Raw genomic sequence first — 55,976 nt, forward strand, 5'->3', positions numbered from 1 at the left:
GACATGATCGTGCATGAAAAGATGCAGGTCGCTCTGGAACACCAGAACGAGGCATGGGCTGACGGCATGGCCGACGGCATCGAGCCGGAGATCATCGCCGATGCCGCAATCGCTCTGGCCATGCGCGAAACCATCCGTATGCACGGCGAAGCCGGTGCTGAAGCAATGCTGGAATCGCTGCGCCAGCGCATGCTTGAAGGCGAATTTTCCCCGCAGCGCGTGATACAGTAAAGTCGGGGTCTGTCATGTCTTGCCTGAGCAAGGGGCTTTTGCGCTCTTCCGCCATGCTGTCCATCTTGGCTGCCTTGACCGCCGGGTCCATTGGCTTGCCCAGCCGCGCCTTTGCGCTTTCCGAGCTGAAACCCGCACAAAATACCGAAGGCGAGCCGCAAGCCCAAAGTGGCGAACAGCCGCAACGGCCCCAGGCTCCTGAGCCCGACGAGATCGAAGGTGATTCGGACGGCATTCCCCTGCCCGACCCTCTGGTCGACCGTTCCGCCGGTCAATCGACCCAGCAACCCGCCAAGCCGGGCAATACGCCGGAAATGTCGGTCGTTATCGAGCATGATATTTCAAAGGCGCCGGAAGCTGTACGCAAGCTTCGCCAGCAGATCATCGACGCCGCCTCGTCGGGCGATATCGAAAAACTGCGGCCTTTCATCGCCGCCAGCGACAAGCAGTTCCGTATCGACGGCAATGACAGCGACGACCCGATCGCAGCGCTGAAAAGCTATTCCGGCGATCCGGACGGTCTGGAAGTGCTGGCGATCATCATCGATCTGCTTTCCACGGGTTATGCCCATGTCGACGCCGGCACCCCGGATGAAGCCTATGTTTTCCCCTATTTCTCCGGAAAGCCGCTCAATACGCTGACCGCGCCGGAAAAGGTCGAGCTGCTGCGCATCATCACGGCGGGCGATCTGGCTGATATGCAGGAATACGGTAATTACAGCTTTTACCGCATCGGCATTTCGCCCGATGGCAAGTGGAAGTTCTTCACCGCCGGCGATTGATCGCGCGGCGGTGCTTGCCGTTCTTTTGCAAAAATCCTAACTGTGCGGCATGAGCAATTCAGCAGAAGCGCATCGCGGTTCTGCAAATGGAACTGCGCGAAAACAAAAAGAGAGCATTTCTGCAGATTGCCTCGGGCAGCCCTCAGCGACCCTGGCCGGAAATGCTTTCGATGAACCGAACGGTGATGCCATGCCTTCCGCCTTTCTTGCCGACCGCCGCCTGATTAGAGTTTCCGGCACGGGTGCCGAAGAGTTTCTGAACAATCTGATCACGGCCGATGTTGAAAACCTGCCGCAAGGCGAGGCGCGCGCCTCGGCACTTCTGACGCCGCAGGGCAAGATCCTGTTCGATTTCCTGATCGCGCGCGATGGGCCGGATTATCTGATCGAATCGGGCGCTGCCGAACAGGATGCGCTGCTGCGCCGCCTGACCATGTACAAGCTGCGCGCGCCCGTTGATCTCAAGGCCGAACCGATAGAAGGCGTCAGCGTTTTCTGGAGCGAAAGCGTGCCGGAGGCGGGCGCGAAGGACGGCCGTTTCGCCAAGGCCGGCATCAATCTGTTCCGCGTGCCGGGTGCTTCAGCCTCTGGCGACATAACGGCATATGATGCCCTGCGCATTGAGCACGGAATTGCCGAATCCGGCCGGGATTACGCGTTGCAGGATGCTTTTCCGCATGATGTGCTGATGGATGTGAATGACGGCGTCTCGTTCAAGAAGGGTTGCTTCGTCGGTCAGGAAGTCGTCTCGCGCATGAAACATCGCGGCACGGCAAGACGGCGGGTCGTCACCGTTTCGGCTGAAAGCGCGCTTCCCGCAACCGGAACCGAAATCACCGCCAATGGAAAACCGGTCGGGGCGCTTGGAACCGTTTGCGGCAACACGGGACTTGCCATCGTGCGGACAGACCGCGTTGCCGATGCGCTCGCCTCCACCACGCCGCTCATTGCCGAGAATGTTCCCGTGACTGTGGCCTTGCCGGCCTGGAGCGGCATCTCCTTCCCCGTCGTCGATCCTGCGGTACAGGCGGAGGAATAGGCGTGGCGCCCGCTAAAAGTCCGCGCGCCTGGCAGCGCATGCTTTCTGGACGGCGGCTCGACCTGCTCGACCCCTCACCGCTCGACGTAGAAATCGCCGATATCGCCCATGGTCTTGCCCGCGTCGCCCGCTGGAACGGCCAGACGCGCGGCGATCACGCCTTCTCCGTCGCCCAGCATAGCCTCATCGTCGAAAACATTTTCTGCCGCATATGTGCGAATGCGACGCCCGACGATATGCAGATGGCGCTTTTGCACGACGCCCCGGAATATGTCATCGGCGACATGATCTCGCCGTTCAAATCCGTGGTTGGCGGCGGTTATAAAACCGTGGAGAAAAGGCTGGAAGCGGCCGTGCATCTGCGCTTTGGCCTGCCGCCGCATGCCTCGCGCGAACTGAAAGACCGCATCAAGAAAGCCGATACGGTTGCCGCCTTTTTCGAGGCGACGGAGCTTGCCGGTTTTTCCATTGCCGAGGCACAGAAATTCTTCGGCCTGCCGCGCGGCATCACCCGCGATATGTTCGACATTATCCCGCTTCCCTCGACCGAGGCGCAGAAGCGGTTCGTTGAACGCTTCGAGGCGATCGAGGCAATGCGCGTGGCGGCTGGAGGGGTGAAATGACTTCCATCGTCGTATCGCCGCTGTCGCGGATTGCGGAAATGGCCGTGAAGCACAAAGCCCGTGAAATGGTGACGCTGATAGCAAAGGAGCAGACCTTTCACCGCCCGGCGGTGATCTCAGCCGAAAGGCACCTGACTCTTGCGATGAACGACATCAGCTTCAAGGGCACCGGCGATCTCATCGCGCCTGACGATGCGCATGTGCTGCGGCTGATCGATTTCGCCCGCGAATGGGACCAGTCCGCACCGCTTCTCATCCATTGCTGGATGGGCGTGTCGCGCTCTCCTGCCGCAGCCGTCATTGCAGCACTCAGCCTTTATCCGGATCAGGACGAGATGGCGCTTGCGCTCAGCCTGCGCACCGCCTCACCTTACGCCACCCCCAATGCCCGCATCATCGCAATCGGGGACCGGTTGCTTGGGCGGGATGGCAGGCTGGTGGCGGCAATCAAGACGATCGGCAGGGGCGCGGATACGGACGGCAACGTACCCTTCGTGCTGCCTCTCTCCAACTGACGGCTCCGTTTTTGGCGGAACCCCTGCGGCATCCAGTCGTTACCAAAGTAGAACAGCAATAAGAATCACGGGATAATTCATGGAACAACAGGCAACGGATATCATCGTCGCATCGCAGGCAGCGGTACGGCAGGCGAGCACGCTGGCGGTGCAATATTCCTTTTCGATCATCGGTGCGCTTCTGCTTCTGATCATCGGCTGGCTGGCCGCGACTTTCCTGCAGCGCTGGGCTTTTCAGGGTCTGTCCCGCATCCGCGGCTTCGATGCGACGCTTGCCGGTTTCTTTGCGGGTGCCATCCGTTACGTGGTGCTTATTCTGGTGCTGGTCATGGTGCTTGGCCAGTTTGGTGTACAGACGGCCTCCATTCTTGCGGCACTCGGCGCTGCCGGCCTCGCCATCGGCCTGGCGCTTCAGGGCACATTGCAGAACATCGCCGCCGGTATCATGCTTCTGGTGCTGCGTCCCTTCCGGGTTGGCGAATATATCGAGACTGGCGCCGTGAGCGGCACGGTGATCGAAATCGGCCTGTTTGCGACCGAGCTTAAAACCAGCGATGGGCTTTACCGCCTTGCGCCAAATTCCACCCTGTGGAACGTACCAATCACCAATTATAGCCGCTTTCCCTCACGCCGCCACGAATTGAGCCTGACGGTTAAGAGCGACGAGGATCTGGCTGCGGCACAGGACATGCTGATGCGTGTGGTGCGCTCGGAAAGCCGGGTACTGCTGGACCCCGCCCCCGTTACCTTCGTCGATTCGGTCAGCGCCGACAGCGCCACCGTGAAATTGCGCTACTGGGCGCGTAGCGACAATTACTTCGCAACCACGCGTGACGTGACGAAGGCAATGAAGCTCGCTTTCGATGAGCGCAAGTCGGAATTAACCGGGCAAACCGCGTGAATTAAGAGCGTCCCAGCCGCTCCCTTCTCCATGCAACTTTTTCCCATATGAAAGCAGGCCCTGAGCCGGCTTTCACCATTTTTCGCGCAAGGGTGGCGGCAGGCGCTCTTGCGTCTGGCGAAGGACGTGTTTATACGACTTATGCGTAATGTTATTACATAACTTACCCTTCGATTTATAACCACATAAGGGCCAGAAGAATGCAAAAAACCATCACCCGCGTCACCGGCGCGCTTGCAATCGGTTCCATGCTGCTGATGACAGCCCCGGCACTGGCGGCCGGAAAAGACAAGACGTCCACCGCGCATAGTCACAGCCACGATCACAGCCATGGCCAGACCGAAGCCGAGAAACAGATCTACAAGGGTTACTTCGAGGATGCGCAGGTGAAGCCACGCATGCTTTCAGACTGGGAAGGTGACTGGCAGTCAGTCTATCCCTATCTGCTGAACGGTTCTCTCGATGGGATCATGGCGGAGAAGGCAGCCCACGGCGACAAGACAGCAGCCGAATATCGTGCCTATTACGAAATTGGCTACAAAACGGATGTCAATCGCATCACCATCAAGGGCGACAACGTGGCGTTTTATAAGGAAGGCAAACCAACGCAAGGCACTTATGTCAGCGACGGCCAAGAAATCCTGACCTACAAGAAGGGTAATCGCGGCGTGCGGTACATCTTCAAAAAGACCGGCGGCGATGCGGATGCACCACAATTCATTCAGTTCAGCGATCACACCATCGCGCCTAAAAAAGCCGGCCATTACCACCTCTACTGGGGCAATGACCGCAAGGCACTTTTGGACGAGGTGACCAATTGGCCAACCTATTACCCGTTCCAGATGGATGGCCCTGAGATCGTCGAGGAAATGGCGGCGCATTAGGACCGCACTCTTCCTGGTTTTCCGCAGCCTGTGGTCAAACCTTGACTTGTCACGATTTCGCCTTCCCCCCAAGTGGGGAGAAGGCAACCAATGCGAGTTGATACGGCCCTTTCCCCGCTTACTGCCCCATGGTCGAGCGATGCGCCCAGCCGGTCATGCGCTTTTCGAGCCAGGCCATGATCGCATACATGACGATACCTTCCACGGCGAGCATCAACAGACCGGCAAAGACCAGTGGGACGTTGAATTGGCTTTGCGCCGAACTCATCATATTACCGAGGCCATAATTGGAGGCGACGGTTTCCGATACGACCGAGCCGACGAAGGCGAGCGTGATGGCGATTTTCAGCGAGCCGAAGAAGTAAGGCATGGAGCGCGGAATGCCGACCTTCAGCATGATATCCATCTTCCTGGCGCCAAGTGCGCGCAGCACGTCCTCCGTTTCCGGCTCGATGGTGGCCAGACCGGTCGCGACGTTGACGACGATGGGGAAGAAGGAAATCAGGAACGCAGTCAGAACCGCAGGAACAGTGCCGATGCCGAACCAGATGACGAGGATCGGCACCAGCGCCACTTTGGGGATGGCATTAAAACCGATCATCAGCGGATAAAGCCCGGCATAGATGGTTTTCGACCAGCCGATAAAGAGGCCGATGGCGAGACCCGCCGCGACGGCAATCGCAAAACCGAGCGTGGTGGTATAGAGCGTCTGCAGTGAGTTCTTCCAGATCGGCGACCAATATTGCACGATGGCCTGCCCCACACGCACGGGCGACGGCAGAATGGTTGGCGGCATTTTCAGCGCGTAAACCAGCAATTCCCACATTGCAAACAGCGCCAGCGTATAGAGCCAGGGGGCGGCCTTCACCCAGTTGACCCGGGCGATCAGCGGTTTCGACGGCGCGGTTGCCATGCTGCTTTCCACAAACGCACTCATGCCGCCACCCTCGCCTGCGCTATCTCGCCATGCAGTTCCTGCACCATGTCGTTGAAACCCTTGTCATACATGATATCCAGCTGGCGCGGCCGCGCAAAAGGCACGCGGTGCTCCGCCAGAACGCGGCCCGGCCTTGCACTCATCACGAAAATCTTGTCGGCGAGAAAGGTCGCTTCGCGCAGATCGTGCGTCACCAGAATGATGGTAACCCGCTGCGCCGTATGCAGATCGCGGATGACGCACCACAGTTCCTCACGGGTAAAGGCATCGAGCGCGCCGAAGGGCTCATCCAGCATGAGAAGGTCCGGCTCGTGGATCAATGCGCGGCAGAGATTGGCGCGCTGCTGCATGCCGCCGGAAAGCTGCCAGGGGAATTTCGAGCCGAAGCCTTTGAGGCCGACGATTTCCAGCAGGCGTTCGGCTTTGGCGACATATTCGGCCTTATGCGCGCGCAGACGCCGGCGGTGTTTCTCGACGATCTCCAGCGGCAGCAGGATATTTTCGAGCGTCGTGCGCCAGGGCAGCATCGTCGGGTTCTGAAACGCCATGCCGACAATGGACACGGGTTCCGTGACCTGCCGACCGGCCACGATAACATTGCCCTTTTGCGGAATGTGCAGCCCCGTTACCAGCTTCATCAGGGTCGACTTGCCGCAACCCGACGGGCCGACGACAGCAGCGAATTCCCCCTTGTCGACCGCCAGGTTGAGGCCGGATACAGCCAGCGTTCCGGCCGCCCCGCCGTAACGCATGTCGACATTGTCTATTTCCACGAGATGTGACATCGCAGTCCCCTTTTCAGCCCCCCATGCTATTTAAAAATTGCAAACCGCCCGGACCGGCAAGCGATCCGGGCGGTCGCCGTGACATCAATCAGGGAAGCATGCGCTCTTCCTTGGGCGGCAGGTAAGCCGCGTCGAAGACCTGCTCTGCCTTGACGTTACCTTTCAGACCCATGGAAACTTTCAGGGTCTCGAGGGAGGCAGCAAGCCGGGCCGGATCGACGCCGCCCATGCCATTTTCCACCACATAGGGCGTCTTGATGTTCATGCTGTTGGCCATGTTGAGGCGTTCCAGCTCAATCGCGCTGTCGAGCGTCTCGTTACGCTTGAGCACGGCCGCCACACCCTCTTCAGGGGTCTTGACGGAATCGGCGAAGCCCTTGGCCAGCGCCTTGAGGAAACCCTTGACGGCATCAGGGTTTTTCTCAGCAAAATCAGTGTTTACCAGCACGGCATTGCCATAAAGATTCAAGCCATGCTCGGCCATCAGGATGGTCGAGATATCGTCATCGGCAATGCCCTGTTTTTTCAGGTTGAGGATCACCGAAAAGGCAAAACCGAAGACGCCGTCGACATCGCCCTTGGCGAGCATTGGCTCACGCACCGGAAAGCCGATCGATTCGATCTTTATCTTGCTGTCATCCAGCCCCGCGACCTGCTTGAAGGCTGGCCATTGCGCAAAAGCGCCATCCGGCGGTGGCGCGCCGAGCTTCTTGCCTTCCAGCGACTTCGGGTCGCCAGTCACACCAAGCGACTTGCGGCCGACGACGGCAAATGTCGGGCGTTCATAGACCATGTAAACGGCCTTGACCTTCTGGCTCGGATCCTCATCGAGGAACTTGATCACCGAATTGATGTCGCCGAAACCCATCTGGTAAGCGCCGGTTGCCACGCGCGGAATAGCCTCCACCGAGCCGTTGCCGCTGTCGATCGTCACGTCGAGGCCTTCGGCCTTGAAGTATCCCTTGTCCAGCGCCAGGAGGAAACCTGCGGCAGGTCCCTCGAATTTCCAGTCGAGCGTGAATTTCACCGGCGTTTCGGCATGGGCGCTCGTTACCGGCAGCGACAGCCCGGCAGCGGCACCGACTGCAGCAATGGCCAGAGCTCTCGACAACAACCTACGCGTTAATATCATCTGTTCCCCCTGATGGTTATGGTTGGATTGGTTGCATAAGACCCAATTCCAGCCATCAAGGCAAGATAAAATTGCATACAAAATAGCCGTTATTTTGTATGCTTATTTTAAAGGCATTCCTGGTCAGCCGGCGGGCAAAAAGCCCGATTTTTGCCCATCCCGCATGCAACGAAGCGACAGCAATATCGTTCACGCAGCGAACACAGCGTTCTCACTTGCCGGGGTTGCGGATCAGGCGCAGCGTGGGACAAATAGGGCCACAAACAGCAGGCAAAACGGCGGGGACGGCAAGATGAATTCTGCACTGGGCATACACCACATCACGATGATCACCCGGAAGGTGCAGGCGAATGTCGATTTTTACGCCGGCTTTCTGGGCTTAAGGCTCGTCAAACGCACTGCCGGTTTTGAAGATGCCATGCAGCTTCACCTGCTTTACGGCGATGGAAACGCCTCGCCCGGCTCGCTTTTGACCTTCCTCGTCTGGGAAGACGGTGGGCAGGGCCGCGTGGGTTATGGCCAGACGCTGGAAGTTTCACTGGCGATCGACCCTGCCAGCATTGGTTTCTGGCTGACGCGCGCGCTGAAATTCGGCATCCGCGCGGAGGGCCCATCCGACGAATTCGGAACCCCTGTCATCCGGTTGAAAGACCCTGACGGCCTGATCGTCAAGCTGGTCGGCACGAACGCCTTCGCCGATGCCACGCCGCATGTGACAAACGACATCCCGGCAGAAGACGCCATTCGCCGGATTTATGGCGCGACGATGCTGAGCGAGGTGCCGGAAGAAACCGTGGCGTTCCTCACAAGATATTTCGGATACCGGCAGGAAAGCCAGACGGGCGCGATCCGCCGGCTCGTATCGCAAAGCGGCGACATCATCGACGTGCGCGACGCGACCGGCTTTTGGTCCAGCGCCCCGGGCACCGGCACTGTTGACCACATCGCTTTCCGCGCGAAGGATCTGGAGGAGTTGAACGCGGTTCTGGCCGAGCTGAAATCGCTGAACTCCAGCACGACGAATGCCCACGACCGAAAATATTTCCACTCGCTTTATGTCCGCGAACCGGGCGGCGTGCTGATTGAAATGGCGACCGACGCTCCCGGCATGACCGTGGACGAACCGCTGGAGGCACTCGGCGAAAATTTGTTCATCCCGCCACTCTTCATGAAGGACGAAGCGGATGTGCGCGTTGCGCTGCCGCAATTTTCGATGCCGGGCGAAGAACGTATCGTCTATCGCGACCTGCCCTTCGTGCATCGCTTCTATACGCCCGAAAAGCCGGATGGCAGCACCATCATCCTGCTGCACGGTTCCGGCGGCAGTGAAACCAGCCTGATGCCGCTGGCGCACCGGGCTGCTCCGGGCGCCACGCTTCTCGGCGTCCGTGGCCGCAGCACGGAGGAAGACATCGCCCGTTGGTTCCGGCGTCTGCCCGATTTCAGCTTCGACCAGAAGGATATCGTCTCGGAAGCGGAAGCCTTTGCCGCCTTCATTGACGGCGCCATTCGGTCCTATGGTCTGGATCGTTCGAAACTGCGCTTCATCGGCCATTCCAACGGCGCGAATTTCTATGCGGCCTTTGCGGCACTCTACCCGGAGCTTGCCGGGGATGCGCTGCTTTACCGCCCGTTGCCGATTCTCGATAGATGGCCGGAAAGTGATCTTACCGGACGCAACTTCCTGCTCGTAGCCGGAGAACGCGACAAATATCGCGACAGAGCGGCAGATGTGCAAGGCAGGCTTGTGGCCGGCGGCGCGCGGGCAGAAGTGCAAATGATCGATGACGGTCACGATCTTGGGTTTGCCGATATCGAAGCGGCACGGCACTGGCTTGCGACGTGACATCTGACGATACTGCGTTGCCTCGTGGTTTGTTCTCCCCCGCCGGGCAGAAAGCCACGGCAGCGGTATAAGGGGCAAAGGCCGTGAGATTGGGCAACGTTTTCCCCTCATCCGACCCTTCGGGCCACCGTCTCCCCGGCGGGCAGAAGAAACAAACGGCAACCTCCCGCATCCCTCAACCAAGCCTTGCATAAATTCGCCAAAACGGCTTTAAAAACAGCTTAGTAATTGGAGAGTCTGTTTGGAAATCCCGTTTCTCATCCTCGCCGTCATCGCAGCCTTCATCTATACGCTGGTCGCAAGCATCCGCAATTCAAGCCGCATCAAGTCGCTGGAGCGTGAGGTTAACGGCCTGAAGCGGCTGATGGCCACCGGGGCGGCCTCTCCTCTTGCCGCACAGACGGAGGCGGATGCAGCCGCGGAAAACCCGGATTTCAGGGCGGAAGAAGAAGATCGGGCTTTGCCGGAAGACGAGTTCGTCGAAACGGAATATCCGTCCGAAACCGAAGTGGCCGCGGCCATGGCGCCGGCGGAGAACCTTGCCAGCGCGGAAGAGACAAGTGCGCTTTCCACTGAGGCCGCATCCGCGTCAGCCCCGAAGGAAAGCTTCGAAAGTCTGCTGGGCGCACGCTGGGCAGTGTGGGCAGGTGGGCTGGCGCTGGCGCTCGGCGGCATTTTCCTGATCAAATATTCGATCGAGTCTGGGCTCCTGAGCCCGGCCGTGCGGCTTTCGCTCGCCGCCATTTTCGGCCTCGGTCTCGGTCTTGCCGGCGAGGCGATCCGCCGCAGGGCCGTACCTGGTATCGCCACCACCTATTCCAACGCCATGATACCTGGCGTGCTGACGGCAGCAGGTGCACTGACGCTGTTCGGCGTTATCTATGCCGCCTACGGCATTTACGACTACATAAGCCCCACCACCGCTTTCATCCTGCTCGGGCTTGTCGCCTTCGCCACTATTGGCCTTTCACTTCTGCACGGGCAGGCGCTCGCCGGTCTTGGCCTTTTGGGCTCTATGCTGACGCCTGCGCTGATCGCCACCGAAACGCCTGATGTATGGGCGCTGTTCATCTTCCTGACGATCTCCTGGCTCGCGACAGCAGCTGCTGCGCGCAGGCAGCGCTGGACCGTGGCTCCCTCGCTTGCCAATGCCGGTCTCGGCCTCTGGGCGCTCGGCTATATCGCCATCGCCGACACGATCAGTGCCGCACCTCCGGTCCTTGCGCTGCTCGTCATGCTGGCGGGTACGATCTTCCTCTGGCCCGGACGCTATTTCGACGCAGCACCTGCCGAAACGGGAGAAACCGTAACTTCCGGGCGGCGCGCCGTTCGCGCCATGCGGCTTTTGCTGCGCCCGTCGCTTGCCATCAATCTCACCGTCTCAATGGCCGTGATCCTGCCGGCATTCAGCTTTCTCGTCATCGGCGCCGGCATCGACCTTCATCCGGCCGTGATTGTCTCAGCGCTCATCGCAGGGCTGGCTGCCCTTGGTGCTTCCCGCCGCAACGCGGTCTGGCCCGCCATTATCGCAGCACTTGGCGCGCAGGCTGCGGTCTCGGTGATGTCTCGCTCCGGGCTCGATTTCATTGGCATCATCAACGATACCTCGATTGCGCTGCCGCCGGTGCGAACCGGCTACATGGCTGAAATCGCCATGGCGCTTGGTCTTGGCGCCATTCTTTTGCTCTGCGGTTTTTCCTTCCTGAAACGCAAGGGCGCGGACGATCCGGATTTCGCCCAGCTCTGGGCGGGGATTGCAGCTCTCTTCCCGGTCTGGCTCGGAACCGCGAGCTTCGTCGAATATGGAAATCTCGGTCGTGACTGGCTGCATGCAGCCTATGGCCTCGGCCTCGGTTTCCTGCTGATCGCCGCTGCCGAATGGCTGCACCGACAAAACAACGAGGCCTATCGCAAGCCGCTCAACATCCTCGTGCTCGGCTCCTTTGCCGCATTCGCGCTAAGCCTGCACACGCTGACTGAGGGGCTTACGACAACCATACTGCTTTCCGTCATCGGTTTCGGTTATGTGCTGGCAACCCGACAGCGCAACTGGGATGTGCTGCCCTGGGTCATGGCGATTGCAAGCGTCGCCGTTCTCGGCCGCATCGCTTGGGAGCCGACCATCGTCGGGCCGCAAAATCTTGGGCTCACGCCGGTCTTCAACGCGCTTCTGCCGGGTTACGGCATTCCGGCGCTGCTAGCTATCGTCTCCGCCTGGATGCTGCGCGACTGGCCGGGCTTCCGGGCAAAGAACTTCCTGCAGGCCATCGCCAGCCTGATGGGCCTGCTGGCGGTCGCAATCCTCATCCGCCATGCGATGAATGGCGGCACACTGGACGAAAGCGTGCCGACGCTTGGCGAACAGTCGATCTATACGCTGCTGACCATCGGTTTTTCAGGCGTACTGATGACGCTCGATTTGAAGAGCCCCAGCCCCGTGTTCCGTTACGGCTCGATGATTGCAGGCGTTATCGCCGTCATCAACGTGCTGGTGATGCATTTCTTCACGCTGAACCCCTATTTCACCGGCGAAAATACCGGCCGCATCCCGTTCCTCAACCTGCTGCTGATCGGTTACCTGCTGCCGGCGCTTGCCTATGGCGGCCTTGCCTACTACGCACGCGGCAAGCGGCCTGCAGCCTATGTCAGCCTGCTGGCCGTGGCGGGTGCCGCACTCGGCTTTGCCTGGGCCACGCTTTCGGTCCGCCGTTTCTGGCAGGGTGAAAACATTGCCAACTGGAAAGGCTTCCTGCAGGGCGAGACCTACAGCTACTCGGTGGTCTGGCTGTTGATCGGCGTATTGCTGCTCATCGTCGGTTCGCGCTTCAATGCCCGCAGTCTGCGTCTGGCATCCGCCGCCTTCGTGCTGATCTCCGTCGCCAAGGCATTCCTGATCGACATGAGCAATCTTGAGGGCGTGCTGCGGGCGCTGTCCTTCATCGGGCTTGGCGCCGTGCTGATCGGCATCGGTCTGTTCTATCAGAAAATCCTCACCCGGCAGCCGAAGACATGATCCCGGCTGAGGCTTTTGCGCCCTATGCGGCGCTTGCGCAGGACCTTATCCCGCATGCCGCCGATGCGGGCGACGGCTCGCACGATCTTGCCCATATCCACCGCGTCTTCCGCAACGCCATGCGCATCCATGCGGGCGAAGGCGGCGATGGCACGGTGCTTGCGGCCAGCGTGCTTTTGCATGATTGCGTGGCGGTGGAGAAGAACTCGCCGCTTCGCGCGCAGGCCTCACGCCTTGCGGCGGAAAAAGCCTCCGGCATTCTGGCCGGGCTTGGCTGGCGTCAGGCCGATATTGACGCCGCCGCGCATGCCATCACCACACATAGTTTTTCCGCCAATATCGAGCCGCAGACGCTGGAGGCAAAGATCCTTCAGGATGCCGACCGGCTGGACGCCATCGGCATGGTGGGTGCTGCGCGTTGCTTTTATATTGCCGGGCGCATGGGTTCGGCGCTCTACGACCCGGCCGATCCACTGGCAAAGGACCGTCCGCTTGATGATCGCGCCTTCGCCATCGACCATTTCGAAACCAAGCTGTTCAAGCTTGCGGATGGTTTCCGCACCGAAACCGGGCGAGAACTGGCAAAGGACCGCCATGAGCGGCTGAAACAGGTGCTGGACCTGTTTCTCGACGAAATCTGAGGAGACCTGAATGCGTGTGACCGAACTCAACATCTACCCTCTGAAAAGCGCGCGCGGCATTGTCCTCTCGAAAAGCGATGTTTCGGCGGAAGGCCTGCCCGGCGACCGGCGCGCCATGCTGACCGACCCTTCGGGCCACTTCATCACCCAGCGCGAATTGCCTGATATTGCCACGGTTCTGGCACAGCACGCGGATGGCGGCATGGTGCTTTCGCGGGAAGCAGGTGGCGAGATTTTCGCCAGGCCTTCCGGGCAGCGCATGGATGTGGCGGTGTGGAAATCGATCGTCAGCGCCAATATCGCCGATAGCGAAACCAACGACACATTGTCTGAGTGGCTTGGGCGCGAGGTGAAGCTGGTGTTCTTCGACGACATCGCAAAACGCATCGCGAGCCTTGAATGGACCGGCAACGAAACGCCCGTCACCTTTGCGGACGGTTACCAGATACTCGTCACCACCACCGCTTCACTTGCAGCCCTTAACGACAATATGCGTGCAAATGGCGAGGACGCCGTTGGCATGGAGCGGTTCCGGCCCAATATCGTGCTGGAAACGGACGAGCCGTGGGCGGAGGATCGCTGGGCGGCGATCGAGATTGGCGGCATCCGTTTCGACCTCGTCAAGCCCTGCGCCCGCTGCATCATGACGACACAGGACCAGATAACCGGCTCTCGCGATGTACCCTCCCCCATGAAGGCCATGGGCCGCATCCGCATGTCCGGCGACCGGCGCGTGCCCGGCCCGCTCTTCGGCTGGAATGTCACGCCGCGCGGCGAAGGCAGGCTAGCTGTTGGCGATGTGGCAAAGGTAGTCGAGGAACGGCCGGACGGCTGGGCGATCAAGAGGCGTTAAGCTGCCGGGCGATGCATCTCACGATCTCGTATCAAGGCTTGTTCGCACCGACGATCAGGAAAATCGGACGGCGGTCTTCTTGTTTCATCTCCGGCCGCTCCGCCAGCAGGGCGGGATCGGGCCTCGGTTCCGCGAGCCGCGTGATCGCAAAGCCTGAAGTCAGCAGGGCGTTGAGAATGCCTGACACCGTGCGGTGATATTTGACGACATCATCCGCCATCCAGTTGGAATGGCGCACGCCCTCGTTCTGATAGTTATCGAGCGGCCAGTGCAGTATTTCGCCATCTTCGCCGTAGAACCAGTCCTGTTTGTCCAGCGCCGTGAACACGGGATGCTCGATGGAAAAGACAAAGTCGCCGCCGGATTTCAACACGGAGAAAACTCTCGCGAATGCCGCATCGAGGTCGCGGACGTAGTGCAGAGCGAGTGAGCTCAGTACCAGATCGAAGCTTTCCGGCGCAAAATCGATGTCCTCGATCGCGGCGCGGCGATATTCGATGCCGGGGCCGCCGTTTATCTCGGCGGCGCGGCGCAGCATATTTTCCGACAAATCGACCCCGACGACATGCGCCGCGCCCTGCTCTACGGCGTGGCGGCAATGCCAGCCAAAACCGCAACCGAGATCAAGAACTGTCTTGTCTTTCAGCGCTGGCAACATGGCGCGCAGCTCATGCCATTCGCCCGCCTGACGCAGTCCCTCCAGAGAGCGTGGCATGGCGCTGTAGCGCTCGAAAAACTGCGGGTCGTCGTAAATATTCTGCTTCATCGTTGCCTCACCTTGCCCGATGGCATTTCACCTGAGTGTCTCATCAATCGCACGAATAGTGCCGTCAAGAAAAGTTGCTAGTGGGGCAGCCTTGCAAAAGATAATATTCCTCTCATCAAAGGGGAATTTTGCGGCACAGCGTCCCACGAGGCGAGGCGCTGCATCGGGAGAGTTTCATGTCGCAAGCCACACGCCAAACCATGCCCTGGGCGATCATCGTCGCCGGGTCGCTGATCGCGGTCATGACCTTCGGGCCACGCTCGGCGATGGGCTTTTTCCAGCTACCCATGCTGGCCGATACCGGCTGGGACCGCTCCACCTTCGGACTTGCCATGGCGTTGCAGAACCTGTTCTGGGGTCTAGGCCAGCCATTCTTCGGCGCCATCGCCGATAAATTCGGCACCGGCCGTGTGCTCGTGCTTTCCGGCTTTCTCTATGCGGCTGGCCTCATCTGCATGTCCTTCGGCACTTCGCCCTTCTGGCTGCATTTCGGTGGTGGCGTGCTTGTCGGGCTTGGCATTGCAGCTGGTTCGTTCAGCGTCATTCTTTCGGCCTTCGCGCGGCATGTTACGCCGCAGCAACGCTCGCTTGCCTTCGGCATTGGCACCGCGGCGGGATCGGCGGGCATGTTCCTGTTTGCGCCAATCAGCCAGGGCCTGATTTCCACCTATGGCTGGTCGGACAGTCTCGTCTGGCTTGCCGTGATGATGATGCTGGTGCCACTGCTGGCCTATCCGATGCGTGGCAATTCCTCGTCCGGCAGCCAGTCACAGACGCAATTCAAGCAGACGGCAGGCGAGGCGCTAAGAGAAGCGCTGGGCCACAAGAGCTATCTGCTTTTGACCACCGGCTTTTTCGTCTGCGGTTTTCAGGTGGCCTTCATCACCGCGCATTTTCCGGCCTATCTCGGCGATATCGGCATCGAACCCCGCTATGCGGTCATCGCCATGGCGCTGATCGGCTTCTTTAACATCATCGGATCGCTGGCCGCCGGCGTCATTGCCCAGCGTTACTCGAAACCCTATCTGCTGGCCTATATCTATATCGCCCGCTCAATCGCCGTCACGGCTTTCCTGCTTCTGCCGCAAACGCCGCTTTCGGTCATCATCTTCGCGGCCGTGATGGGCATCCTGTGGCTTTCCACCGTGCCGCCAACCAATGCGCTGGTGGCGATCATGTTCGGCACGCGCCATCTCGGCATGCTGGGTGGCGTCGTATTCCTGTCGCATCAGATCGGCTCGTTCCTCGGTGTCTGGCTCGGCGGCTTCCTTTACGACAAGCTCGGCTCCTACGATCTCGTCTGGTGGCTCGGCGTCGGCATGGGTATTTTTGCGGCCATCGTGCATTGGCCTATTCAGGAACGACCGGCACCTCGGCCAGCAATGGCCTGAGGCTATACCGCCTTATCGAGCGCAGGCAGCATCGCCTTGCGCTCCAGTGCCTTCAACGCCGCCTGCACGAAACCGTCGCGGGCGGCGTTTTCATTGAGGCCGCGCGGATCATAGACATGCCGGTGGAGAAAATGGCCGGTCAGGCGAAAGGCTGCCGCGAGGCTGTCGCGATCGGCGGCCTTCGACTGACCTTCGCTCAGGAAAGCGGGAAGCGAAAGCATACGCGCCGCATAGGGCGCCCCCGCCGTACTACAGACCGCCCTGCCCGTTTTGGGCGATACATAGATGAGATCGGTGCGCAGGCCCGTTGCCGCGCATTCCGTGAGATCGAGACCGAAACCAAGATCGTTCAGCACCGCCAGCTCGAAACGAACGAACAATTCGCCAGCATCGACCGGATCATGGAGATTGTCGAGAATGACGTCGAGCGCCTGATAGAGATGCGGATGCGGGTCACGCTCCGGCAAAAGGCGCAGCAACGCGCCCATGGCCTGCACACCATACACCGCGGTTGCCGTTTCCATCAGTTGCGCCGCCCGCAACTGCAAAGGCTCAATGCGGAATTCGCCGAGATGGTCGTCAAGCCGCGCCCGCCAGATCACATCCACCCGGTTTCCCGCCTGCAGCACCGGCTGCATGCTGCGGGAGCGCCCGCCGCGCACCATCCCCAGATGGCGGCCGCGCAAACGGGTCATCACCTCGGCGATGACGCTGGTCTCGCCATGACGCTTTACGCCGAGAATGATTGCCTCGTCCTGCCACTGCATGAAATCTGTCCGAATTCCGATTCAAGCCCGATCATAACCGATCTGACGGCGAAACGTTATTCTTTTACGGTGTCACGCGCCGCAGCAACGAGCGTTGTCACGAAATCGGCGATTTCGTTTTCACCGAAAGGCTTGCCCAGCAAGGGCGCATGCACGAGATCGTCGGGAAAACCACTCGTGTCGCCATAACCGCTGACGAAACCGAAGGGAATTCCGTGATCGCGCAGGTGGCGGGCAAAATCGTAACTCTTGCCGTCGGAAAGGCTGACGTCGAGAAGCACGCAATCGGCGCCATCCCGCCCTAATGCGTCCTGTGCCTGCGCAAGTGTCGTCGCAATCGTGATGGTTTCAACGCCGATGGACTGGAGAACCGCCTCGACGTCAAGCGCCACCAGATATTCATCTTCAACGATGATGCAGCGTTGTGGCACCATGTTTCTTCTTCTTTCAACGTGAAGGGAACCAGACGGATTTGCGCCGCTGTCGCCAATGTGATTTTCAAGCGCCATGTCGACAGAGTTCGCAAATTACGGACCCAACGTCATTTAAAAAAGACATGTCGAAAAAAGATCAGATGAAGGGTCTTGGCCGCTTTTCATCGTTTTGCCAACCGGCAACATGGCTCAGTCCGGCATCGTCCAGCACCAGACAGCCCTTGTCCGTCCAGCGAATCAGACCGCGATCGACAAGCTTTCTCAAGGTCTTGTTGGTGTGGACGATGGAGAGGCCGAGCGTATCGGCAACGTGCTGCTGGGTCACCGGGATCGGCGTTTCGCCTTGCACGAGATTAACCGCCTTTGCCTTGCTGTAAAGGAACGCGATGAGATACGCGGCACGCTCGATCGCGGTGCGCCGGCCGATGCTGAGCAAGTGGTTGTCGAGCATGCGCTCCTCGCTTGCTGCAATCCACGTCAGGTCATAGGCAAGGGTCGGATGATCGGTGAAGAGGTTGTTGAGTCGCGAGCGCTCGAAGACACACAGTGTCACCGGCGACAGCGCCTCCACCGAATGCTGCATTTCCCCCATGACCGTGCCCTGCAGGCCAACGAGATCGCCTGGCATGACATAATTGAGGATCTGCCGCCTGCCGTCTTCCAGTGTTTTATAACGGAAAGCCCAGCCTTGAAGGACAGTGTAGAGATGGGCGCTGTGCGACCCTTCCATCAAAATGACGGAACCGCTTTCGACCGCCAGTTCCCCTGTCTTGAAACGGGAGACGAAATCCAGTTCGGAAGAGGAAAAGTCCCTGAAATGCGGCAGGTCGCGCAAGGGACAGTGCTGACACGGGGTGGTGGAAATTCCGTTCGGTTTTTTTGGCGACATGAATATCCATCATCGAAAAAAAGGTTGCGCCCAATCGTTTTGGAACAACCCACCCGAATGTATTCGGTTCCCGATAAAAGGTTGAAGATATTCAGAATGTTCGTTGTGTGTCGTTCCGTTTCCGGCCGGCACATCCACATTCCTGTGCCTGTCACAGGAATGTGGGAGGAACCGGATGTGCCTTATCCCCGCGGAAATTCCAGGCCCATTTCGCGGAAACGTTCGGGGTCGTCGCCCCAGTTTTCGCGAACCTTGACGAACAGGAAGAGGTGGACCGGCTGTTCGAGGATTTCAGACAGTTCCTTGCGCGAGGCGGTGGAGATCGCCTTGATCGCGTCGCCGTTCTTGCCGAGAGCGATCTTCTTCTGGCTGTCGCGCTCGACGTAGATCACCTGCTCGATGCGCACGGAGCCGTCCTTGCGTTCTTCCCACTTCTCCGTCTCGACATGCGAGGCGTAGGGAAGCTCCTGATGCAGACGCAGGAACAGCTTTTCGCGGGTGATTTCGGCGGCGAGCTGGCGCATCGGCAGATCGGAAATCTGGTCTTCCGGATAATACCACGGACCTTCCGGCAGGGTATCGACCAGATAATCCATCAGGTCTTCGCAGCCCGAACCGTTGGTGGCCGAAATCATGAAGGTCCGGTCGAAGGTCACGTGCTCATTGGCGGCGGCAGCTAGCTTCAGCAGATCTTCGCGCTTCACCTGGTCGATCTTGTTAAGGCAGAGGATTTTCTTCTGCGGAACATCCTTCAGCCCCTCGAGAATAGCTTCCGCGTCACCCTTCAGGCCGCGTTCGCTGTCGATCAGCAGCAGGATGAGATCCGCATCCTTCGCTCCGCCCCAGGCCGAAGTGACCATGGCGCGGTCGAGCCTGCGGCGCGGCTTGAAGATGCCGGGCGTGTCCATGAAAACAATCTGCGCATTTTTGTGAATGGCGATGCCGCGCATCACCGCGCGCGTCGTCTGTACCTTGTGGCTGACGATCGAAACTTTCGCACCCACCAGCCTGTTGACCAGCGTCGACTTGCCGGCATTGGTCGGGCCGATGAGGGCCACGAAGCCAGAGCGGGTCGGAAGGGCGATGTCTTCGCCGGCAACGGCGGGGTTTTCGTGATCGGTCATGATATCCATTCAAGGTCTGAGGTATTCAACATGCGGCCACAAGGCTCGCCATGCGCTCGATTTTAGCGCCACTATCTTTCGGGCGCTCAGTTCTAGGTGGAGCTTTTCTGCCAGACGCCTTCGCGTTCCAGCAATCTGGTTGCTGCCACCTGTTCGGCTGCGCGCTTGGAACGCTCGACGCCGGTTTCCGGCTTTACGCCGGGAATTTCCACCGTCACGGTGAAGCTGGGATCGTGATCCGGTCCGGAGCGATCGTCAACCCGATAAGCGGGCGTAACCGCAAATCTGGCATGCGCCCATTCCTGCAATTCAGTCTTGGCATCGCGCCGTCCGGCATCCACGCGCGTTGCGCGGCCCTGCCAGTATTTCAGAATGAACTTGCGGGATGCTTCCAGACCACCATCCAGATAGAGAGTGGCGATCAGGCTTTCGACCACATCGGCGCGCACGTTCAGCATCGCCTTGCCGGTCAGCTTCTTCACATCCGATCCGGTGCGAATGAAATTATGCAGGCCCATTTCGTCGCCGATAGCGGCGCAGGATTCGGCGCTGACAAGCTGGTTGAGGCGAACAGAAAGCTCACCTTCGCTGGCGTTGCGGAAGGTGGAGAACAACAACTCGGCAACACAAAGGCCGAGAACGCGGTCGCCCAAAAACTCCAGCCGCTCGTAATTGCCCGCCGCAGCGGAACGGGCACTCGCATGGGTCAAGGCCCGGTCGAGCCGGGCCTTTTCCTTGAATTCATATCCGATCAACGCTTCGAGACGGGAAATCTCCGCAATCGACAGCGGCTTGGTCTTGCTCATCCCACAACCTTGAAGAGACGGTCCCAGCGCATGTTGGACGGCCAGTCCCAAATGCGGCTGAACGGCGTGTCATTGCCCAGCGAGAAGAAGATGACGCTGGCGCGGCCGATCAGGTTTTCTTCCGGCACGAAACCGACATCGAAACGGCTGTCGAGCGAGTTGTCGCGATTATCGCCCATCATGAAATAATGGCCTTCCGGCACCAGGAATTCGCGGGTGTTGTCGCCGCGCGAATCGGGCGACTGGTCGAGCGTGTCGAAGGTGACGCCATTATCGAGCGTTTCGCGGAACACCGGTACATTGGCGCCCGGATCGGCACGGTAATCGGAGGTGAAGGTGCCATCAGGCTGCTTCGGAACCGGCTGGCCGTTGATGAACAGCACGCCGTTCGTCACCTGGATGCGGTCACCGGGCAAGCCGACGAGACGCTTGATGTAATCGACTTCAGGATTGGGCGGCAGGCGGAAGACCACGACATCGCCACGCTTGGGCTTGCTGAATTCGAGGATACGGCCGGAAAACAGGTTCGGCGAAAAGGGCAGCGAATATTTCGAATAGCCGTAGGAGAACTTGTTGACGAAAAGATAGTCGCCTACCAGCAGCGTCGGCATCATCGAACCTGAAGGGATCGTGAAGGGCTGAAACAGCACGGTGCGGATGACCATGGCCAGCAGCAGCGCCTGAATGATGACCTTGACGTTTTCCCAGAGGGCGTTCTGCTTCTTTTCAGCTTTTTCGGACACTTAAAGACCTGCCTGATTGTTTACCGGTTCCTGCGATTTGACGGAGGCGTCCGGGCCGTTGTTGCTCGCGACTGCGGCGGGGTGAAGCAATTTTTCACGCAGCCAGCGACGCTTTCATATTTCTGCGACTTCTCTAGAACCTTTCCAGCCGGAAGGGAAGCGCTTCTGTCATACGCCTGCAAATAGGCCGCCAATGCGGCAGCCGCCGGTCTCAGTCGCTCACGGGAAGCGCCTCGATAATCACAAATGCCTGAGCGTAAGGGTAATCGTCCGTGATGGTCAGATGGATATTGGCGCGGTGACCGGCGGGCAGCATCGCCGCCAGCCTTTCTGCGGCACCGTTGGTGAGCGCCATGGTCGGCTTGCCGCCCGGCAGATTGACGACCCCCATGTCCTTCCAGAAAACGCCGTTCGCAAGGCCGGTTCCGAGCGCCTTTGAACAGGCTTCCTTGGCGGCGAAACGCTTGGCGTAGGATGCCGCGCGGTTCTTGCGGCCATCGGACTTGGCGCGCTCGATATCGGTGAAACAGCGGTGCGTGAAACGTTCACCGAAACGGGTGAGCGAATGTTCGACGCGGCGGATATCGATCAGGTCGCTGCCCAATCCAAGGATCATTTCAACATCTCCAGAGACGCGTTTTTATTGGCGGCGCGATGCGCGAGATTTTCCATCTTGCGGCGCTGGAAACCGCTGATGAGGCTATAGACGGTGATATAGGCGATGACCGCGCTCACGGCCGCGGGCAGAAGCGCACCTACGGTCATGGGTTCCAGCACCGGCCTCCATATCTGCCGGAATTCGAGGTGGCTGAACAGCGCAACGAAATCCACATGCGCACCCCCCGCCTCCTTCTGTCGTCCGAGCAGGAAATGCCCGAGTTCCCAGGTGGACGCCCAGATGAACGGAAATGTCAGGGGATTGGCGAAGGTGGTGCCGAGTGCTGCCGCGACGAGATTGACGCGCATGAGGAAACCGAGCGCCATGGCGATAATGATATGCACGCCGAGAAACGGTGTCCACGCCACGCCGATACCGAGCGCGACACCGGCGGCAATCGAATGCGGAGACGCAGACAACCGCAGGAGACGCAGCTTCATATAGCGCAGCGAACGGGTAAAACCCGTGCGCGGCCAAAAGAGGTCACGAATCTTATCTGAAAAACCAACGGGTTCACGGCGGCGAAACGGCATGAGGGCAGTCTATTTCATCGCCCCGGCTGAGCCAAGAGCATCGTATACGACACGGGGATTTCTTTTGCAGGCATATTTTCCCCGTCATTCCGACCTTTAGCTGGAATTCCGCCCACACCCCGTGGCATCACCGAGTATACGAACCTTGCCGAACACTCTGACGTCATCCTCAGGCTTGTCCCGAGGATTTGCAAACGATTGATTGAATGCGAGGTTATCAGATCCCTGGGACCAGCCAAGGATGACGTCAAGGAAACAACCACCTCTCGCCGTCAAATTCGTTTCAAAAGCAGCATGTCCTATCATTTAGACCGGACAGCGGTGCACGCCCGTTCGTAACGCGCGTTCACACAGCCTTACGAGACACGAGAAGGAGCTGACCGATAACGGCCACCCACCTTCCAAGTCCCATACGCATGGCGAACGGCTGCCATGCGCTGAGTGCATTACCGGCGGAACAGGCCGCGGTCGATTTCGCGCTGGCGGAACTCGAGGTCGACATTCGACACGGAGCCGCTGAGATATTCGAATTCGCGTTCCTGGGTCGTCTTGCCACGAACTGCACGGGCGATCTTGCGAAGCGGAGTAAACATGATTTCATGTCCTTTCAGTTTGGAAATGGCGTTTCTCATCGGGGTAGGACCACCGGCACGCCGCGTTTTCCGTTTTCAATTTCTGAAAGGAAGATAGTCGCAAACCACATGCGCGACCAGAGACAGTAAAAGGCCGCTGCCATGCATCCAATGCATAACAGCGGCCTTTTGGAATGTGCGAATGATCAAAAATGCCTCAATCGAAGGCACGTTTGACAGTGGATACGCAATCGAGGTCTTTCAGCTGCGACAGCAGCTGGTTGAGTTGCCGCAAATCCCAGACTTCGACATCCAGCGCCAGTTCGGAAAAATCCGTGCCGATGCGGACCATATTCAGGGCGCGTATGTTGACATCCAGCGTCGCGATCGATTGCGCCACGGAGGCGAGCGTGCCGGGTTCGTTCAGCGCGTTGATCATCACCCGCGCCATGAAGCGCGACTTGTTCGCCTCATCAAGATCCCAGCGGACATCAATCCAGCGCTCCGGCTCATCGTCGAAACGCTGCAGCGCCGGCGCCTGAATGGGATAGATGGTGATGCCCTTGCCTTTTTCCATGATGCCGACGATGCGATCACCCGGAACGGCGCCGGCGGCACCGAAATGCACATCGACATTGCCGGAAAGGCCACGGATGGGCAGCGGGTCCGGTCCATCGAGCATTTCGGCTGCGCCATCGTCTTCCAGAACGGAGCGCGACTTTCCGGGGATCTTGAAGACCATACCGGAAGCGCTGCGCATGTTGAACCAGCCGTCGTCGCCGGTCATCTTCACCGTCACGCGCTCGTCCTGATAATCCGGATAGACTGCACGCAGCACATCGAGCGAGGAGACCTCGCCGCGCCCGACGGCGGCGATAGCGTCTTCCACATCCTTCTGCGCCAGACGATGCAGCACAGGTTTCAGCGCGTCACGCGAGAAGGCCTTGCCGGCACGTTCGAAAGTGCGCTCCAGAATACGGTAACCGAGACCCGAATATTGCTTGCGAATGGCCATGCGCGTGGCGCGGCGGATGGCCGAGCGGGCTTTACCCGTCACCACCACCTCTTCCCATGCGGCGGGCGGAACCTGCACGCCGGAGCGGATGATCTCCACCTCGTCGCCATTGTTGAGCCGGGTCACAAGCGGCATGATCCGGCCGTTGATCTTGGCGCCAACTGTGGTGTCGCCGATATTGGTGTGCACCGCATAGGCGAAATCGATGGGCGTCGCGCCACGCGGCAGCGCAATCAGCTTGCCCTTGGGCGTGAAGCAGAACACCTGATCCTGGAACAGTTCCAGCTTGGTGTGTTCGAGGAATTCTTCCGGGCTGTCGCCTTCTGCCAGCGATTCGATGGTGTGGCGCAGCCAGGAATAGGCGTTGCTCTCCGGCGAGAGCAGATCGCCCTCCCCGTTTTCGCCGTCCTTATAAAGCGCATGGGCGGCAATGCCGAATTCGGCGATTTCGTGCATGCGCTTGGTGCGCAGCTGCAACTCGATACGCTGGCGCGAAGGGCCAACGATCGTGGTGTGGATGGAACGATAGTCGTTCTGCTTCGGCGTGGAGATATAGTCCTTGAAGCGGCCGGGTACCACGCGCCAGCGGGTGTGGACAATGCCGAGCGCCCGGTAGCAGGAAGGAATATCGTCCACCAGAATGCGGAAGCCGTAGACGTCGGACAACTGCTCGAAAGAGAGCGATTTCGACTGCATCTTGCGGAACACCGAATAGGGCTTCTTCTGACGCCCCTTGACGCTGGCGCCGAGAAGGCCATTCGCCACGAGTAGCTCGCGCAATTCGTCCTCGATCTTCTTGATGAGCCCTTCGTTGCGCGTTTCCAGTTCCTGAAGGCGGTTGGTCACCGTCTCATAGGCTTCCGGATTGAGGTAACGGAAGGACAGGTCCTCCAGCTCGTCGCGCATGTCCTGCATGCCCATGCGGCCGGCCAGCGGCGCATAGATTTCCATGGTTTCTTCGGAAATGCGGCTGCGTTTGTCCGCCGGCATATATTCCATGGTGCGCATGTTGTGCAGGCGGTCGGCCAGCTTCACCAGAAGAACGCGCACGTCGTCGGAAATGGCAAGCAGCAGCTTGCGCAGGTTTTCGGCCTGCTTGGCCTTGCGCGTGACGAGATCGAGTTTCTTGAGCTTGGTCAGCCCCTCCACCAGTCTGCCGATATCCTCGCCGAACAGCTCGTCGATTTCAGCGCGGGTAGCGGTGGTATCCTCGATCGTATCGTGAAGCAGCGCCACCGCGATGGTCGATTCGTCGAGATGCATTTCCGTCAGGATGGCGGCAACTTCCAGCGGATGCGAGATATAGGGGTCGCCATTGGCCCGCTTTTGCTGGCCATGTTTCTGCATTGCATAAACATAGGCCTTGTTCAGCAGGGCCTCATTCGCATCCGGTTTATATTTTTGAACCCGCTCAACGAGTTCGTATTGCCGCATCATGCGATATTCCACAAAAAGAAAGCGCGCCAACCTTGGGGTCGGCGCACAATGCTGCATCAATAGGGATCAGATTATGACGGCAAATATTGACAGACGGTAACCACCGCCTGCCAATGGCGTCATAAAGTCAGATCAATAGTCGTCATTTTTTTCCGGCGGCACAAGGCCTTCGATACCGGCCAGCAGTTCTTCTTCCGACATCTGGTCGAAAGTAACGGTTTCCGGCTGGTCGTCCTCTTCGCCATCGGCAGTAGCGGAGGCTGCCAGCGTAACCGGATCGGGCTCGGGCTCGTCCACTTCCACATGCTTCTGCAGCGAATGGATGAGATCTTCCTTGAGGTCGTCGGGCGAGAGCATCTCGTCGGCGATTTCGCGCAGAGCGACGACCGGGTTCTTGTCGTTATCGCGGTCAACCGTGATGGACGAGCCCTGGGAAATCTGGCGCGCACGGTGGCTGGCGAGAAGGACCAGCTCGAAACGGTTGTCTACTTTATCAATGCAATCTTCAACTGTGACGCGGGCCATTGCCTGTCCTTTGCGAGTCGTAATGTCGTGGATCAGAGCGCCGTGCTTTCTTGAGGATGCACAAGGGATGCTCTAACCTATTGAATCTGCGCTTCGTGCCTTGCGAAAAACGCTTTGGATTCCTCGCGACGAAGCCTTCCAGCTTCCGATACAGCCATTGGCCGCGGAATTCAAGTTTTTCCTGTCTTTGGCGTCTTTTGGCACCTTATTGCCCTTGTTTGGCGTCTGATGAACAAAATGTCTAGAAGAATTGTCTTGGAATACGGGTGAAGTTACCTTACTTAAAACGCAACGGCGCTACGCAAAATTCGTTGATACGACATGATTTTTCGCATTTGCGACCGGAAATAAAAGCCAGATAATGGCCTTTCCAAAAAAGGAATGGGATGGAATGTTCGATCCACGGGAGAAAATTGCGCTCTTTATAGATGGAGCCAATCTTTATGCAGCATCTAAAAGCCTGGGGTTCGATATCGACTATCGCAAGCTTCTTAAGGCGTTTCAGAAGCGCGGATACCTGCTGCGCGCCTACTATTACACCGCATTGATCGAGGATCAGGAATATTCCTCGATCCGCCCTCTGATCGACTGGCTGGATTATAACGGCTACAAGGTCGTGACGAAGCCGGCGAAGGAATTCACCGACGCGCTCGGTCGCCGCAAGATCAAAGGCAACATGGATATCGAACTTGCTGTCGATGCCATGGAACAGTCAGAGACCGTCGATCATCTGGTTCTGTTTTCCGGTGACGGCGACTTCACAAAGCTGGTGGACGCGCTTCAGCGCAAGGGCCGCAAGGTTTCCGTGGTGTCCACCATGGCAACGCAGCCCGCAATGATCGCCGACGATCTGCGCAGGCAGGCAGATCACTTCATTGATCTCATGACCTTGAAGGCCGAAATCGGGCGTGATCCGAACGAGCGCCCTGCCCGGCACGTCGAAAGCCCCGAAACGATCTGATCCCGGTTTTTAAGCCGCCGACCTAATGAGAACGCGTCCGTCTGCAAGGCGGGCGCGTTTTTGTTTGGCGCCACAACCGTGTATTCCTGCCGGAAAATTCCTCTTAAAATTAACAAACATCAAATTCGGCCAGTCAAAATTATATCTTGGTTAATTTTAGACGTGTCTAAATCACCCAACGGCACCAACGACATGATTTCGGTGTCAAATCAGGATGTTCAGACATGCATGGCCAAGTAAAAACCAATCAACAACTCGACGAAAGACTTAATTTTCTGGGGCTTGGCCAGGAGCAACGGCAAAACCTTTCGGACATGAAGGGCGTCATTACAGGCTCGCTCGACGCCTCTCTCGACCGGTTTTATGCGAAGGCGCGCTCCGTGCCGGAAACGGCGAAATTCTTTGCAAGCGACGCGCATGTCCAGCATGCCAAAGGCATGCAGATGAAACACTGGGCAAGAATTGCCTCCGGCACCTTCAACTCGGACTATACCGATGCCGTGACGGCCATCGGCCGTACCCATGCAAGGCTGGGGCTGGAGCCGAGATGGTATATTGGCGGTTACGCGCTGATGCTTGATGGCATCGTCAAAGCCGTCGTCAATTCGGAACTGAAGGGCCTTTTCCAGGAAAAGAAGGCCAAGAAGCTGAACGACGCCCTGACGGTAACGATCAAGGCCGCCCTTCTCGACATGGACTATTCGATCTCCGTATACCTCGACGTGCTTGCCGCCGAGCGGCTGAAGGTCGAGGAGGAACAGGCGCAGATGAAGAAGGAGCAGGAGCACGTTCTCGAACTGCTCAACAACGCCCTGAACAAGCTGGCGAATGGCGACCTTACCTCCAGCATCAATGAAAAGACTGCACCACAATTCGAGGGGCTGATTGCCAATTTCAACGCTGCGGTCGGCAATCTCGCGGGTGCATTCTCGCAGATCGTCGAGGAAGCCAACAAGATATCAGGCAATACGCGCGAACTGACATCGGCGACCGACGACATGGCCCGCAGAACGGAGCAGCAGGCAGCAGCCCTTGAGGAAACCGCCGCCGCCGTGGAGGAAATCACCACCATTTCCAAGCTTTCGGCGCAGCGCTCCGAAGAAGCCAAGGCCATCGTCGAAAGCTCGGCCGCCGAAGCGGCGCGGTCACGGGATGTGGTGACGGAAGCGGTAAAAGCGATGGGCGCCATCGAGGAATCGTCGCAGAAGATCACCCAGATCATTTCCGTCATCGACGAGATTTCGTTCCAGACGAACCTTCTGGCGCTGAATGCCGGTGTGGAAGCCGCGCGTGCCGGTGAAGCTGGCAAGGGTTTTGCCGTCGTCGCCCAGGAAGTGCGCGAGCTGGCACAGCGTTCAGCCAACGCCGCCAAGGAGATCAAGACCCTCATCACCAAATCCTCGGAGGATGTGATGCAGGGCGTATCGCTGGTCAATAAAACCGGGCAATCGCTGAATACGATCGGCAACAAGGTGGATCATATTCAGGAACATATCACCTCACTGACCAAGGCGGCCCAGGAGCAGTCCGTCGGCATTCAGGAAATCAGCGCCGCCATCAACAGCATGGACAATCTGACCCAGAAGAATGCGGCCATGGTGGAAGAAACCAACGCGGCCACGCACAATCTGAGCGATGTGAGCGCCAATCTGGCGGCACTGGTCAGCCGGTTCAGCGTTTCGGCGTCCACCTCCTATGTGGAGCGGACTTACAGGGCGGCGTGAGAGCTGTCTATTCAAGAGGCGAAAGCATCCCCGCTCTCATTTCTGTGCTTGTCACAACAATCTAGCCAGACCAAATCCTTGGGCTGAAAAGAACTCGCTCGCCGCGCAGACGCGCGGCGGCTTGATTCCTGCGACAAGTGCAGGAATGAGGGATGAGCTCTAGGCGTTGTTGCCCTTCAGCAGCCGCGACTTCTGCCGGTTCCAGTCGCGTTCCTTCTCCGTCTCGCGCTTGTCGTGCAGCTTCTTGCCCTTGGCCAGTGCCAGTTCCAGCTTCGCACGGCCCTTTTCGTTGAAATAGACCTTCAGCGGCACCAGCGTCATGCCTTCACGGTTGATGCCGGCGCGTAGACGGTTGATCTCGCGCTTGTTCAGCAGCAACTTGCGACGGCGGCGCGGCTCGTGGTTGAAGCGGTTGGCCTGCAGATATTCCGGCAGGTGGGAATTGATGAGCCAGATTTCATCGCCCTCGTCCGATGCGTAGGACTCGGCGATATTAGCCTTGCCTTCGCGCAGCGCCTTGACCTCGGTGCCGGTCAGCACCAAACCCGCCTCATAGGTGTCGATGATTTCGTAGTTGAAACGAGCCTTGCGGTTTTCCGCAACGATCTTGTTCACCACGCGCTGGCTGCCTTTGGGGGCCATGATATTTCAATCCCTTGTTTTTCTTATTGCGCCTGCGGCTTGTCCGCCACGAGCGGTTTTCACGTTTCTATTTAGTATCGTCGTTACGAAAAGAAAAGGCGCGCGAAACGGCTTCTGTCGCGAAGCAGTCCCATTGCGCGCCTTTCGGGTTTCAGGTGTCCGTCAGTTCATCAGGCCGGCATGCTTCAGCGCCGCGTCGATTGCCGCTTCCGTTGCCGGTTCCAGCGTGCTCATCAACGGCGAGCGGACCTTGCGGTTGCCGCCACGCGTCTTCGAAAGCGCATATTTTGTGCCGCAGACACCAGGTTCCATGAAGATGGCCCGGTGCAGAGGCATCAGGCGGTCCTGATACTCCAGCGCCTTGGCGTAGTCGCCTGCAAGCATGGCCGCCTGGAATTCGGAACAGAGGCGTGGCGCAACATTGGCGCTGACCGAAATGCAGCCGACGCCGCCATGGGCGTTGAAGCCGAGTGCCGTGCCATCTTCGCCGGACAGCTGGATGAAATCCTTGCCGCAGGAAATCCGCTGTTCGGAGACGCGGTCGAGCTTGCCAGTCGCATCCTTGACGCCGACGATGTTCTTGTGCGCCTTCACAAGCGCACCCATGGTTTCCGGCGACATATCCACCACCGAACGCGGCGGGATGTTATAGATGACGATCGGCAGTTTCACCGCTTCCGCAACTGCGGAAAAATGGGCGAAAAGCCCCTTCTGCGTCGGCTTGTTGTAATAGGGGGTGACCACCAGCAGCGCATCCGCGCCGGCATCCTGCGCGTGCAGGGCAAGTTCGATCGCTTCATCGGTATTGTTGGAGCCAGCGCCCGCGATGACCGGAACCCGTTTCGCCGCTACCTCGATGCACAGCTCGACCACACGTTTGTGCTCGTCATGGGACAGGGTTGGAGATTCCCCCGTCGTGCCCACAGGCACAAGTCCGTTGCTGCCTTCGGCAATCTGCCATTCCACATGGGCGGCAAATGCCTGTTCGTCCACGGCACCATTGTCCGTAAACGGGGTAATGAGGGCGGGAATTGATCCCTTGAACATACAAAGCTCCTGGCGCCGAGCCGGTTCATGCTTCGGCCGCATTCGATGGTTAAAACCGGCACACATTAGTGCCAGCCCTTGGCGCCGACAAGCGCAAAGGCAGCCTATTTTGTCCGAAATTGTCGGAAGTGTGACAGTCGCGGAAGCTCACGCGGCAGGCAAAAAACGAGGCGGTGGAATTTTACGCCGCTCGCAGACCGGTGAATAAAAGTTGATTGGAGTGCCGAGCGGAAAGTAAGGTTTCGTTAAGCACAGTCTCCGTAGATTCCAGAGCGGGATCTGAGGCGAAACTCATAGGTGCAACGCACTGGCGCATTTCGCAATCCCGCTGCAATGAAACGACAATACAAGAAGGTCGATTGTTTCCGTCCAGTGATGAAGAGCGGTATGAAAAAGACAGTTTGGGGATTGATGGCGGCAGGTCTTGCCGCGACCGTTTGGAACGCGCTGGCCGGCCCCGTGCCGGAAGCTGCCGTGCCGCTTCCCTATGTGAAGCCGAATGCGCCTGCTGTTCCCGCCTTCATGCCGGCCTCACCCGAAATTACCGGCGCCATACCACGCCTTAACCGGCCTGACGATGCGAGCCAGCTTAAAGCCGGACTGGATGCGCTTTCCAGCCGCGACACGACACGCGCCATCGCCCTTCGCAACGCCATGCAGACAGGCAGTCTCGACCGGCATATTCTTACCTGGGCGATTGCCATTTCCGGCCAGAAGGACGTGCCTTCCGCCGAAATCACTACAGCCCAGAGCGAACTGGCGGGGTGGCCGGGTGCGGCGACGCTGCGCGCCAATTCCGAAAAGGCGCTTTACCGCGAAAATCCACCGGCGCCCCAGGTGCTTGCCGCTTTTGGCAGCGGCCGGCCGGAAACAGCCGAGGGCACCGTTGTGCTGGCCAAGGCCCTCACCTCTTCCGGCAAGGCTTTGGAAGCACAACGCCTCATTCGCCAGCTCTGGGTGAGCGAAGGCATGGACAAGGACATGGAAGACCGTGTTCTTGCCGAGTTCCCCACTTATCTGACGCCCGCCGACCACAAGGCGCGGATGGATTATCTGATGTATCGCAGCCGAATCGGCCAGGCGAAACGTTTCGGTGATCTCGGCAAGGCGCAGTCGCTCTACAATGCCTGGGCCGCCGTGCTGCAGCGCTCAGGCAATGCCGTGGCGCTGCTGGGCAAGGTTGACGCCAACTTGCGCAGCGACCCTGCTTTTCTCTTCGCGCGCATCGAAAATCTCCGCAACCAGCAGAAATATCCGGAAGCCGCAGCACTTTTAAAGCAGGCGCCGAAGGACACGGCAAAACTCGTCAATCCCGGCGAATGGTGGAACGAGCGGCGAATCATCGCGCGCGGCGTCGCCGATCGCGGCGATTTTGCCGAAGCCTATCGCATCGTTGCCAATCATTCGGCCACATCAGCCGTCGATGTTGCCGATGCGGAATTCCATGCCGGCTGGTATGCGTTGCGGGCGCTGCGCGATCCCGCCACGGCCTCACGCCACTTCAACACCCTTTTGCAGACCTCGAACCGGCCACTGTCCGCCTCGCGGGCCTATTATTGGCTGGGGCGGGCGGCGGAAGTGGGCGGGCCGGGCAATGCCCGCGATTTCTTCACCAAGGCGGCTGCCCATTCCGGCACCTTTTACGGCCAGCTTGCCGCCGCACGAATCGATGCAAAGACGCTGAACGTCACATACCCTGCCCCGAGCGCTGCCGACCGTGAACGATTTGCCGGCCGCGAAGCCGTGCGGGCCATCGACAGGCTGGAAGCCGCAGGCTACGGCTGGCGGGCCGACAGCCTCTACAGGTCATTGGCAGATCAGCTCGACAGCCCGGGCGAGCTTGCCATTCTGGCAGCAAGGGCGGAGGGCAACGGCAACCATCAGGTATCACTGCAAATCGGCAAGACGGCCTTCAGCCGCGGCATCGATGCGGCCGCCCTTGCCTACCCGCTCGGTGTCATTCCCGCCAGTGCCAATATTGCCGGCTCCGGCAAGGCGCTTGCCTATGCCATCGCCCGGCAGGAAAGCGCCTTCAACCCGGCCGCCGTCTCCGCTGCCAATGCCCGCGGACTGCTGCAATTATTGCCCGGAACCGCCAAGGGCGTGGCCGGGCGCCACGGCTTGCCCTACACGCAGGCGATGCTGACCAGCGACGCCGGATATAACGCCACGCTCGGCGCACATTATCTCGGCGAACAGATCGACAGTTTCGGCGGCTCCTACATCCTCACCTTCATCGCCTATAATGCCGGCCCGAAACGCGTGCCGGAATGGATCGCCCGCTACGGCGACCCGCGTGGCAAGCCTATCGACGATGTCGTGGACTGGATCGAGCGCATCCCCTTCCCCGAAACACGCAATTACGTGCAGCGGGTGATGGAGAATTATCAGGTCTACAAGACGAGGCTTGGACAACAGGCCGATATCGTCGATGACCTGCGTCATGGCCGGGCGGGGTAACAATCGAGGTTATCGGTTGATGACTGTGACAATATCGAAGCACCGGCTGGCCCGGTGCTTTTTTGTTTTCAGGATGCACCGGGCAGTTACGCTTTCACGGCACTCAAACGAAAAAGCCCGGCTCGAGAGCCGGGCTTTCCATCACTGACAATGTCAGATCAGATTAGAACGTGCGCTGAAGGCGAACGAAGCCGGTCCAGCTGTCGCCGGTCGGACCATCGACGTCCTGGTAGTTTGCAGCGATCTTGGCATCGAGACCCTGGGTGATCTTGTAATCAACCGTCAGGCCAGCGCGCCATGCATCGTTGTCGCCGGTGAAGTCACCATCAGGAGCGATATCGATCGTGCCGAGGTACTGAGCGCCGGGGGTGATGGTCAGCTTGTCAGTTGCCTTGATTGCGTATTCAGCAGCAACTGCCCACTCGGACTCTTCGTAGTAGTAGTTTGCGCCAGAAGCCCAAACGCCAGAGAGACCGAAGGTGCCGGGACCGATGTCAGCATACAGGATAGCGCGGATTGCGCCGTTTTCCTGGTCCGTGTCGTAAGAGCCGAGCAGGTTGGCGGTGACAGCACCGAACTTAACACCAACGATACCGCTGACGCCAACGTTGTTCGGGCCTTCAAAGACGCCACCCTTGGCAACGCCGAGGTTGGAATTGCCATCACGTACCGAGTCGAGTTCTTCAACGCTGATACCAGCATAGAACGAACCAGCATCGTAGGTGTAACGCAGAGCGTTGCCACGGGTGGTGTTCGAAGACAGGATATCGGTTTCGCCGGAGAGATCGTCATCCCACCAGGTGTACATGTAACCGACCTTCAGGCCGCCGAGCTCGATGAAAGCCTGGTCGACGTTTACGCCGCGGCTCGAGTCGTTGTCAGCCTGGCCACGAAGACCGATGTAACCACGCAGAGCGCCGAGTTCGGTGTCGGTGCGGGTGTCGATGTTGAACTGGGCGCGCGTGAACGAGTTCCAGTCAGACGTACCGGACTGGTTACGACCGAAGTCCGTCTGGAAACGGATGTAACCGTCGAACTTAAGGCAGGTTTCGGTGCCGGGGATGTAGAAGAAGCCGGTGCCGAAAGCGTCGCAAACGCGAACGTATTCCAGGGGCTCAGGCTCAGCAGCGACGATAGCGTCGGCAGCGTGAGCGCCGGATACTGCTGCGAGAGCCGCAGCGGAGCCGATCAAAAGGCTCTTGATGTTCATGGTTGACCTCCAGTCAAACGCTTAAATTTCTAAGCAGCGGGTGGGGAAACACAACTAAATGCGTGCCGCTTATGGAGGTGATTAGAGCCAAAACCGGCCGGGGAGGCAATCCCAATGATGACAAAAGGAAGACAGTAAGGGGACCTTAGTTTTGCATTGTTGCGAAATAGCTACAATTCTAACCGACGGGCAGCACTTCCTAACAAAACGTTAATAATTCATGCTTTTCAGCGACTTAAGCGAAATGCCGATAAATGAGATAAGTCATTCCTCATCCCACCGCCAGAATTCTGACATCGCTGCGCCATGGGAAATCGTCTGAAACGCGGTGCCATTGGTGGGAAATCGGGCTGTCGGCAGCAATGCTTCCATCCGCAGCAGGAGAGAATCAGTTCCCAGTTCGACAGGCCCAAAACAGTTGAGTGGCAGACGAATCGGCAACGATACAAACCGACTTAAGCCGTAACGGAAAGTCGCCGGGATATCGAAACGCCGGCCAATCGACGCTTTGCCTGCCCCTCGCCAATGTGCATCAAACGAAAAAGCCCGGCTCAAGAGCCGGGCTTTCCATCACTGACGATGTCAGATCAGATTAGAACGTGCGCTGAAGGCGAACGAAACCAACCCAGCTGTCGCCGGCACCCGTATCAACACCTTCGGTGCCGTCTACGTCCTGGTAGTTAACCGAAACGAGCGTGGAGAGGCCCTGGGTGATCTTGTAGCCAACAGCTACGCCAGCTTTCCATGCATCGCGATCGCCAACCCAGTCGTTGTTAGCGCCGAGGTCGATCGTGTTGAAGTACTGGAAGCCGGGGGTGATGGTCAGCTTGTCAGTTGCCTTGATGGCGTATTCAGCAGCAACGGTCCACTCGGACTCTTCGTAGTAGCGGTTTGCGCCAGAAGCCCAAACGCCAGAGAGACCAAGAGTGCCTGGGCCGATGTCAGCCGTTACGATAGCACGGACTGCGCCTTCTTCAGCATCGGTGTCGTAGCCGCCGAGCAGGTTGGCAGAAACTGCGCCGAACTTCGCGCCGATGATAGCGTCGATACCTACGTTGTTCGCACGCTCAAACGAACCGCCCTTTAGGAAGTCGTCGGAGATGTTGGAACCGCCGCGAGCAGCTTCCAGCTCTTCAACAGCAACACCAACGTAGAACGAGCCAGCGTCGTAGGTGTAGCGGACAGCGTTCAGACGGGTCTGGTTAGAGCTGAGTACGTCAACTTCGCCAGAGAGACCATCATCCCACCAGTTGTAGTAGTAACCGACCTTCAGACCGCCGAGTTCGATGAAAGCCTGGTCAACAACAACGCCACGGTTGCTGTCGTTGTCAGCCTGGCCACGAAGACCGATGTAACCACGCAGAGCGCCGAGCTCGGTGTCGGTGCGGGTGTCGATGTTGAACTGAGCGCGCGTGAACGAATCCCAGTCAGACGTGCCGGACTTGTTACGGCCGAAGTCGGTCTGGAAACGGATGTAACCATCGAACTTCAGGCAGGTTTCGGTGCCGGGGATGTAGAAGAAGCCGGTGCCGAAAGCGTCGCAAACGCGAACGTATTCCAGGGGCTCAGGCTCAGCAGCGACGATAGCGTCGGCAGCGTGAGCGCCGGATACTGCTGCGAGAGCCGCAGCGGAGCCGATGAGAAGGCTCTTGATGTTCATGATTGACCTCCAGTCAAAGTTTTTAAGTGGGTCTGGGTACTTTTGCCGAAGGACAGCATTCCCTGCCCCATTCCCGTGTTCTTAGAAGCCAAACGATCCACCGCCTCGCTTCTGGTCGTGAAAATACAAAAGGTTTCGCCGCTTGCAATCGCCAACATCCGATAAAGCGCATTTACGTACATGCTTCATTTCGGTTTGTTGCGGAAACAGCACACAGTGGGCACACGGCCCATAGGCGGCTTTACCATGCGTTAAGAAATGACTTGAAAATCCGTTAGTTAGCGCGGTTAACAAGGTCTTTCTAAACTATAGGCCTTTTCGGAGATCCCTTGCCCCGCAGGGGAAGGGCGACGGAAACTTTTGCCCCGCTCCGGCGCCACACTTAGTATGGCTCCCCGGTGCGCACAGAGAAACAACAGTGAAACCCGAGCGGTTCGCCGCCGATTCCCCGATCAACGATTCGGCTCGCAGGCTCCGGCACCTCAATTGTTTGGCCGATTGCGTCCGCAAGCGTTACGGGACGAGTCGCGAAAACGGCGCGGGATACGAGTTTGTGTCACTTGGGTACAGAGTGCTTTATAACTGCCTGCAAGAAACGAGGGGCAGAATCGCGTCGGCGCATTAGCTCTCTCCACTATCCTGCGGTTTATCGTAGGGGTCCGGCGTTTCGCGAAACGCACTGAAGAACGAACTGGCATACGGAAACGCATGCTTTGGGTGTCTGCTGGGAAGAAGTAGCTGTTTAGGGAGATTTATAATTTCAGGCTTCGTGCCGAAATGGCGGAGAGGATGGGATTCGAACCCACGATACGCTTTTGACGTATACTCCCTTAGCAGGGGAGCGCCTTCGACCACTCGGCCACCTCTCCGGTGCGGCCTGATTATTGCTTTAAAAAAATGAATGCAAGGGTTTTTCGCCAAGAAGCCGAAAAACCTGTTGGCCGAACATCCGCCAGCGAAACTTTGCGGGCCATTGGGGAACTTCTTCTCTTCCGGCACGTTCTGGCTTCGGTAACAAAAAGAGGTGTTCTAATGGCTCAGACCAAACTGAATGTTGTCGAAGATACGATCGAAAACCAGATTGCGGAGTTGCGTTCGCAGATTTCGTCTCTCTCCAAGTCCGTTTCCGCTCGTGCGGAAGGCGTTGGTGAAGATGCATCCGAATTTCTGGATGAGGCTCGTGGCCGCGTTCGCAAGGCGGCAAGCAATGTGCGCGCCCAGGGCCAGAACGTTGTGGAAGCAGTCAAGGAAAACCCCGGCACTGCAACCTCACTGTTGACTATCGTCGGCGCACTCGGCTTTGCGATCGGTTATGCGGTCGGCGCTGGTACGCAGCAGAGTTCTTCGAACAGCAGCCTTTATCGCTGGCGCTGATTGCCGCACTAGAGGCTAGAATTCAGGCAAGGCGGGATACGTTCCGCCTTGCCTGTTCGCATTTATTTCAGAGAATTGACGAACGGGGGGGCGGAAATGATGTTCAGCAGCGATCTTGAAGAAGCATTGTCGGATTTCGCGAGAGATCACGGCATTGACAGGGATGAGGCTATCCAGCGCATCGTCCGCGCGGCACTCATCAATAACGGTTATCTCGCTTCCGGCGAAGAAGGCATTCCGCCGGAAAAGCTGAACGCCAGCAACGATGACTAAGACTCAATATCCGGATTTGGATGGCGCAGGCGCTGCCCCGCCCTTGTAGCGGCTGGAAAGCGCACGCAGTGTATTGGAAAACTCCGTGACATCTGCGCCAACAGCCACGAAAGATGCGCCGAGTTCCAGATAACGGCGATTGAAGGTCTCGTTGAAGGTGAGAATGCCCGCAGCTTTGCCGGCCGCGACGATCTTGACGATCGCTGCCTCGATTACGGCCTGCACTTCCGGCTCGTCCAGCCTGCCGAGATAGCCCATATCCGCAGCAAGATCGGCCGGGCCGATGAAGATGCCGTCCACGCCTTCCACCGCAAGAATATTGTCGAGATCATTGATCGCGGCGCGCGTTTCGGCCTGCACCAGCAGGCACACGCTGTCGGACGCACTGTCGGCATAATCGGTTATGGTGTTGAAGGCTGAGGCGCGGGCAACCGCTGCCCCCATGCCGCGAATGCCGCGCGGCGGATAGTGCATCGCGCTGACCAAATCTTCAGCCTGCGCCGCCGAATCGACCATGGGCACCAGAAGCGTGCGGGCGCCTGCGTCCAGCAGCTGCTTGATCATCCAGCTTTCGCCAACGGGCACACGCACCACCGGTTCGGCGGGCGATGTGGCGAGCGCGCGCAATTGGTCGATGATGCTGCGAAGATCGTTCGGGCCATGTTCACCATCGATGACCAGCCAGTCGAAACCCGCTGTTCCGGCAATTTCCGCCGTGATGGCCTCACCCATATCGAGCCAGAGGCCGATTTGCGGCCTGCCGGCGTGGATGGCTGTTTTGAAACGATTTTCGGGAGCGGGCATGATGTCCTCAGGAAAGCAGTAATTTCAGATCGGCGGACGGGTCCGCCAGGATGGCGCGATCCGGCTCAGCGCCGGTATCGAGCAGTTTTTTGCCGGAAACATAAGCCTTGGCATCGTTGACCGCGTCGACCGCCACGAATCGCCCGTCGCGGAAATACCAGACCGACCAGCTGCCTTCGCGCGCGCCGGGCCGCAGCACAGTCTCGTCATAACCGAGGTTGAAGCCGGCGATCTGCAGCTTTACCTCGTATTGATCAGACCAGAACCAGGGTTTGGCATCATAGGCGACTTCAGCGCCTGCCAGTACATGCGCGGCGGCCTCGGCCTGATCAACCGCGTTCTGGACTGATTCGAGACGCACAAGCTGGCCCCGCCACGGCAGCAACGCGCAATCGCCCACCGCGTGGATATCCTTGTCCGAGCTGCGGGTGTGTTCATCCACCACGATGCCATTGCCGACATCGAGGCCCGATTCGCGGGCAAGGCGATCGTTCGGGGTTACGCCAATGCCGACGATGACGAAATCCACGTCAAGCACCGAACCATCGGAAAGCTCGGCAGCGGCCACCCGGCCATCCATGCCGACGAGCCGCACGAGGCCGGTCTTTTCGCGGATGGAGACGCCGTGCTCCTGATGGATGCCGCGCATGATATCGGCGGTTTCCTTTGCCGCCACGCGCTGGAGAATGCGGTCGGCCATTTCGATCAGCGTGACCTCGAGACCGAGCTTGCGGGCGACGGCTGCCGCTTCCAGACCGATATAACCACCGCCAATAACCAGCAGCCTGCGGCCGGGTTTCATTTCCTCAAACAGCCGGTCAGCATCGCGCTTGTCGCGGACGGTCAGAACCCCTTCGAGATCGCCGCCGATGCTGGCGGGCAGCTCGCGTGGTGCAGCACCGGTCGCCAGTACCAGCTTGTCGTAGGAAAGCGTACTGCCATCCTGCATGCGAAAGGATTTGGCAGCGCGGTCGATCTCCTCCACGAAGGTGGAGAGCCGGATATCGACATTGTTTTCCGCGTACCACTCCTCAGGGCGGAACATCAGCCGGTCGAAGCTCATCTCGCCTAAAAGGTATTTTTTCGACAGTGGCGGCCGTTGATAAGGATAGGCATCCTCCGAGCCGATGATGGTGATGGGGCGCTCATCCTTCAGCGCCCTAAGCTTTGCCGCCAGCGCGAAAGCGGCCTGCCCCGCCCCGACGATTACCAGCCTTCCCGCCACATTCCACTCCCAGAACAATCGCCAATGGGCAGATTTGCCGCACCCTGCGAAGCCATATTGCGGGATCAGGCGTAACGCCAAGTACGGCCCGCGTCAACCGTACAGCGCCACCAGCCCGGTGCAAGCATGACACATTATCACCCCAGACTGCGACACCCTTGCAACCGGAAGGAGCCGGATGCATTTCCTAAAGGGAAACATTGGCTTCCGACAAGCGGTCTGGCCCATGTCGAGACGCAGAACAGACAATTGCGCGGATTTCCTTCACGCACTGGCAAGGAAGCCGCGTTAAAATCGGCATCAGGAAAAGGCAATCCGGGAGGTTGTCATGGCTTTACATATTGATCACCGTCAAAGCGTCCCGCAGGACGAGCAATACGAGAAGTTTCAGATCGACCGGCCCGGAAAGATCACCTTCATCGGGCATCACCTCAGCGCCAAGGATACCATGCGCTGCCTGGTGCGCAGCATCTCGCTCTATGGCGCAGAGATCGAGGTCAGCCCGCATCTGGAGATGCCCACTAACTTCTATCTGGAAATTCTCGGCATTCGCGATGAGATCGGCTGCAACCTGATCCGCAGGGAAGAGGAAAAGGTCACCATCGGATTCAACATGTTGATCGACGCGGAGTTCCTGCACCATGTGCGCAGGCTGAGTTTCGAGACCAGCGTCTGAGCCGCATCGACCGATTCGCGGCGGAGTTTTTCTCTCACGGCGCGACGGTGGAAAAAACTGTTCCAAAACAGCCATCCGGCAACCGGGCGCGACTTGCGTCCGGTTTTTTTGCACCTATTGTGTGCCGGGTTTTCAAACAGGTACTGGAAATCTCAGCCAATGTCCGCTTTCTCACGTCTTACGCCGCTTGCCGTCTCTCTTCCTTCAACCGTTCCCTTCGTCGGCCCGGAAGCCATCGAGCGGGGCCGCGGCCTGAAGGTGGAAGCGCGGATAGGCGCCAATGAAAGCGGGTTCGGCCCTGCCCCATCCGTGCTTATGGCCATGCGGGATGCGGCGGCCGAGACCTGGATGTACAGCGATCCGGAAAATTTCGAACTGAAGGAAGCACTCGCCATCCACCACGGCGTTTCGCGTGGCAATATCGCCATTGGCGGCGGTGTCGATGGTTTGCTGGGTGAGATCGTCAGGCTAATCGTTGAGCCGGGCACGCCGGTGGTCACCTCGCTCGGCGGTTATCCTACCTTCAACTACCATGTGAACGGCTTTGGCGGAAAACTCGTGACCACGCCATATGTCGACGATCACGAGAACCTCGACGGGCTTCTCGATCTCGTCATCCGGGAAAATGCCCCGCTGGTCTATTTCGCCAATCCCGACAATCCGATGGGAAGCTGGTGGGAGGCAAGCGAGGTCGTGGCCTTTGCCCGTGCGCTGCCGGAAACCTGCCTGCTCATTCTGGACGAGGCCTATTGCGAGACCGCACCTGCCAGCGCCGTGCCAAGCATCGACGCCCTTGTCGGCCAGCCGAACATCCTGCGCATGCGGACTTTCTCGAAAGCCTATGGGCTTGCCGGCGCCCGCGTGGGGTATGCCATCGGCACGCTCGGCAATGTCGAAGCCTTCGACAAGATCCGCAATCATTTCGGCATGGCACGCGTTTCGGTCGCCGGCGCATTGGCGGCGCTGAAGGATCAGGCCTATCTGCATGACGTCGTTGGAAAAATTGCGGTGGCTCGAGATCGCATTTCCGCGATTGCCCGCAATAACGGCCTCTCGCCCCTGCCGTCGGCAACCAATTTCGTCACCATCGATTGCCAGCGCGACGGCACTTACGCCCGCGCCATCGTCGACGGCTTGATGGAACATGGCGTGTTCATCCGCATGCCGGGCGTGGCGCCGCTCAACCGCTGCATTCGTGTGAGTGTGGGACCTGATGACAAGCTTGATCTTTTTGAACAGGCATTGCCGAAGGTCATCAAGGCGCTGGGTTGAGGTTTCGCTTGCCTTCTCCTCATTCCTGTTCTTGTCACGAGGAATCGAGCCAGCCCAAGTCCTTGGGCTGAAAGGAGTCTTTCGCCACACAGACGTGTGCCGGCTGGATCCCCGTGGCAGGCAAAGGGATGAGGGTGGCGAGCCAGGCGGTATATGGTGCGATCGACCATTGCGTGCATCGATTCAACATCCTCTGACAAACCACTGTTCGCGAATCGTTTTCCATCAACCGACATCGCCAGACATAAGAAAACCGCGCCGGCCTTGTTCCTGCCGGTCGCGGTTTGATGTGTCAGCGCAAAAGCTCCTTTTCAAAGCCCTCGCCGCATTCCCCTTCGGGTTTACTTTCGTTTGTACCGGTCTTCGGGACTGGAGGGAACCGGACCGGAAATTCTGTCGCGGATAAGGTGCGTCAGTGCATCGTCATCCAGTCTCGTGCGGCACGCAGCGCTTCGGCCAGTTCCGCCTTGGTCATGTTGCGGGCAAGATCTGCTCGCAGCGAAGCGGCTCTTTCCGATCCGCGGATCGCGGCGATGTTGAGCCATTTGTGGGCCGCGACCAGATCCACCTTGCATCCCCGGCCGGTCGCATAGACCAGGCCGAGATTGCAAAGGGTGTCGGCGCGGGTTTCGCCACCGGCAACTGCCATTTCGATATCGCGAATTTCAAAGCGTGCCATCGTTTTAATCCCTGTCTTCTCGCCTGTTTCATCAAGTGCCTTCTTGTCGAGGCTAACCTTTGGAACTGCCGTCTTTTGCGGCTTTTTTGTTCTTCCGGCCGGCAGGTTTTCCCTGCGCTTTTGATGACCCCAATATGTCATGAGGCTTTCAACGGGCGCTTAAAAGGCATGATTAATGGGCCGCCAACAAACTGCAAACGATTGGTAAAATTGGGTTTTTGTTAAATATCACGAGGTGCGGAAATTAAGGACTTTCGAGCGAATTTTACGAAAACTTTAGAATTGGATTTCAACCCTTCATTCACCACGATCCAAACAACGGTTTTTCGAATTGCCCCTCTCCCACTCTCCTGACCGACGCAAATGCCGTCTCGCAGCTGGAATTTTCTGTTTCCTTTTACGTGAACGTCAAATACTATCCGCATGCCCGTGCGGAGGACGAAACGGGCAAAGAAAGCGCGACATGGACGGAGGAGTTTTTATGAAGCGTGTGATGATGATTGCCGCGGGCCTGCTGATCGGCAGCAACCTTGCTTTTGCTGCTGAGCCCATTGAAGGCAACTGGAAGACGGCGAGCGGCGAGACAGCCGTAATCGGCCCCTGCGGCGCAGCTTTCTGCGTGACGCTGAAGACAGGCAAACATGCGGGAAAACAGATCGGCAAGCTTTCCGGCAAGGGAAACAGCTATTCGGGCGATATTACCGATCCCGCCAATGACAAGACCTATAGCGGCTCCGGCACCGTTTCCGGCAATTCGCTGAGCATGAAGGGCTGCGTGCTGAAAATCCTGTGCAAATCCCAGACCTGGACGCGGTTGTGAGATAAGATGCGGCGGACAGGCTTGTAACAGCCTGTCCGTCGTCGCAGACGGACGTCGTGTGTAACGCATATATCCGTTGATGTATCGTCGCGACCCGAACGAACACTCTTAAGAGCGAAGCATGCCTACCGCCCTTTCCATAATCCTGATTTCGGGTACGTCCCATGTCGGCAAAAGCACCCTAGCCGGCCTGTTAAGCGAAAAGCTCCACTGCGAGGCAATTTCAACCGACAGCCTGGCACGCCACCCAGGGAGGCCATGGCCGGGCATACCCGCGCCTGTGGAGGAATATTACAGGCAGCTGTCGGCAGAAACGATCCATTGGTTTCTGAAGGTGCATCACCAGAATATCTGGCCGCTTGTGCGCGGGCTGATCGACAGCAAGACAGGCACCGGCAATATCGTCGTCTTCGAGGGCGCGGCCTTGCGGCCGGAATTTATAGCGCCCCTGCTGGGCAGAACGGTTGCCGGGGGTCTTTCTTCACGCACAGAATGACTTTCTCTCCGACAGAATGCGCGCGCATGCAGAATATAAAGATGCGACGGCGGGCCAGCGCCGGATCATGGACGCCTTCATTGAGCGGTCCTTGCGCGAAAATACCGAAATGCTGGCATCCGCGCGACACCATCACGTCCCGATCGTCGACATCGCCAATCCCGAAGCATTCGATGGCCTCGTCAACGAACTCACAGCCCGTGCGGTAGCCTCTCCGGCGTGATGCAAAAGCAGGCGATTTGAGGCCGCTGAAGCCAGCCACCGCCCTAATTCACACTGGAAGTATCCCATTAATCTCCCTGAACACCATATGAACCGGGGTCTCAGGGTCCGTTCAGTCCGAGTGTGGCAAAACTCTGTCCATGAACTCCAATAAAGGGGAATGGACATGACAAAGTTGATCAGCCGGCTGGCAATCTTCGCGTTTCTCATGGCGATCTTCGCCATGTCCTTCGCCTCGCTCGTCGTTAATCCCAACCGCAGCTTTCAGCGGGTGAATGCGGGTGCGGCGCTTGCCTGCCAGCACAGCCCGGCACCCGCCGCCAATTGCCCCGTCGTGCTGTAAGGGACCGGCCGATGACGACGAGCTTTTCCAACGGCCTGTTTTCCGCACTGAGACTGGTGCTGATGGCATCGATCTTTCTAGGCCCGGTGGCGGGACTTGCAGTTTACAAGGCAGATCCCCGCCCGGCATCAAAGGGCGCCGGTTTCGTCCTGCTGATGAGCCTGCAACGCGGCGCGCTCGGCTGAGATTTCACCGCCTGCCCTTTGCCGCAGCCATTTTTCCGTTTCTTTTCAGTTTCTTCGTATTTCTGTCGCTTGCCTGTCGAAATAGGCCTCCTATAATGGGCCATGACAATAGCAAAACGAACGATTCCGCCCTTCTCCTTCATCAGCCCCGAGCCTTTCGCGCCGCAGACGTTCACGGACCCGAAAGAAGCTGTCGAGGCTTTGACCGCGCTTTACGAACGCAATACGGCGTTCCTCATCAACTCCTTCACCGAACTTGCCAAGGGTGCGCCGATTACCGGCCGCTACCGCGCCTGTTATCCGCAGGTCAGCCTCGAGACATCCACTTTCGGTCATGTTGATTCGCGCCTTTCCTATGGCCATGTCACCTCCCCCGGCGTCTATACGACGACGATCACCCGGCCGGAGCTTTTCCGCCACTACCTGAAAGAGCAGCTGGGGCTTCTGATCAAGAACCACGGCGTTCCGGTGACGGTTGCCGAATCGGCCACGCCCATTCCGCTGCATTTCGCCTTCGGCGAAGGCGCTTATGTCGAGGCGGCGGCGGCATCCTCGCTGTCCGACGTGCCGTTGCGCGATCTTTTCGACACGCCCGATCTCAACAACACCGACGATCTCATCGCCAATGGCGAATATGATCAGGTGCCCGGCGAACCCGCGCCGCTTGCGCCGTTCACCGCGCAGCGCATCGATTATTCGCTGGCGCGCCTCAGCCATTATACGGCAACGAGCGCCAGCCATTTCCAGAACTTCGTGCTGTTCACCAACTACCAGTTCTATATCGACGAATTCGCCGCATGGGCGCGGCAGTTGATGAAGAATGGTGGCGAAGGCTACACGGCCTTCGTGGAGCCGGGCAACATCATCACCCCTGCTGGCTCCGACAGGCCGGACACGGATGCGGTGCTTGGCCGCCTGCCGCAGATGCCAGCCTATCACCTGAAGAAAAAGGGCCATGCCGGCATTACGCTGGTCAATATCGGCGTCGGCCCTTCCAACGCCAAGACGATCACCGACCATATCGCCGTGCTGCGCCCGCATGCCTGGCTGATGGTTGGCCATTGCGCCGGCCTGCGCAACAGCCAGCGCCTTGGCGATTATGTGCTGGCACACGCCTATGTGCGTGAGGACCACGTTCTGGACGACGACCTGCCGGTCTGGGTGCCGATCCCGGCTCTGGCGGAAGTGCAGCTGGCGCTGGAAGGTGCGGTTGCGGAAGTCACCGGTTACGAGGGCTTCGAGCTGAAGCGCATCATGCGTACCGGCACCGTCGCCACGATCGACAACCGCAACTGGGAGCTTCGCGACCAGGCGGGCCCGGTCAAGCGTCTGTCGCAATCGCGCGCCATCGCACTCGACATGGAATCGGCCACCATCGCGGCCAACGGCTTCCGGTTCCGCGTGCCCTACGGCACCCTCCTCTGCGTCTCCGACAAGCCGCTGCACGGCGAATTGAAGCTGCCGGGCATGGCGACGGAGTTCTACCGCACGCAGGTTGCCCAGCATCTGCAGATCGGCATCCGCGCCGTGCAGAAACTCGCCGCCATGCCAACGGAAACGCTGCATTCGCGCAAGCTCAGAAGCTTCTACGAGACGGCGTTCCAGTAAAAATAGATATCGCTAGAAACGTCCTTGGTGTATTGTTTCGAAAATCGATACACCAAGGTTTTCCCAATGCGCACCAACATTGAACTTGATGACGCCTTGATCGCCGAGGCGATGGAAATAACCGGTCTCTCCACCAAAAAAGCGACGGTAGAAAAGGCATTGCGGGATCTCGTGCGCATTCACCGTCAAATGCGTGCGCTTGATGCATTAGAGGGCATGGGCTGGGAAGGCAATCTGGATGAGATGCGGACGGACTGGGATGCGGAAACGGATTGGGACATAGAGGATTCCAAATGATCGTCGCAGATACGTCTGCATGGATTTCGCTCATTCGAAAAGATTCACCCGCCCTCGCTTTAAAGCTTCGCACCGCCATAACGCAGAGTAACATCCTTGTCGGAGACATTGTTCTCCTGGAGGTTCTTCAGGGTGCACGCGACGGCCAACATGCTCGCCGTCTGGAGCAAATGTTAAGCGAATTTCCCTGCGTCGCGATGATGTCTCCCCAACTCGCTATCAAGGCTGCCTCGAATTACCGCTTCCTACGGGGGCGCGGTTATACGATCCGTAAAAACAACGACCTCATCATCGGCACTTACTGCAGCGAAAACGGATACGAACTGCTGCACAACGACCGAGACTTTCAGCCTATGGCCGATCATCTCGGTCTGCGACTGGCCTGATCTTTCAAAGCACCTTCACTGTCCCCTCCACACGCACGGGAAAATTCACCGACCGGGCGATGAAGCATTTGTCGTGGGCATCGTGGTGCAACTCATCAGCCCGCGCAAGATCACCCTTCGAGATGGTGATGACCGGTTTCAACACTACCTCGCTGAATTGCCCGGCGCCGTCCTTTTCCATAACCAGCGTGCCTTCGGCATTGTCGACATAGTCTTCAACGATGATGCCGTTGACGGAGCAGAAATGCAGGTACCATAGCTTGTGGCACGCCGAGAGCGAGGCAACCAGCAGGTCTTCCGGGTTCCAGCGGGAGGCATCGCCGCGAAAGGCGGGATCTGAAGAGCCGGCGATATCCGCTTTTCCGGACGTGGAAATCGTGTAGTCGCGTTCATAGTCACGGTAGCCCGAGGTACCCTTGCCGCGATTGCCGGTCCACTTCACCTGAACGGCATAGTGATGTTCCTGTCCTGCCATTTCATTTCTCCCTTAGAGTTTTTGTCGCATTTCCCGGACGTAAAAAACAACTACGCGCTTTATTGGAAATGCTCTGGTGTATCGCGCAGGTGATCGAGCCCCTTGCGCAGAGTCTCGATGATCTGGTCCACCTCCGAGCGGCTGATCGTCAGCGCCGGTGATGCCAGCATGCGGTCGCCGGTGGCACGCATGACGAGGCCGTTTGCCAGGCAATGGTTGCGCACGGCGGTGCCGATGTCATCCGGCTTGGCAAAACGCCTGCGGGTCGCCTTGTCGGCCGCAAGCTGCAGGCCACCCATGAGGCCGACATTCACTGCCTCACCCACCAACTCGTGGTCGGTGAGGCTTTTCCAGCCTTGCGAAAAATAAGGGCCGATATCATCCCGCACCCGTTCCACCAGCCCCTCATCCTCGATGATACGAATATTTTCCAGAGCGGCGGCGGCGCAGACGGGGTGGCCGGAATAGGTGAAGCCATGGTTGAAATCACCGACCTCGGACAACATCACCTCCGCCACCCGGTCGGAAACGAGGACGCCGCCAATCGGCAGATAACCGGATGACAGGCCCTTGGCGACGGGCGCGAGATCCGGCTCCACGCCGAAATGCTGGTAGCCGAACCAGGAACCGAGGCGGCCGAAACCGCAGATCACCTCGTCGGACACCAGCAGAATGTTGCGCGCCTTGCAGATGCGGGCGATTTCCGGCCAGTAGGTTTCCGGTGGCACAATGACCCCACCGGCGCCCTGAATGGGTTCCGCCACGAAAGCCGCGACATTATCTTCACCGAGCTCTTCTATCTTCGCTTCCAGTTCGCGGGCCACCTTCAGGCCGAATTCCGCGGGTGAGAGATCGCCGCCTTCCGCATACCAATAGGGTTGGCCGATATGGGCGATACCCTCGATCGGCAGATTGCCCTGCTCGTGCATCCACTTCATGCCGCCGAGCGAAGCGCCAGCGACCGTAGAGCCGTGATAGCCGTTGCGGCGAGCGATCACCTTGGTCTTCGTCGGATGGCCGAGCGCCTTCCAGTAGACACGCGCCATGCGGAACCAGGTGTCGGTGGCTTCCGAACCGGAATTGGTGAAGAACACATGGTTCATCTTCGGCCCGGCACGGGAAGCGATCTTCTGAGCCAGAAGTGTAGCTGATGGTGTCGTAGTGCCGAAAAAGGCGTTGTAATAGGGCAGTTCGTTCATCTGGCGCTGCACGACATCGGCGATCTCGCGGCGTCCGTAACCGATATTGACGCACCATAGTCCGGCAAAGGCGTCGAGATACTTCTTGCCGGTGCTGTCATAGATGAAGACGCCTTCTGCACGCTCGATGATGCGGGTGCCGCTCGCGTTCAGCTTACCCATATCGGAAAAGGGGTGAAGGTGATGGGCGGCATCGATGGCGGCAAGGTTGGACACCGGCTTGGAGACTTCATTCATGACAGATCGCACTCCCGCAAAGACGACGGCGCCTTCCGGAGCCGCACCCAACCGAACATGGCCGGGCGGCTTCGATTTGGCAAGACTGGCGTTTTTTGGGGGATCGAGACGATGATTCGGCCTTGCCGCTTGTTTCTACTCCCCGCCGGGGAGAAGAAACGAGCGGCTATCTTGAAGCAGGTTCGATTGCACCGTTATGGAGGTGGTGCGCTACGCCACGACCCCTCGCCCCACCAGCACCTTCAATTCGCCGGCATGGACTTCGAGTGCCACGTCGCGCTCCATCGGCAGCAATTCGCCATCGATGACGCAGCGCACGTCATGGCGCTTTTTGGGGAAATGAAGTTCCACACCCGTGACGGTCGTGGCCGTTACAGCAGCGTTTTCCTTCAGCTTGCCGCGCAGGATGTCGAAAGCGAGCCTTGCCACGCCCGAGGGGCGCAGGGGATCGGTGAGATAGAAGCCGAGATGGCCGCCCGAGACATTATCCGCGACCAGAAGCGAGTTCTGCCCGAATTCATTGTTGGAGACGGAAATTGCTGACACCTTGCGGCGCTGCGTCTTGCCATTGACCGTATATTCCACCTCGAAGACCGGCGGATTGAGAATGACGCTGATGGCGGCGCGGACGCTTGCCTTGATCTTGCCAAGGCGGGAGGCGAAGGCGAGATTGTTGCGATAGCGCACCATGCGCGAATGCAGGCCTGCGGAAAACTGGTGGACGAAAAGACGGCCGTTGGCGCTGGCGATATCGACATTGGCGATCTCGCCATTCGCCAGTGTCTCCAGGACCTGGCGGATATCGAGCGGCAGCTTCAGCGAGCGGGCGAACAGGTTCATGGTGCCGGCCGGTACGATACCGAGCGCGATGCCGTGTTTCCAGGCGATACCGGCAGCGGCCGAAATCGTTCCATCACCACCGCCGGCAATGATGCCTTCGATATCAGGCTCATCGGCGGCGCGTTCCATCTCCTCGACGACTTCACTGCCGGAGACCACGCGGCAGTCGATTGTGTGGCCGGCGCGGGAAAAGACCTCGCGGGCGTGGTCGCAATAGGCATCCATATCCGTGGTGCGGAAGGTGCCGCCGTCACGATTGAAAATTGCAATGAGCTTCATATTTCCAACCTGATCCTGTGAGGCAGCCGCGCGTAAATGCTTGGGGTTATATAGGGTTCCAAACACCATCGCGTGAAGATGCTCTTTTGCCGAGAATCGCTCTACCGCAATGCATCATTTCATGTTAGATATCACTTAAGGTCATTTTCATGACCGCGCATCTCCAGTCAGGGCAGGCCGTTCCCATACGGTCTTGCCCTTTTTTCTGTGGGGTCCTCCCCCTTTTCAGGTCGCAATGAGCCATTCGAATTTGTCGGAAGCCCGCCTCGAGGCGGAGAGTGAAACCGTTGTTGCGGCAAGGCCTGCCGTGGCACTGACGCCGTTTGCCGTCGCACTTATCGAACTGGCGCTTGCGGCCGGCGGTTTCGGCATCGGTACCGGCGAATTCGCCATCATGGGCCTGCTGCCTGACGTCGCAACGACCTATGGCGTCACAGTGCCCCAGGCAGGTTACGTCATCACGGCCTATGCACTGGGTGTCGTCATCGGCGCGCCCATCATCGCGGTGCTGGCTGCGCGCATGACGCGGCGCACCCTGCTTCTCGGCCTCATGGGACTTTTCGCACTCGGCAATATCTTGAGCGCCGTCGCACCTGATTTCCTGAGCTTCACCGTGCTGCGCTTCATCACCGGCCTGCCGCACGGCGCCTATTTCGGCGTTGCAGCGCTGGTGGCCGCCTCCATGGCGCCAATCCACAAACGTGCCCGCGCCGTTGGCCGCGTCATGCTCGGCCTCACCATCGCCACGCTGCTTGGAACGCCGCTTGCCACTTTCTTCGGACAGATGCTCTCCTGGCGCGCGGCCTTCATGCTGGTCGGCGGCATCGGGCTGTTGACCGTCGCCCTGTTGTGGCTATTCCAGCCGCGCGACAGGGTAGAGGAAGGTGCCAGCGTTTGGCGTGAACTCGGGGCTTTCCGCCGCGTGCAGGTGTGGCTGACGCTCGCCATCGCATCGGTCGGTTTCGGCGGCATGTTCTCGGTCTTCAGCTATATCGCCAAGACCACCACCGATGTCGCGATGATGCCGGTTTCCACCGTCTCCATGGTGCTCGCCCTCTTCGGCATCGGCATGAATGTCGGCAATGTGGTCGGCTCGCGGCTGGCCGATATCTCGCTCAACGGCACGATCGGCGGCATGCTCGCCTTTAACGTGGTGGTGATGGCCGTGTTCGGCATGACGGCGCATGACCCGTTCATGATGTGTCTCTGCGTCTTCCTGATCGGCTGCGGTTTTGCCGCCTGCCCCGCCGTGCAGACGCGGCTGATGGATGTGGCAGCGGATGCGCAGACGCTTGCGGCTGCCTCCAACCACTCCGCCTTCAACATCGCCAACGCGCTCGGCGCATGGCTTGGCGGCATGGTCATCGCCATGGGCTATGGATATGCCTCCACCGGTTATGTGGGCGCTGTTCTTTCGCTTCTCGGGCTTGGCGTTTTCCTTGTGTCCGTCACCGTCGAACGGCGCGCAAAAGCCGGCTGAAAGCCGGTTTTTCAGCGGCCGGAACACCCGTTCCGGCACCTGCAATAAACCTTACGGAAATTTCACGATCGGCTCGCTTGACTCTTTTTGGTTTCGGGCGCAACACGGCGTTACGCGCAGGCCGTGACCCGGCACAGCGCGGATTTTAACGGAGCATCATTTGATGTCTAGCGACAGTAGTAGTCGATTGCCTTTGCCGAAAGCGGCGAACGGGAACTGATCCGGCACCTGTCGGCTCACCACCGCGTTCGTCGTAATCGGCGAATCGACGGAAAGGTGAGCAATCATGAACTTCCACACCCTCTCCCAGAGAGCCAGCAAGGCCGCACGTCTTCTCCGCAGCGGAAATGCCGGTTCCACCACCATTGCAGAACGCGTCGAGCACCTCAACACACTCGATACACATGAGGCAGTCGCCGCCCTGCTCGCCATGCCGCAGGCAAAGGCCGTCGCCATTCTCGACCGGCCGGAACTGCATGACGCAGCCGCCATCATTGCCGGCATTCCGCTTGACCAGGCCGCCCGCTTCGTCAACCTGATGTCTGACGACCGCGTTGCCGACGTCATGGCGGAAATGGACGAAGAGCCGCGCGCAAAGCTGTTCTCCCGGCTGGACCGCACGACCGCGCTCTCCATCAAACATCTGATGGGTTATCCGCCGCGCACCGCCGGCTCGATCATGACCACGGAATTCGTCAGCGTGCCGGATAACTGGACGGTGGAACAGACCCTTTCGCACATCCGCGTCGTCGAGCGGTCGCGTGAAACGGTCTATGCCATCTATGTGCTGGCGCAGGACGGAACGCTGTCCACCGTCGTGACGCTGCGTCGCCTGCTGACCGGCGAGGCCGGCGCCTCCATTCTCTCCGTCGCATCGAAGGAAGGCATCGTCTGTGCCAGCCCCTTGATGTCGCAGGAGGATGTTGCCCGGCTCATCCGCAAGCACGACCTTCTGGCGCTTCCCGTCGTTGACGATCATTCGCACATTCTCGGCATCGTCACGGTCGACGACGTGATCGACACCATGATCGCCGACACCACGGAAGACGCTCACAAGTTCGGTGGTATGGAAGCACTCGGCAAGCCCTATATGGCAATGGGTTTTCCGGACATGATCCGCAAGCGCGCAGGCTGGCTGGCTGCCCTGTTCCTGGGTGAAATGCTGACGGCAAGCGCCATGCAGCATTTTGAAGGCGAGCTGGAAAAAGCCGTCGTGCTGACGCTGTTCATTCCGCTCATCATGTCATCAGGCGGCAACTCCGGTTCGCAGGCCACCTCGCTCATCATCCGGGCGCTGGCGCTCGGCGAACTGAAGCTTTCGGACTGGTGGCGGGTGCTGCTGCGGGAAATCCCGACGGGCCTGACGCTCGGCTGCATTCTCGGCGCCATCGGCTTCCTGCGTCTGACCATCTGGCAGCAGGCAGGCTTTTATGATTATGGCGACCACTGGCTGCTGGTGGGCGCCACCGTCTTTGCCGCACTCGTCGGCATCGTCACCTTCGGCTCGCTGGCCGGCTCCATGCTGCCATTCCTGCTGCAGCGTCTGCGGCTGGATCCAGCCAGCGCATCTGCGCCGTTCGTCGCCACGCTGGTGGATGTCAGCGGCCTCGTCATCTACTTCTCGGTGGCGCTGGTGATCCTCAGCGGCACGCTGCTCTGAAACACAAAAGGCCCGCTCGAAAGAGCGGGCCTTTTCATTTGCAGAGTTTTCGACAGGGCAACCACCCCTCAACCGCCGGCGCTGATAACGCCCGTTCCGAGAAGTCCCAAAAGAATGACGCCGATGACCACCCGGTACCAGACGAAGGGCATGTAGCTCTTGGTGGAGACCAGCTTGAGGAAGACAACGATCACGGCGTAACCGACGACGAAGGCGATCAGGGTTGCGAGCCCCGTCTGGCCCCAGCCTACAGGGTTCTCCTCGCCGATGCTTTTGAACAGCTGGTAGAAACCGGAACCGAAGACGGCGGGAACGGCGAGCAGGAAGGAATATCGTGCGGCCGCCTCGCGCGTGTAGCCTAACAGCAGGCCGGCGCTGATGGTGCCGCCCGAGCGCGAGACGCCGGGGATGAGCGCCATGGCCTGCGCGAAACCGAACAGGATGCCATCACGCCAGATCAGCTGGTTCAGCTTGTAGCGCTTCTTGCCGATCCTGTCGGCGACGCCGAGAATGATGCCGAAGACAATCAGCATTACGGCGGTGATATAGAGATTGCGCAGCGAATGCTCGATGGCATCCTTGAAGAACAGGCCGAGCAGCACGATCGGCACCGAGCCGACGATGATCAGCCAGCCAAGCCGCGCATCGGACTTGTCATAGGGTCCGAGGCGAAGGTTCTGCCGGAGCCAGGCGGCGGCGATCCGCATGATATCGGACCAGAAATAGACCAGCACCGCCGCTTCCGTGCCGATCTGCGTAATCGCCGTGAAGGCGGCGCCCGGATCCGCACCGGAGGGCAGAAACTCCCCGGCTATCCTCAGATGCGCGCTTGAAGAAACCGGAAGAAATTCCGTAAGTCCTTGCAAAAGGCCGAGAAATCCGGCCTCCAACCAACCGATGCTCATGTGATTTGATGTCCCTGCTGCGAATCGAATTCGCAGCATTATGCATCAAACCGGGCAAATCCGTGTTGCATCGCACCATGAAAAAGAAGTGCGGGAGGGCTTGGTTTTACCCGTTATTTTTCAGGCCGCCTTCTCCGCAGGCTCAGGATGAAGGGTGTATTTCGCGCCGTTCTTGCACACAACATGGGCGTCGCCCCAGCTTTTCAGCGCCGAGATCACCGGCTTCATGGTTTCGCCAAGTGGCGTCAGCGCATAGTCCACGCGCGGCGGCACCACCGGGAAGACGGTGCGCGAAATCAGGCCCGCCTCTTCCAGTTCCCGCAGCTGCTTGGTGAGCATGCGCTGGGTGACGCTTGGGATGTGGCGGCGCAACTCGTTGAAGCGCAGGGTGCCCTCGTTGATGAGGTGATAGAGGATCACGCCTTTCCATTTGCCGTCGAGAAAACTCAAGGCAGACTCCACCGGGCAGCCCGGAAAATTGCCGGTAAGCTTGGCGCGCGGTCGCGACATCACAGTATCCTTTTTGTATGTATCATCACAAAATGTGCATTCTTGCGATCGATGTTCATATGTATCAAGTAAGAGGCACGCAAACAAGCAAAGGAGACTGTTCATGCGCGCCATCGGTTACAAGACGAGCCAGCCCATCACCGCAACGGATGCCCTTATCGACCTCGACCTGCCGCAGCCGGAAGCGACGGGGCATGATATTCTGGTGGAGGTGAAGGCCGTTTCGGTCAATCCTGTTGACACCAAGGTTCGCCGCAACCAGGCGCCGGAAAACGGTGCAGCCCGCGTGCTGGGCTTTGATGCGGCGGGCGTGGTGAAAGCCGTCGGCGACAAGGTATCGCTGTTCAAGCCCGGCGACGAGGTGTTTTACGCTGGTGTCATCAACCGCCCCGGCTCCAACAGCGAATTCCATCTGGTCGATGAGCGCATCGTCGGCGCCAAACCGAAGTCGCTGAATTTCGAGGAAGCAGCGGCACTGCCGCTGACCGCGATCACGGCCTACGAGACGCTGTTCGACCGGCTGCGGGTGACAGAGCCCGTTCCGGGGGCGGCAAATGCCGTTCTGGTGATCGGTGGCGCCGGCGGCGTCGGCTCGATTGCCATCCAGCTTCTGCGCGCACTGACCGATCTTACCGTCATTGCCACGGCTTCGCGGCCGGAAACGATGCAATGGGCCAAAGACCTCGGCGCGCATCATGTCGTCGATCACAGCAAGCCGATTGCCCCGCAGGTGGAAGCGCTTGGCCTTGGTGCACCGGGCTTCGTATTCTCGACCACCCATAGCGACATTCACGCCGCAGACAGCGTGGCGACCATTGCGCCGCAGGGCCGTTTTGCGCTGATCGACGATCCGGCCGGCGGTTTCGACGCCATGGCGTTCAAGCGCAAATGCGTTTCAATCCATTGGGAAATGATGTTCGCCCGCGCGGTTTTCCAGACGCCTGACATGATCGAACAGCACAAGCTGCTCAATCACGTTGCGGAACTGGTCGATGCCGGCAAGATCAAGACGACGTTGACCGAGGTTTTCGGCACCATCAACGCCGCAAACCTCATCAAGGCCCACGCCTTGATTGAAAGCAACACGGCCAAGGGCAAGATCGTGCTTTCGGGCTTTTGATCTTCACGTCACACGAAGTGGGAGGTGCGCGCCTGATAAAGCGCGCCCTTCCCGGTCAATCGTCTTCCGGATCTTCCGGGCATGGCCATGCGGCAGGCGTCGTCAGGCCGCTCGGCAGTTTTGTCTTGGCGTCGCCACAGGCTATGTCGATCTGTTTCTGCTCAAGGCCGGTGGCGGCGGAAAGATCGACCCCCTCTATGCGGGTCAACAGCAGGAAGGCGTTGGCAAAATCCACCGCGCCGCCGAGCTTTGCGCCCTGGAAGCTGGCACGCGACAGATTGGTCAGCGAAAATTTCGAGCCGGACAGGCTGGCATCTTCAAACTCGGCACGCCCGAGTTCAGCCTTGGTAAAATCCGCGCCGTCCAGTTTGGCCTTGTTGAAATTGGTCCGCTGCATTTCCGCATTGATGAATTTTGCGCTGGTGGCGTCGGCGGCGGAAAAGTCACTGCGGTAGGCTTCCACCTTCGTCAGGTTGGCGCCCTGCAGGTTCGCCTCTCCAAGAGCCGTCCGGATGAGTTTCGCCTTTTCAAGATTGGCGCCCTTCAGCGAGGAGCCGCGCAAATCCGTATAGGTGAAATCCGTGCCGTAAAGCATCGCCGAATCGAGGTTGCTGCCGCCCAGCATCAGGAGGCGCTTGTTGCATTCGCGCCAGTCGATGCCGGCCATGGCGTCGGCGCGGCAGCTGGCGGCCATCAGCGGGCTGCCACTGAGCGAAACGGCAACTACCATACCTGCCGCGAGACCGGCGACGATCCTTGTATTCCGCACGATATTCAGCCTCTGAAAGCCGGACATTCCATCACTCCTGCCGCCGGGCGACGGCCCAAACGCAACATATGCACATTCAAGGCGTTACCGCATTCCTGGCCCACAATCCATGGACCACGCAAAGCTACAACACCCCAACATCCTATATGTAAGAAATCGAAGGGCAATCCACAAATACTAGGGGGGACGAGACTTTCGATGCCTCGCGCACGCGACGTCATCCTTTCGCTTGTCGCGAGGATCCAACCGTATCGTGAAATCAATCGGTTGCAGATGCCCGGGGCAAGCCCGGGCAA

At 58.9% G+C, this 55,976-nt stretch carries 57 protein-coding genes, 1 tRNA gene and 1 pseudogene (1 of these 59 running past the window's edge); 29 read left to right on the forward strand and 30 right to left on the reverse strand.

Annotation, left to right across the window (positions count from 1 at the left end; genetic code table 11):
* From GH784_RS18825 to GH784_RS18855, 7 genes are all read left to right on the forward strand, one after another.
* A protein-coding gene (locus tag GH784_RS18825) for a hypothetical protein (protein ID WP_003496894.1) crosses the window boundary here: on the forward strand, positions 1-231 show its 3' portion. Its footprint begins 27 nt before the window's first position; only the last 231 of its 258 coding nucleotides appear in the window; its start codon lies off the left edge, out of view; it ends in the stop codon at positions 229-231.
* Positions 232-245: 14 nt separating this feature from the next.
* A complete protein-coding gene (locus GH784_RS18830; RefSeq protein ID WP_026330794.1) occupies positions 246-1,013 on the forward strand; it encodes a hypothetical protein in 768 nt (255 codons plus the stop codon).
* A 190-nt stretch (positions 1,014-1,203) separates the two neighbouring features.
* Positions 1,204-2,052 (forward strand): CAF17-like 4Fe-4S cluster assembly/insertion protein YgfZ, encoded by an 849-nt coding sequence (gene ygfZ, locus GH784_RS18835; RefSeq protein WP_065704996.1) that lies wholly within the window; start codon positions 1,204-1,206, stop codon positions 2,050-2,052.
* Between the two features lie 2 nt (positions 2,053-2,054).
* Entirely contained in the window at positions 2,055-2,675 is a 621-nt protein-coding gene (locus GH784_RS18840; protein WP_065704821.1) for an HD domain-containing protein, read from the forward strand.
* Complete coding sequence (locus GH784_RS18845; protein WP_019565367.1) at positions 2,672-3,190, forward strand: tyrosine phosphatase family protein; 519 nt, start codon at positions 2,672-2,674, stop codon at positions 3,188-3,190. The genes GH784_RS18840 and GH784_RS18845 overlap by 4 nt, the downstream gene beginning before the upstream one ends.
* 79 nt (positions 3,191-3,269) lie before the next feature.
* A complete protein-coding gene (locus GH784_RS18850) occupies positions 3,270-4,091 on the forward strand; it encodes a mechanosensitive ion channel family protein (protein ID WP_025592915.1) in 822 nt (273 codons plus the stop codon).
* Between the two features lie 200 nt (positions 4,092-4,291).
* Entirely contained in the window at positions 4,292-4,975 is a 684-nt protein-coding gene (locus GH784_RS18855) for a metal-binding protein ZinT (protein WP_038490476.1), read from the forward strand.
* 118 nt (positions 4,976-5,093) lie between these two features.
* Here GH784_RS18855 and GH784_RS18860 read toward each other — a convergent pair whose 3' ends face one another.
* The 3 genes from GH784_RS18860 to GH784_RS18870 form a co-directional block, all read right to left on the reverse strand.
* Positions 5,094-5,912 carry an ABC transporter permease gene (locus GH784_RS18860; protein WP_003512280.1) on the reverse strand — a complete coding sequence of 273 codons (819 nt, stop codon included), beginning with the start codon at positions 5,910-5,912 and terminating at the stop codon, positions 5,094-5,096.
* Positions 5,909-6,697, reverse strand: coding sequence for an ABC transporter ATP-binding protein (locus GH784_RS18865; protein ID WP_065704823.1), 789 nt, complete (start codon positions 6,695-6,697; stop codon positions 5,909-5,911). The genes GH784_RS18860 and GH784_RS18865 overlap by 4 nt, the downstream gene beginning before the upstream one ends.
* A gap of 88 nt (positions 6,698-6,785) precedes the next feature.
* Positions 6,786-7,829 (reverse strand): ABC transporter substrate-binding protein, encoded by a 1,044-nt coding sequence (locus tag GH784_RS18870; RefSeq protein WP_065704825.1) that lies wholly within the window; start codon positions 7,827-7,829, stop codon positions 6,786-6,788.
* A gap of 292 nt (positions 7,830-8,121) precedes the next feature.
* On the opposite strand from GH784_RS18870, the gene GH784_RS18875 reads away from it, so the two are divergent.
* The 4 genes from GH784_RS18875 to GH784_RS18890 all read left to right on the forward strand — a co-directional run bounded on the left by GH784_RS18875 (position 8,122) and on the right by GH784_RS18890 (position 14,182).
* Entirely contained in the window at positions 8,122-9,675 is a 1,554-nt protein-coding gene (locus tag GH784_RS18875; protein ID WP_065704998.1) for a VOC family protein, read from the forward strand.
* Between the two features lie 241 nt (positions 9,676-9,916).
* On the forward strand, positions 9,917-12,688 hold the full coding sequence (locus tag GH784_RS18880) for a DUF2339 domain-containing protein (RefSeq protein ID WP_065704826.1): 2,772 nt from the start codon (positions 9,917-9,919) through the stop codon (positions 12,686-12,688).
* Positions 12,685-13,329: an HD domain-containing protein gene (locus tag GH784_RS18885; RefSeq protein WP_013635802.1), complete on the forward strand. Its 645-nt coding sequence runs from the start codon at positions 12,685-12,687 to the stop codon at positions 13,327-13,329. The genes GH784_RS18880 and GH784_RS18885 overlap by 4 nt, the downstream gene beginning before the upstream one ends.
* Before the next feature lie 10 nt (positions 13,330-13,339).
* Positions 13,340-14,182: an MOSC domain-containing protein gene (locus tag GH784_RS18890; RefSeq protein ID WP_013635801.1), complete on the forward strand. Its 843-nt coding sequence runs from the start codon at positions 13,340-13,342 to the stop codon at positions 14,180-14,182.
* 31 nt (positions 14,183-14,213) lie between these two features.
* Here GH784_RS18890 and GH784_RS18895 read toward each other — a convergent pair whose 3' ends face one another.
* Entirely contained in the window at positions 14,214-14,948 is a 735-nt protein-coding gene (locus GH784_RS18895) for a class I SAM-dependent methyltransferase (protein WP_013635800.1), read from the reverse strand.
* A gap of 176 nt (positions 14,949-15,124) precedes the next feature.
* Here GH784_RS18895 and GH784_RS18900 point away from each other — a divergent pair, with 176 nt between their 5' ends.
* Positions 15,125-16,339, forward strand: coding sequence for an MFS transporter (locus GH784_RS18900; RefSeq protein ID WP_065704828.1), 1,215 nt, complete (start codon positions 15,125-15,127; stop codon positions 16,337-16,339).
* Positions 16,340-16,341: 2 nt separating this feature from the next.
* Here GH784_RS18900 and recO read toward each other — a convergent pair whose 3' ends face one another.
* From recO to rpoZ, 11 genes are all read right to left on the reverse strand, one after another.
* A complete protein-coding gene (recO, locus tag GH784_RS18905; RefSeq protein ID WP_019565358.1) occupies positions 16,342-17,106 on the reverse strand; it encodes a DNA repair protein RecO in 765 nt (254 codons plus the stop codon).
* A 56-nt stretch (positions 17,107-17,162) separates the two neighbouring features.
* Positions 17,163-17,540 (reverse strand): response regulator, encoded by a 378-nt coding sequence (locus GH784_RS18910; RefSeq protein WP_065705000.1) that lies wholly within the window; start codon positions 17,538-17,540, stop codon positions 17,163-17,165.
* 136 nt (positions 17,541-17,676) lie between these two features.
* Complete coding sequence (locus tag GH784_RS18915; RefSeq protein WP_003512249.1) at positions 17,677-18,429, reverse strand: Crp/Fnr family transcriptional regulator; 753 nt, start codon at positions 18,427-18,429, stop codon at positions 17,677-17,679.
* Between the two features lie 182 nt (positions 18,430-18,611).
* Positions 18,612-19,562, reverse strand: coding sequence for a GTPase Era (gene era, locus GH784_RS18920; RefSeq protein ID WP_013635798.1), 951 nt, complete (start codon positions 19,560-19,562; stop codon positions 18,612-18,614).
* 83 nt (positions 19,563-19,645) lie between these two features.
* Positions 19,646-20,359 (reverse strand): ribonuclease III, encoded by a 714-nt coding sequence (gene rnc / locus GH784_RS18925; protein WP_003512245.1) that lies wholly within the window; start codon positions 20,357-20,359, stop codon positions 19,646-19,648.
* Positions 20,356-21,102 carry a signal peptidase I gene (lepB, locus tag GH784_RS18930; RefSeq protein WP_003512243.1) on the reverse strand — a complete coding sequence of 249 codons (747 nt, stop codon included), beginning with the start codon at positions 21,100-21,102 and terminating at the stop codon, positions 20,356-20,358. The genes rnc and lepB overlap by 4 nt, the downstream gene beginning before the upstream one ends.
* Positions 21,103-21,313: 211 nt before the next feature.
* Positions 21,314-21,718 (reverse strand): holo-ACP synthase, encoded by a 405-nt coding sequence (gene acpS, locus GH784_RS18935; RefSeq protein WP_003512241.1) that lies wholly within the window; start codon positions 21,716-21,718, stop codon positions 21,314-21,316.
* Entirely contained in the window at positions 21,715-22,293 is a 579-nt protein-coding gene (locus GH784_RS18940) for a DUF2062 domain-containing protein (RefSeq protein ID WP_065704830.1), read from the reverse strand. Before GH784_RS18940 ends, acpS begins: the two co-directional genes overlap by 4 nt.
* A gap of 446 nt (positions 22,294-22,739) precedes the next feature.
* Positions 22,740-22,886, reverse strand: coding sequence for a hypothetical protein (locus GH784_RS18945; RefSeq protein ID WP_003496944.1), 147 nt, complete (start codon positions 22,884-22,886; stop codon positions 22,740-22,742).
* 196 nt (positions 22,887-23,082) lie between these two features.
* Complete coding sequence (locus tag GH784_RS18950) at positions 23,083-25,317, reverse strand: RelA/SpoT family protein (RefSeq protein ID WP_003512236.1); 2,235 nt, start codon at positions 25,315-25,317, stop codon at positions 23,083-23,085.
* Positions 25,318-25,449: 132 nt separating this feature from the next.
* Positions 25,450-25,842: a DNA-directed RNA polymerase subunit omega gene (gene rpoZ / locus GH784_RS18955; protein ID WP_003512234.1), complete on the reverse strand. Its 393-nt coding sequence runs from the start codon at positions 25,840-25,842 to the stop codon at positions 25,450-25,452.
* Between the two features lie 391 nt (positions 25,843-26,233).
* Here rpoZ and GH784_RS18960 point away from each other — a divergent pair, with 391 nt between their 5' ends.
* Together GH784_RS18960 and GH784_RS18965 are read left to right on the forward strand one after the other, a co-directional pair.
* Positions 26,234-26,803: a LabA-like NYN domain-containing protein gene (locus GH784_RS18960; RefSeq protein WP_013635795.1), complete on the forward strand. Its 570-nt coding sequence runs from the start codon at positions 26,234-26,236 to the stop codon at positions 26,801-26,803.
* A 224-nt stretch (positions 26,804-27,027) separates the two neighbouring features.
* On the forward strand, positions 27,028-28,527 hold the full coding sequence (locus GH784_RS18965; RefSeq protein WP_065704832.1) for a globin-coupled sensor protein: 1,500 nt from the start codon (positions 27,028-27,030) through the stop codon (positions 28,525-28,527).
* 159 nt (positions 28,528-28,686) lie between these two features.
* Here GH784_RS18965 and smpB read toward each other — a convergent pair whose 3' ends face one another.
* Both smpB and dapA read right to left on the reverse strand, forming a co-directional pair.
* Entirely contained in the window at positions 28,687-29,169 is a 483-nt protein-coding gene (smpB, locus tag GH784_RS18970) for an SsrA-binding protein SmpB (protein WP_003512228.1), read from the reverse strand.
* 162 nt (positions 29,170-29,331) lie between these two features.
* Positions 29,332-30,216 (reverse strand): 4-hydroxy-tetrahydrodipicolinate synthase, encoded by an 885-nt coding sequence (gene dapA / locus GH784_RS18975; protein ID WP_003512226.1) that lies wholly within the window; start codon positions 30,214-30,216, stop codon positions 29,332-29,334.
* A gap of 387 nt (positions 30,217-30,603) precedes the next feature.
* On the opposite strand from dapA, the gene GH784_RS18980 reads away from it, so the two are divergent.
* Positions 30,604-32,676, forward strand: a complete 2,073-nt coding sequence (locus tag GH784_RS18980; RefSeq protein ID WP_065704834.1) for a lytic transglycosylase domain-containing protein — start codon at positions 30,604-30,606, stop codon at positions 32,674-32,676.
* Positions 32,677-32,839: 163 nt separating this feature from the next.
* Here the strand turns inward: GH784_RS18980 and GH784_RS18985 are convergent, their stop codons facing one another.
* The 4 genes from GH784_RS18985 to GH784_RS19000 all read right to left on the reverse strand — a co-directional run bounded on the left by GH784_RS18985 (position 32,840) and on the right by GH784_RS19000 (position 36,415).
* On the reverse strand, positions 32,840-33,886 hold the full coding sequence (locus tag GH784_RS18985) for a porin (protein WP_065704838.1): 1,047 nt from the start codon (positions 33,884-33,886) through the stop codon (positions 32,840-32,842).
* A 264-nt stretch (positions 33,887-34,150) separates the two neighbouring features.
* On the reverse strand, positions 34,151-34,441 hold the full coding sequence (locus GH784_RS27290; protein WP_142851133.1) for a hypothetical protein: 291 nt from the start codon (positions 34,439-34,441) through the stop codon (positions 34,151-34,153).
* A 37-nt stretch (positions 34,442-34,478) separates the two neighbouring features.
* Complete coding sequence (locus GH784_RS18990; protein ID WP_013635790.1) at positions 34,479-35,546, reverse strand: porin; 1,068 nt, start codon at positions 35,544-35,546, stop codon at positions 34,479-34,481.
* A gap of 778 nt (positions 35,547-36,324) precedes the next feature.
* Positions 36,325-36,415, reverse strand: a tRNA-Ser gene (locus tag GH784_RS19000).
* A 163-nt stretch (positions 36,416-36,578) separates the two neighbouring features.
* Here GH784_RS19000 and GH784_RS19005 point away from each other — a divergent pair.
* Complete coding sequence (locus tag GH784_RS19005; protein WP_003512218.1) at positions 36,579-36,920, forward strand: hypothetical protein; 342 nt, start codon at positions 36,579-36,581, stop codon at positions 36,918-36,920.
* Positions 36,921-37,016: 96 nt separating this feature from the next.
* A complete protein-coding gene (locus GH784_RS27185; protein WP_164876626.1) occupies positions 37,017-37,193 on the forward strand; it encodes a hypothetical protein in 177 nt (58 codons plus the stop codon).
* 3 nt (positions 37,194-37,196) lie between these two features.
* Here GH784_RS27185 and GH784_RS19010 read toward each other — a convergent pair whose 3' ends face one another.
* Both GH784_RS19010 and GH784_RS19015 read right to left on the reverse strand, forming a co-directional pair.
* Entirely contained in the window at positions 37,197-37,997 is an 801-nt protein-coding gene (locus GH784_RS19010; protein WP_038490437.1) for an aldolase/citrate lyase family protein, read from the reverse strand.
* A gap of 7 nt (positions 37,998-38,004) precedes the next feature.
* Positions 38,005-39,222: an NAD(P)/FAD-dependent oxidoreductase gene (locus tag GH784_RS19015; RefSeq protein WP_065704886.1), complete on the reverse strand. Its 1,218-nt coding sequence runs from the start codon at positions 39,220-39,222 to the stop codon at positions 38,005-38,007.
* A gap of 328 nt (positions 39,223-39,550) precedes the next feature.
* On the opposite strand from GH784_RS19015, the gene GH784_RS19020 reads away from it, so the two are divergent.
* On the forward strand, positions 39,551-39,898 hold the full coding sequence (locus GH784_RS19020) for a hypothetical protein (RefSeq protein ID WP_013635784.1): 348 nt from the start codon (positions 39,551-39,553) through the stop codon (positions 39,896-39,898).
* Between the two features lie 159 nt (positions 39,899-40,057).
* Entirely contained in the window at positions 40,058-41,170 is a 1,113-nt protein-coding gene (locus tag GH784_RS19025) for a pyridoxal phosphate-dependent aminotransferase (protein WP_065704888.1), read from the forward strand.
* A 412-nt stretch (positions 41,171-41,582) separates the two neighbouring features.
* On the opposite strand, the gene GH784_RS19030 is transcribed toward GH784_RS19025, so the two are convergent.
* On the reverse strand, positions 41,583-41,849 hold the full coding sequence (locus GH784_RS19030) for an SEL1-like repeat protein (RefSeq protein ID WP_003496982.1): 267 nt from the start codon (positions 41,847-41,849) through the stop codon (positions 41,583-41,585).
* Between the two features lie 481 nt (positions 41,850-42,330).
* Here GH784_RS19030 and GH784_RS19035 point away from each other — a divergent pair, with 481 nt between their 5' ends.
* The 7 genes and pseudogenes from GH784_RS19035 (at position 42,331) to vapC (ending at position 46,206) form a co-directional block, all read left to right on the forward strand.
* On the forward strand, positions 42,331-42,669 hold the full coding sequence (locus tag GH784_RS19035; RefSeq protein ID WP_013635782.1) for a DUF2147 domain-containing protein: 339 nt from the start codon (positions 42,331-42,333) through the stop codon (positions 42,667-42,669).
* A 121-nt stretch (positions 42,670-42,790) separates the two neighbouring features.
* Positions 42,791-43,388: pseudogene (locus GH784_RS19040) on the forward strand (hypothetical protein).
* Positions 43,389-43,547: 159 nt separating this feature from the next.
* Positions 43,548-43,730: a hypothetical protein gene (locus GH784_RS27190; RefSeq protein WP_013635780.1), complete on the forward strand. Its 183-nt coding sequence runs from the start codon at positions 43,548-43,550 to the stop codon at positions 43,728-43,730.
* A gap of 11 nt (positions 43,731-43,741) precedes the next feature.
* Positions 43,742-43,915, forward strand: coding sequence for a hypothetical protein (locus tag GH784_RS27195; RefSeq protein ID WP_003509979.1), 174 nt, complete (start codon positions 43,742-43,744; stop codon positions 43,913-43,915).
* A 102-nt stretch (positions 43,916-44,017) separates the two neighbouring features.
* Entirely contained in the window at positions 44,018-45,523 is a 1,506-nt protein-coding gene (gene amn / locus GH784_RS19050; RefSeq protein ID WP_003512205.1) for an AMP nucleosidase, read from the forward strand.
* Positions 45,524-45,589: 66 nt separating this feature from the next.
* Positions 45,590-45,820: a type II toxin-antitoxin system VapB family antitoxin gene (locus GH784_RS19055; RefSeq protein ID WP_013635779.1), complete on the forward strand. Its 231-nt coding sequence runs from the start codon at positions 45,590-45,592 to the stop codon at positions 45,818-45,820.
* Positions 45,817-46,206, forward strand: a complete 390-nt coding sequence (vapC, locus tag GH784_RS19060) for a type II toxin-antitoxin system VapC family toxin (protein WP_065704890.1) — start codon at positions 45,817-45,819, stop codon at positions 46,204-46,206. Before GH784_RS19055 ends, vapC begins: the two co-directional genes overlap by 4 nt.
* Before the next feature lie 4 nt (positions 46,207-46,210).
* Here vapC and GH784_RS19065 read toward each other — a convergent pair whose 3' ends face one another.
* The 3 genes from GH784_RS19065 to GH784_RS19075 all read right to left on the reverse strand — a co-directional run bounded on the left by GH784_RS19065 (position 46,211) and on the right by GH784_RS19075 (position 49,236).
* The gene (locus tag GH784_RS19065) at positions 46,211-46,681 is read right to left on the reverse strand and encodes an OsmC family protein (RefSeq protein WP_065704892.1); all 471 of its coding nucleotides are present in this window, start codon (positions 46,679-46,681) and stop codon (positions 46,211-46,213) included.
* Positions 46,682-46,740: 59 nt separating this feature from the next.
* A complete protein-coding gene (locus tag GH784_RS19070) occupies positions 46,741-48,117 on the reverse strand; it encodes an aspartate aminotransferase family protein (RefSeq protein ID WP_065704894.1) in 1,377 nt (458 codons plus the stop codon).
* A 210-nt stretch (positions 48,118-48,327) separates the two neighbouring features.
* Positions 48,328-49,236: a diacylglycerol/lipid kinase family protein gene (locus GH784_RS19075; RefSeq protein WP_111829004.1), complete on the reverse strand. Its 909-nt coding sequence runs from the start codon at positions 49,234-49,236 to the stop codon at positions 48,328-48,330.
* Between the two features lie 235 nt (positions 49,237-49,471).
* Here GH784_RS19075 and GH784_RS19080 point away from each other — a divergent pair, with 235 nt between their 5' ends.
* Together GH784_RS19080 and mgtE are read left to right on the forward strand one after the other, a co-directional pair.
* Positions 49,472-50,716: an MFS transporter gene (locus GH784_RS19080; protein ID WP_013635774.1), complete on the forward strand. Its 1,245-nt coding sequence runs from the start codon at positions 49,472-49,474 to the stop codon at positions 50,714-50,716.
* 286 nt (positions 50,717-51,002) lie between these two features.
* Positions 51,003-52,376 carry a magnesium transporter gene (mgtE, locus tag GH784_RS19085; RefSeq protein ID WP_013635773.1) on the forward strand — a complete coding sequence of 458 codons (1,374 nt, stop codon included), beginning with the start codon at positions 51,003-51,005 and terminating at the stop codon, positions 52,374-52,376.
* Between the two features lie 68 nt (positions 52,377-52,444).
* Here mgtE and GH784_RS19090 read toward each other — a convergent pair whose 3' ends face one another.
* Positions 52,445-53,281 (reverse strand): undecaprenyl-diphosphate phosphatase, encoded by an 837-nt coding sequence (locus tag GH784_RS19090; protein WP_003512187.1) that lies wholly within the window; start codon positions 53,279-53,281, stop codon positions 52,445-52,447.
* A 120-nt stretch (positions 53,282-53,401) separates the two neighbouring features.
* Positions 53,402-53,791: a winged helix-turn-helix transcriptional regulator gene (locus tag GH784_RS19095; protein WP_013635769.1), complete on the reverse strand. Its 390-nt coding sequence runs from the start codon at positions 53,789-53,791 to the stop codon at positions 53,402-53,404.
* A 103-nt stretch (positions 53,792-53,894) separates the two neighbouring features.
* On the opposite strand from GH784_RS19095, the gene GH784_RS19100 reads away from it, so the two are divergent.
* Positions 53,895-54,911 (forward strand): zinc-binding alcohol dehydrogenase family protein, encoded by a 1,017-nt coding sequence (locus GH784_RS19100; RefSeq protein ID WP_013635768.1) that lies wholly within the window; start codon positions 53,895-53,897, stop codon positions 54,909-54,911.
* Positions 54,912-54,966: 55 nt separating this feature from the next.
* On the opposite strand, the gene GH784_RS19105 is transcribed toward GH784_RS19100, so the two are convergent.
* Positions 54,967-55,707, reverse strand: a complete 741-nt coding sequence (locus GH784_RS19105; RefSeq protein WP_003512182.1) for a pentapeptide repeat-containing protein — start codon at positions 55,705-55,707, stop codon at positions 54,967-54,969.
* Between the last annotated feature and the right edge of the window lie 269 nt (positions 55,708-55,976).

This window comes from Agrobacterium tumefaciens, assembly GCF_009649785.1.
Lineage (GTDB): Bacteria > Pseudomonadota > Alphaproteobacteria > Rhizobiales > Rhizobiaceae > Agrobacterium > Agrobacterium tumefaciens.

What these genes read in the sequence shown, in the direction of transcription:
- GH784_RS27195 (WP_003509979.1), top strand. Translation starts at nt 43,742, where the DNA reads ATGACGACGAGCTTTTCCAACGGCCTGTTTTCCGCACTGAGACTGGTG.
- GH784_RS18860 (WP_003512280.1), bottom strand. Translation starts at nt 5,912, where the DNA reads ATGAGTGCGTTTGTGGAAAGCAGCATGGCAACCGCGCCGTCGAAACCG.
- smpB (WP_003512228.1), bottom strand. Translation starts at nt 29,169, where the DNA reads ATGGCCCCCAAAGGCAGCCAGCGCGTGGTGAACAAGATCGTTGCGGAA.
- GH784_RS18885 (WP_013635802.1), top strand. Translation starts at nt 12,685, where the DNA reads ATGATCCCGGCTGAGGCTTTTGCGCCCTATGCGGCGCTTGCGCAGGAC.
- dapA (WP_003512226.1), bottom strand. Translation starts at nt 30,216, where the DNA reads ATGTTCAAGGGATCAATTCCCGCCCTCATTACCCCGTTTACGGACAAT.
- GH784_RS18910 (WP_065705000.1), bottom strand. Translation starts at nt 17,540, where the DNA reads ATGGTGCCACAACGCTGCATCATCGTTGAAGATGAATATCTGGTGGCG.
- GH784_RS19100 (WP_013635768.1), top strand. Translation starts at nt 53,895, where the DNA reads ATGCGCGCCATCGGTTACAAGACGAGCCAGCCCATCACCGCAACGGAT.
- GH784_RS19030 (WP_003496982.1), bottom strand. Translation starts at nt 41,849, where the DNA reads ATGGCACGCTTTGAAATTCGCGATATCGAAATGGCAGTTGCCGGTGGC.
- GH784_RS18985 (WP_065704838.1), bottom strand. Translation starts at nt 33,886, where the DNA reads ATGAACATCAAGAGCCTTTTGATCGGCTCCGCTGCGGCTCTCGCAGCA.
- GH784_RS18965 (WP_065704832.1), top strand. Translation starts at nt 27,028, where the DNA reads ATGCATGGCCAAGTAAAAACCAATCAACAACTCGACGAAAGACTTAAT.
- GH784_RS19075 (WP_111829004.1), bottom strand. Translation starts at nt 49,236, where the DNA reads ATGAAGCTCATTGCAATTTTCAATCGTGACGGCGGCACCTTCCGCACC.
- GH784_RS18990 (WP_013635790.1), bottom strand. Translation starts at nt 35,546, where the DNA reads ATGAACATCAAGAGCCTTCTCATCGGCTCCGCTGCGGCTCTCGCAGCA.
- GH784_RS18900 (WP_065704828.1), top strand. Translation starts at nt 15,125, where the DNA reads ATGTCGCAAGCCACACGCCAAACCATGCCCTGGGCGATCATCGTCGCC.
- GH784_RS18855 (WP_038490476.1), top strand. Translation starts at nt 4,292, where the DNA reads ATGCAAAAAACCATCACCCGCGTCACCGGCGCGCTTGCAATCGGTTCC.
- GH784_RS18950 (WP_003512236.1), bottom strand. Translation starts at nt 25,317, where the DNA reads ATGATGCGGCAATACGAACTCGTTGAGCGGGTTCAAAAATATAAACCG.
- GH784_RS18875 (WP_065704998.1), top strand. Translation starts at nt 8,122, where the DNA reads ATGAATTCTGCACTGGGCATACACCACATCACGATGATCACCCGGAAG.
- GH784_RS18830 (WP_026330794.1), top strand. Translation starts at nt 246, where the DNA reads ATGTCTTGCCTGAGCAAGGGGCTTTTGCGCTCTTCCGCCATGCTGTCC.
- acpS (WP_003512241.1), bottom strand. Translation starts at nt 21,718, where the DNA reads ATGATCCTTGGATTGGGCAGCGACCTGATCGATATCCGCCGCGTCGAA.
- recO (WP_019565358.1), bottom strand. Translation starts at nt 17,106, where the DNA reads ATGCAGTGGCAGGACGAGGCAATCATTCTCGGCGTAAAGCGTCATGGC.
- GH784_RS18915 (WP_003512249.1), bottom strand. Translation starts at nt 18,429, where the DNA reads ATGTCGCCAAAAAAACCGAACGGAATTTCCACCACCCCGTGTCAGCAC.
- GH784_RS19020 (WP_013635784.1), top strand. Translation starts at nt 39,551, where the DNA reads ATGGCTTTACATATTGATCACCGTCAAAGCGTCCCGCAGGACGAGCAA.
- rpoZ (WP_003512234.1), bottom strand. Translation starts at nt 25,842, where the DNA reads ATGGCCCGCGTCACAGTTGAAGATTGCATTGATAAAGTAGACAACCGT.
- GH784_RS18850 (WP_025592915.1), top strand. Translation starts at nt 3,270, where the DNA reads ATGGAACAACAGGCAACGGATATCATCGTCGCATCGCAGGCAGCGGTA.
- GH784_RS19005 (WP_003512218.1), top strand. Translation starts at nt 36,579, where the DNA reads ATGGCTCAGACCAAACTGAATGTTGTCGAAGATACGATCGAAAACCAG.
- GH784_RS19090 (WP_003512187.1), bottom strand. Translation starts at nt 53,281, where the DNA reads ATGAGCATCGGTTGGTTGGAGGCCGGATTTCTCGGCCTTTTGCAAGGA.
- GH784_RS27185 (WP_164876626.1), top strand. Translation starts at nt 37,017, where the DNA reads ATGATGTTCAGCAGCGATCTTGAAGAAGCATTGTCGGATTTCGCGAGA.
- GH784_RS18890 (WP_013635801.1), top strand. Translation starts at nt 13,340, where the DNA reads ATGCGTGTGACCGAACTCAACATCTACCCTCTGAAAAGCGCGCGCGGC.
- mgtE (WP_013635773.1), top strand. Translation starts at nt 51,003, where the DNA reads ATGAACTTCCACACCCTCTCCCAGAGAGCCAGCAAGGCCGCACGTCTT.
- GH784_RS18895 (WP_013635800.1), bottom strand. Translation starts at nt 14,948, where the DNA reads ATGAAGCAGAATATTTACGACGACCCGCAGTTTTTCGAGCGCTACAGC.
- GH784_RS27190 (WP_013635780.1), top strand. Translation starts at nt 43,548, where the DNA reads ATGGACATGACAAAGTTGATCAGCCGGCTGGCAATCTTCGCGTTTCTC.
- GH784_RS19105 (WP_003512182.1), bottom strand. Translation starts at nt 55,707, where the DNA reads ATGTCCGGCTTTCAGAGGCTGAATATCGTGCGGAATACAAGGATCGTC.
- GH784_RS19080 (WP_013635774.1), top strand. Translation starts at nt 49,472, where the DNA reads ATGAGCCATTCGAATTTGTCGGAAGCCCGCCTCGAGGCGGAGAGTGAA.
- vapC (WP_065704890.1), top strand. Translation starts at nt 45,817, where the DNA reads ATGATCGTCGCAGATACGTCTGCATGGATTTCGCTCATTCGAAAAGAT.
- GH784_RS19055 (WP_013635779.1), top strand. Translation starts at nt 45,590, where the DNA reads ATGCGCACCAACATTGAACTTGATGACGCCTTGATCGCCGAGGCGATG.
- GH784_RS19070 (WP_065704894.1), bottom strand. Translation starts at nt 48,117, where the DNA reads ATGAATGAAGTCTCCAAGCCGGTGTCCAACCTTGCCGCCATCGATGCC.
- GH784_RS18945 (WP_003496944.1), bottom strand. Translation starts at nt 22,886, where the DNA reads ATGTTTACTCCGCTTCGCAAGATCGCCCGTGCAGTTCGTGGCAAGACG.
- GH784_RS18960 (WP_013635795.1), top strand. Translation starts at nt 26,234, where the DNA reads ATGTTCGATCCACGGGAGAAAATTGCGCTCTTTATAGATGGAGCCAAT.
- GH784_RS19035 (WP_013635782.1), top strand. Translation starts at nt 42,331, where the DNA reads ATGAAGCGTGTGATGATGATTGCCGCGGGCCTGCTGATCGGCAGCAAC.
- rnc (WP_003512245.1), bottom strand. Translation starts at nt 20,359, where the DNA reads ATGAGCAAGACCAAGCCGCTGTCGATTGCGGAGATTTCCCGTCTCGAA.
- GH784_RS18980 (WP_065704834.1), top strand. Translation starts at nt 30,604, where the DNA reads ATGAAAAAGACAGTTTGGGGATTGATGGCGGCAGGTCTTGCCGCGACC.
- GH784_RS18870 (WP_065704825.1), bottom strand. Translation starts at nt 7,829, where the DNA reads ATGATATTAACGCGTAGGTTGTTGTCGAGAGCTCTGGCCATTGCTGCA.
- GH784_RS19025 (WP_065704888.1), top strand. Translation starts at nt 40,058, where the DNA reads ATGTCCGCTTTCTCACGTCTTACGCCGCTTGCCGTCTCTCTTCCTTCA.
- GH784_RS19095 (WP_013635769.1), bottom strand. Translation starts at nt 53,791, where the DNA reads ATGTCGCGACCGCGCGCCAAGCTTACCGGCAATTTTCCGGGCTGCCCG.
- GH784_RS18845 (WP_019565367.1), top strand. Translation starts at nt 2,672, where the DNA reads ATGACTTCCATCGTCGTATCGCCGCTGTCGCGGATTGCGGAAATGGCC.
- GH784_RS18865 (WP_065704823.1), bottom strand. Translation starts at nt 6,697, where the DNA reads ATGTCACATCTCGTGGAAATAGACAATGTCGACATGCGTTACGGCGGG.
- ygfZ (WP_065704996.1), top strand. Translation starts at nt 1,204, where the DNA reads ATGCCTTCCGCCTTTCTTGCCGACCGCCGCCTGATTAGAGTTTCCGGC.
- amn (WP_003512205.1), top strand. Translation starts at nt 44,018, where the DNA reads ATGACAATAGCAAAACGAACGATTCCGCCCTTCTCCTTCATCAGCCCC.
- GH784_RS19010 (WP_038490437.1), bottom strand. Translation starts at nt 37,997, where the DNA reads ATGCCCGCTCCCGAAAATCGTTTCAAAACAGCCATCCACGCCGGCAGG.
- GH784_RS18940 (WP_065704830.1), bottom strand. Translation starts at nt 22,293, where the DNA reads ATGCCGTTTCGCCGCCGTGAACCCGTTGGTTTTTCAGATAAGATTCGT.
- era (WP_013635798.1), bottom strand. Translation starts at nt 19,562, where the DNA reads ATGGATATCATGACCGATCACGAAAACCCCGCCGTTGCCGGCGAAGAC.
- GH784_RS19065 (WP_065704892.1), bottom strand. Translation starts at nt 46,681, where the DNA reads ATGGCAGGACAGGAACATCACTATGCCGTTCAGGTGAAGTGGACCGGC.